At 61.5% G+C, this 56,618-nt stretch carries 57 protein-coding genes, 1 tRNA gene and 2 pseudogenes (1 of these 60 running past the window's edge); 37 read left to right on the plus strand and 23 right to left on the minus strand.

Going from position 1 to position 56,618, the window contains the following annotated elements; genetic code table 11:
- The coding region (locus BMY38_RS16060) for a transposase (protein ID WP_175495923.1) at positions 1 to 242 on the plus strand (242 nt) is incomplete at its 5' end.
- A gap of 537 nt (positions 243 to 779) precedes the next feature.
- Complete coding sequence (locus BMY38_RS16065) at positions 780 to 1,520, plus strand: SDR family NAD(P)-dependent oxidoreductase (protein WP_092764766.1); 741 nt, start codon at positions 780 to 782, stop codon at positions 1,518 to 1,520.
- A 475-nt stretch (positions 1,521 to 1,995) separates the two neighbouring features.
- On the opposite strand, the gene BMY38_RS16070 is transcribed toward BMY38_RS16065, so the two are convergent.
- Positions 1,996 to 2,085, minus strand: a tRNA-Ser gene (locus BMY38_RS16070).
- Positions 2,086 to 2,338: 253 nt separating this feature from the next.
- Positions 2,339 to 3,022 carry a GntR family transcriptional regulator gene (locus BMY38_RS16075; protein ID WP_092764768.1) on the minus strand — a complete coding sequence of 228 codons (684 nt, stop codon included), beginning with the start codon at positions 3,020 to 3,022 and terminating at the stop codon, positions 2,339 to 2,341.
- Positions 3,023 to 3,111: 89 nt separating this feature from the next.
- Here BMY38_RS16075 and BMY38_RS16080 point away from each other — a divergent pair, with 89 nt between their 5' ends.
- The 10 genes from BMY38_RS16080 to BMY38_RS16125 all read left to right on the plus strand — a co-directional run bounded on the left by BMY38_RS16080 (position 3,112) and on the right by BMY38_RS16125 (position 14,249).
- Positions 3,112 to 4,212, plus strand: a complete 1,101-nt coding sequence (locus tag BMY38_RS16080) for a 4-hydroxythreonine-4-phosphate dehydrogenase PdxA (protein ID WP_092764770.1) — start codon at positions 3,112 to 3,114, stop codon at positions 4,210 to 4,212.
- A gap of 47 nt (positions 4,213 to 4,259) precedes the next feature.
- Positions 4,260 to 5,240, plus strand: coding sequence for a TRAP transporter substrate-binding protein (locus BMY38_RS16085; protein ID WP_092764772.1), 981 nt, complete (start codon positions 4,260 to 4,262; stop codon positions 5,238 to 5,240).
- 71 nt (positions 5,241 to 5,311) lie between these two features.
- Positions 5,312 to 5,866 (plus strand): TRAP transporter small permease, encoded by a 555-nt coding sequence (locus tag BMY38_RS16090; protein ID WP_092764774.1) that lies wholly within the window; start codon positions 5,312 to 5,314, stop codon positions 5,864 to 5,866.
- Entirely contained in the window at positions 5,863 to 7,143 is a 1,281-nt protein-coding gene (locus BMY38_RS16095; protein WP_092764776.1) for a TRAP transporter large permease, read from the plus strand. The genes BMY38_RS16090 and BMY38_RS16095 overlap by 4 nt, the downstream gene beginning before the upstream one ends.
- Before the next feature lie 33 nt (positions 7,144 to 7,176).
- On the plus strand, positions 7,177 to 7,914 hold the full coding sequence (locus tag BMY38_RS16100; RefSeq protein ID WP_092764778.1) for an SDR family oxidoreductase: 738 nt from the start codon (positions 7,177 to 7,179) through the stop codon (positions 7,912 to 7,914).
- 274 nt (positions 7,915 to 8,188) lie between these two features.
- Positions 8,189 to 9,331 carry a glycosyltransferase gene (locus BMY38_RS16105; protein ID WP_092764780.1) on the plus strand — a complete coding sequence of 381 codons (1,143 nt, stop codon included), beginning with the start codon at positions 8,189 to 8,191 and terminating at the stop codon, positions 9,329 to 9,331.
- A gap of 533 nt (positions 9,332 to 9,864) precedes the next feature.
- Positions 9,865 to 10,566: a sugar transferase gene (locus BMY38_RS16110; protein ID WP_092764782.1), complete on the plus strand. Its 702-nt coding sequence runs from the start codon at positions 9,865 to 9,867 to the stop codon at positions 10,564 to 10,566.
- Between the two features lie 26 nt (positions 10,567 to 10,592).
- On the plus strand, positions 10,593 to 11,825 hold the full coding sequence (locus tag BMY38_RS16115) for a polysaccharide biosynthesis/export family protein (RefSeq protein WP_092764784.1): 1,233 nt from the start codon (positions 10,593 to 10,595) through the stop codon (positions 11,823 to 11,825).
- Between the two features lie 10 nt (positions 11,826 to 11,835).
- The gene (locus tag BMY38_RS16120; protein WP_092764786.1) at positions 11,836 to 13,350 is read left to right on the plus strand and encodes a lipopolysaccharide biosynthesis protein; all 1,515 of its coding nucleotides are present in this window, start codon (positions 11,836 to 11,838) and stop codon (positions 13,348 to 13,350) included.
- The gene (locus BMY38_RS16125) at positions 13,347 to 14,249 is read left to right on the plus strand and encodes a polysaccharide pyruvyl transferase family protein (RefSeq protein ID WP_245737653.1); all 903 of its coding nucleotides are present in this window, start codon (positions 13,347 to 13,349) and stop codon (positions 14,247 to 14,249) included. Before BMY38_RS16120 ends, BMY38_RS16125 begins: the two co-directional genes overlap by 4 nt.
- Here the strand turns inward: BMY38_RS16125 and BMY38_RS16130 are convergent.
- Both BMY38_RS16130 and exoK read right to left on the minus strand, forming a co-directional pair.
- Positions 14,246 to 15,475: an O-antigen ligase family protein gene (locus tag BMY38_RS16130; RefSeq protein ID WP_092764788.1), complete on the minus strand. Its 1,230-nt coding sequence runs from the start codon at positions 15,473 to 15,475 to the stop codon at positions 14,246 to 14,248. The genes BMY38_RS16125 and BMY38_RS16130 overlap by 4 nt on opposite strands.
- Positions 15,468 to 16,274: an endo-1,3-1,4-beta-glycanase ExoK gene (exoK, locus tag BMY38_RS16135; protein ID WP_092764790.1), complete on the minus strand. Its 807-nt coding sequence runs from the start codon at positions 16,272 to 16,274 to the stop codon at positions 15,468 to 15,470. The genes BMY38_RS16130 and exoK overlap by 8 nt, the downstream gene beginning before the upstream one ends.
- A 249-nt stretch (positions 16,275 to 16,523) precedes the next feature.
- Here exoK and BMY38_RS18760 point away from each other — a divergent pair.
- A pseudogene (locus BMY38_RS18760) lies at positions 16,524 to 16,772 on the plus strand (glycosyltransferase family 2 protein); the annotation flags it as partial.
- A 39-nt stretch (positions 16,773 to 16,811) separates the two neighbouring features.
- Positions 16,812 to 17,477, plus strand: a complete 666-nt coding sequence (locus tag BMY38_RS18500) for a hypothetical protein (RefSeq protein ID WP_245737655.1) — start codon at positions 16,812 to 16,814, stop codon at positions 17,475 to 17,477.
- A 359-nt stretch (positions 17,478 to 17,836) separates the two neighbouring features.
- On the opposite strand, the gene BMY38_RS16150 is transcribed toward BMY38_RS18500, so the two are convergent.
- From BMY38_RS16150 to BMY38_RS16160, 3 genes are read right to left on the minus strand one after another with little or no spacing between them, the layout of a single operon-like run.
- Positions 17,837 to 19,762: an AAA family ATPase gene (locus BMY38_RS16150; protein ID WP_217638825.1), complete on the minus strand. Its 1,926-nt coding sequence runs from the start codon at positions 19,760 to 19,762 to the stop codon at positions 17,837 to 17,839.
- 34 nt (positions 19,763 to 19,796) lie between these two features.
- Positions 19,797 to 20,720, minus strand: a complete 924-nt coding sequence (locus BMY38_RS16155) for a glycosyltransferase family 2 protein (protein ID WP_092764798.1) — start codon at positions 20,718 to 20,720, stop codon at positions 19,797 to 19,799.
- Positions 20,717 to 21,730, minus strand: a complete 1,014-nt coding sequence (locus BMY38_RS16160) for a glycosyltransferase family 2 protein (RefSeq protein WP_092765028.1) — start codon at positions 21,728 to 21,730, stop codon at positions 20,717 to 20,719. Before BMY38_RS16160 ends, BMY38_RS16155 begins: the two co-directional genes overlap by 4 nt.
- 340 nt (positions 21,731 to 22,070) lie before the next feature.
- Here BMY38_RS16160 and BMY38_RS16165 point away from each other — a divergent pair, with 340 nt between their 5' ends.
- A complete protein-coding gene (locus BMY38_RS16165) occupies positions 22,071 to 23,066 on the plus strand; it encodes a CgeB family protein (RefSeq protein WP_092764800.1) in 996 nt (331 codons plus the stop codon).
- Here the strand turns inward: BMY38_RS16165 and BMY38_RS16170 are convergent.
- The 6 genes from BMY38_RS16170 to BMY38_RS16195 form a co-directional block, all read right to left on the minus strand.
- Complete coding sequence (locus BMY38_RS16170; protein WP_092764802.1) at positions 23,057 to 23,725, minus strand: D-lyxose/D-mannose family sugar isomerase; 669 nt, start codon at positions 23,723 to 23,725, stop codon at positions 23,057 to 23,059. The genes BMY38_RS16165 and BMY38_RS16170 overlap by 10 nt on opposite strands.
- Positions 23,726 to 23,939: 214 nt before the next feature.
- Entirely contained in the window at positions 23,940 to 24,647 is a 708-nt protein-coding gene (locus BMY38_RS18315; RefSeq protein WP_217638826.1) for a helix-turn-helix transcriptional regulator, read from the minus strand.
- Between the two features lie 290 nt (positions 24,648 to 24,937).
- Positions 24,938 to 26,035 carry a mandelate racemase/muconate lactonizing enzyme family protein gene (locus tag BMY38_RS16180; RefSeq protein WP_092764806.1) on the minus strand — a complete coding sequence of 366 codons (1,098 nt, stop codon included), beginning with the start codon at positions 26,033 to 26,035 and terminating at the stop codon, positions 24,938 to 24,940.
- Complete coding sequence (locus BMY38_RS16185) at positions 26,032 to 27,342, minus strand: mannitol dehydrogenase family protein (protein WP_092764808.1); 1,311 nt, start codon at positions 27,340 to 27,342, stop codon at positions 26,032 to 26,034. The genes BMY38_RS16180 and BMY38_RS16185 overlap by 4 nt, the downstream gene beginning before the upstream one ends.
- On the minus strand, positions 27,339 to 28,724 hold the full coding sequence (uxaC, locus tag BMY38_RS16190; RefSeq protein WP_092764810.1) for a glucuronate isomerase: 1,386 nt from the start codon (positions 28,722 to 28,724) through the stop codon (positions 27,339 to 27,341). Before uxaC ends, BMY38_RS16185 begins: the two co-directional genes overlap by 4 nt.
- Positions 28,721 to 29,419: a GntR family transcriptional regulator gene (locus tag BMY38_RS16195; RefSeq protein WP_092764812.1), complete on the minus strand. Its 699-nt coding sequence runs from the start codon at positions 29,417 to 29,419 to the stop codon at positions 28,721 to 28,723. Before BMY38_RS16195 ends, uxaC begins: the two co-directional genes overlap by 4 nt.
- Positions 29,420 to 29,497: 78 nt before the next feature.
- Between BMY38_RS16195 and BMY38_RS16200 the strand changes: the two genes are divergently transcribed.
- The 3 genes from BMY38_RS16200 to uxuA are packed head-to-tail and all read left to right on the plus strand — an operon-like array spanning position 29,498 to position 32,720.
- Complete coding sequence (locus BMY38_RS16200) at positions 29,498 to 30,526, plus strand: Gfo/Idh/MocA family protein (RefSeq protein WP_092764814.1); 1,029 nt, start codon at positions 29,498 to 29,500, stop codon at positions 30,524 to 30,526.
- Entirely contained in the window at positions 30,523 to 31,524 is a 1,002-nt protein-coding gene (locus BMY38_RS16205; protein WP_217638827.1) for a Gfo/Idh/MocA family protein, read from the plus strand. Before BMY38_RS16200 ends, BMY38_RS16205 begins: the two co-directional genes overlap by 4 nt.
- Complete coding sequence (gene uxuA, locus BMY38_RS16210) at positions 31,521 to 32,720, plus strand: mannonate dehydratase (protein ID WP_092764816.1); 1,200 nt, start codon at positions 31,521 to 31,523, stop codon at positions 32,718 to 32,720. The genes BMY38_RS16205 and uxuA overlap by 4 nt, the downstream gene beginning before the upstream one ends.
- Here the strand turns inward: uxuA and rbsK are convergent.
- From rbsK to BMY38_RS16230, 4 genes are read right to left on the minus strand one after another with little or no spacing between them, the layout of a single operon-like run.
- Positions 32,717 to 33,652, minus strand: a complete 936-nt coding sequence (gene rbsK, locus BMY38_RS16215) for a ribokinase (RefSeq protein WP_092764818.1) — start codon at positions 33,650 to 33,652, stop codon at positions 32,717 to 32,719. The genes uxuA and rbsK overlap by 4 nt on opposite strands.
- Positions 33,649 to 34,107, minus strand: a complete 459-nt coding sequence (locus BMY38_RS16220) for an RbsD/FucU family protein (protein ID WP_092764820.1) — start codon at positions 34,105 to 34,107, stop codon at positions 33,649 to 33,651. Before BMY38_RS16220 ends, rbsK begins: the two co-directional genes overlap by 4 nt.
- Positions 34,101 to 34,748 (minus strand): SGNH/GDSL hydrolase family protein, encoded by a 648-nt coding sequence (locus BMY38_RS16225; protein ID WP_092764822.1) that lies wholly within the window; start codon positions 34,746 to 34,748, stop codon positions 34,101 to 34,103. The genes BMY38_RS16220 and BMY38_RS16225 overlap by 7 nt, the downstream gene beginning before the upstream one ends.
- A gap of 26 nt (positions 34,749 to 34,774) precedes the next feature.
- The gene (locus BMY38_RS16230; protein ID WP_092764824.1) at positions 34,775 to 35,614 is read right to left on the minus strand and encodes a LysR family transcriptional regulator; all 840 of its coding nucleotides are present in this window, start codon (positions 35,612 to 35,614) and stop codon (positions 34,775 to 34,777) included.
- A gap of 112 nt (positions 35,615 to 35,726) precedes the next feature.
- Between BMY38_RS16230 and BMY38_RS16235 the strand changes: the two genes are divergently transcribed.
- Both BMY38_RS16235 and BMY38_RS16240 read left to right on the plus strand, forming a co-directional pair.
- Positions 35,727 to 37,037 carry a serine hydroxymethyltransferase gene (locus BMY38_RS16235; RefSeq protein ID WP_092764826.1) on the plus strand — a complete coding sequence of 437 codons (1,311 nt, stop codon included), beginning with the start codon at positions 35,727 to 35,729 and terminating at the stop codon, positions 37,035 to 37,037.
- On the plus strand, positions 37,034 to 38,059 hold the full coding sequence (locus BMY38_RS16240; protein WP_092764828.1) for an aldo/keto reductase: 1,026 nt from the start codon (positions 37,034 to 37,036) through the stop codon (positions 38,057 to 38,059). The genes BMY38_RS16235 and BMY38_RS16240 overlap by 4 nt, the downstream gene beginning before the upstream one ends.
- A gap of 84 nt (positions 38,060 to 38,143) precedes the next feature.
- On the opposite strand, the gene glpD is transcribed toward BMY38_RS16240, so the two are convergent.
- A complete protein-coding gene (gene glpD, locus BMY38_RS16245; protein WP_092764829.1) occupies positions 38,144 to 39,697 on the minus strand; it encodes a glycerol-3-phosphate dehydrogenase in 1,554 nt (517 codons plus the stop codon).
- Positions 39,698 to 39,859: 162 nt separating this feature from the next.
- On the opposite strand from glpD, the gene BMY38_RS16250 reads away from it, so the two are divergent.
- The 6 genes and pseudogenes from BMY38_RS16250 (at position 39,860) to BMY38_RS16275 (ending at position 42,677) form a co-directional block, all read left to right on the plus strand.
- The gene (locus tag BMY38_RS16250; protein WP_245737656.1) at positions 39,860 to 40,477 is read left to right on the plus strand and encodes a methyltransferase family protein; all 618 of its coding nucleotides are present in this window, start codon (positions 39,860 to 39,862) and stop codon (positions 40,475 to 40,477) included.
- 89 nt (positions 40,478 to 40,566) lie between these two features.
- Positions 40,567 to 40,757 (plus strand): annotated as a pseudogene (locus BMY38_RS16255) (2Fe-2S iron-sulfur cluster-binding protein); the annotation flags it as partial.
- 23 nt (positions 40,758 to 40,780) lie between these two features.
- Complete coding sequence (locus tag BMY38_RS16260) at positions 40,781 to 41,134, plus strand: hypothetical protein (RefSeq protein ID WP_092764833.1); 354 nt, start codon at positions 40,781 to 40,783, stop codon at positions 41,132 to 41,134.
- Positions 41,135 to 41,236: 102 nt separating this feature from the next.
- Positions 41,237 to 41,476: a hypothetical protein gene (locus BMY38_RS16265; RefSeq protein ID WP_092764835.1), complete on the plus strand. Its 240-nt coding sequence runs from the start codon at positions 41,237 to 41,239 to the stop codon at positions 41,474 to 41,476.
- A 173-nt stretch (positions 41,477 to 41,649) separates the two neighbouring features.
- Positions 41,650 to 42,129, plus strand: a complete 480-nt coding sequence (locus BMY38_RS16270; protein ID WP_092764837.1) for an HAD family hydrolase — start codon at positions 41,650 to 41,652, stop codon at positions 42,127 to 42,129.
- 83 nt (positions 42,130 to 42,212) lie between these two features.
- Entirely contained in the window at positions 42,213 to 42,677 is a 465-nt protein-coding gene (locus BMY38_RS16275; protein WP_245737657.1) for an NUDIX hydrolase, read from the plus strand.
- Positions 42,678 to 42,754: 77 nt separating this feature from the next.
- Here the strand turns inward: BMY38_RS16275 and BMY38_RS18245 are convergent, their stop codons facing one another.
- On the minus strand, positions 42,755 to 42,892 hold the full coding sequence (locus tag BMY38_RS18245) for a hypothetical protein (protein ID WP_175495925.1): 138 nt from the start codon (positions 42,890 to 42,892) through the stop codon (positions 42,755 to 42,757).
- A gap of 118 nt (positions 42,893 to 43,010) precedes the next feature.
- On the minus strand, positions 43,011 to 43,829 hold the full coding sequence (locus BMY38_RS16280; RefSeq protein WP_092764839.1) for a protein-disulfide reductase DsbD domain-containing protein: 819 nt from the start codon (positions 43,827 to 43,829) through the stop codon (positions 43,011 to 43,013).
- A 74-nt stretch (positions 43,830 to 43,903) separates the two neighbouring features.
- On the opposite strand from BMY38_RS16280, the gene BMY38_RS16285 reads away from it, so the two are divergent.
- Positions 43,904 to 44,539, plus strand: a complete 636-nt coding sequence (locus BMY38_RS16285) for a YqgE/AlgH family protein (protein WP_175495926.1) — start codon at positions 43,904 to 43,906, stop codon at positions 44,537 to 44,539.
- Positions 44,540 to 44,541: 2 nt separating this feature from the next.
- On the opposite strand, the gene BMY38_RS16290 is transcribed toward BMY38_RS16285, so the two are convergent.
- Entirely contained in the window at positions 44,542 to 45,513 is a 972-nt protein-coding gene (locus tag BMY38_RS16290) for an L-threonylcarbamoyladenylate synthase (RefSeq protein ID WP_092764843.1), read from the minus strand.
- 74 nt (positions 45,514 to 45,587) lie between these two features.
- Here BMY38_RS16290 and BMY38_RS16295 point away from each other — a divergent pair, with 74 nt between their 5' ends.
- The 6 genes from BMY38_RS16295 (at position 45,588) to BMY38_RS16320 (ending at position 51,242) form a co-directional block, all read left to right on the plus strand.
- Entirely contained in the window at positions 45,588 to 47,270 is a 1,683-nt protein-coding gene (locus tag BMY38_RS16295; protein WP_092764845.1) for an acyl-CoA dehydrogenase, read from the plus strand.
- Between the two features lie 9 nt (positions 47,271 to 47,279).
- Positions 47,280 to 48,332 (plus strand): MBL fold metallo-hydrolase, encoded by a 1,053-nt coding sequence (locus BMY38_RS16300; RefSeq protein WP_092764847.1) that lies wholly within the window; start codon positions 47,280 to 47,282, stop codon positions 48,330 to 48,332.
- 46 nt (positions 48,333 to 48,378) lie between these two features.
- Complete coding sequence (locus tag BMY38_RS16305; RefSeq protein WP_092765034.1) at positions 48,379 to 48,876, plus strand: hypothetical protein; 498 nt, start codon at positions 48,379 to 48,381, stop codon at positions 48,874 to 48,876.
- A gap of 63 nt (positions 48,877 to 48,939) precedes the next feature.
- Positions 48,940 to 49,077 (plus strand): aa3-type cytochrome c oxidase subunit IV, encoded by a 138-nt coding sequence (locus tag BMY38_RS16310; protein WP_092764849.1) that lies wholly within the window; start codon positions 48,940 to 48,942, stop codon positions 49,075 to 49,077.
- Between the two features lie 5 nt (positions 49,078 to 49,082).
- Positions 49,083 to 49,706 (plus strand): hypothetical protein, encoded by a 624-nt coding sequence (locus BMY38_RS16315; RefSeq protein WP_175495927.1) that lies wholly within the window; start codon positions 49,083 to 49,085, stop codon positions 49,704 to 49,706.
- 117 nt (positions 49,707 to 49,823) lie between these two features.
- Positions 49,824 to 51,242, plus strand: coding sequence for an MFS transporter (locus BMY38_RS16320; protein ID WP_092764851.1), 1,419 nt, complete (start codon positions 49,824 to 49,826; stop codon positions 51,240 to 51,242).
- A 48-nt stretch (positions 51,243 to 51,290) separates the two neighbouring features.
- Here the strand turns inward: BMY38_RS16320 and rpsU are convergent, their stop codons facing one another.
- On the minus strand, positions 51,291 to 51,497 hold the full coding sequence (rpsU, locus tag BMY38_RS16325) for a 30S ribosomal protein S21 (RefSeq protein ID WP_092764853.1): 207 nt from the start codon (positions 51,495 to 51,497) through the stop codon (positions 51,291 to 51,293).
- Between the two features lie 120 nt (positions 51,498 to 51,617).
- Between rpsU and BMY38_RS16330 the strand changes: the two genes are divergently transcribed.
- Positions 51,618 to 52,304, plus strand: a complete 687-nt coding sequence (locus tag BMY38_RS16330; protein ID WP_092764855.1) for a COQ9 family protein — start codon at positions 51,618 to 51,620, stop codon at positions 52,302 to 52,304.
- Between the two features lie 54 nt (positions 52,305 to 52,358).
- Positions 52,359 to 53,054: a 5,6-dimethylbenzimidazole synthase gene (gene bluB, locus BMY38_RS16335; RefSeq protein ID WP_092764857.1), complete on the plus strand. Its 696-nt coding sequence runs from the start codon at positions 52,359 to 52,361 to the stop codon at positions 53,052 to 53,054.
- A 156-nt stretch (positions 53,055 to 53,210) separates the two neighbouring features.
- Here bluB and BMY38_RS16340 read toward each other — a convergent pair whose 3' ends face one another.
- Entirely contained in the window at positions 53,211 to 55,049 is a 1,839-nt protein-coding gene (locus tag BMY38_RS16340) for a bactofilin family protein (protein ID WP_139204731.1), read from the minus strand.
- A gap of 218 nt (positions 55,050 to 55,267) precedes the next feature.
- Between BMY38_RS16340 and BMY38_RS16345 the strand changes: the two genes are divergently transcribed.
- Together BMY38_RS16345 and BMY38_RS16350 are read left to right on the plus strand one after the other, a co-directional pair.
- Positions 55,268 to 56,254 carry an NAD(P)H-quinone oxidoreductase gene (locus tag BMY38_RS16345; protein ID WP_092764862.1) on the plus strand — a complete coding sequence of 329 codons (987 nt, stop codon included), beginning with the start codon at positions 55,268 to 55,270 and terminating at the stop codon, positions 56,252 to 56,254.
- Between the two features lie 112 nt (positions 56,255 to 56,366).
- Positions 56,367 to 56,618, plus strand: partial view of an alpha-hydroxy acid oxidase gene (locus BMY38_RS16350; protein WP_092764865.1) — the beginning only. Its footprint extends 891 nt past the window's final position; only the first 252 of its 1,143 coding nucleotides appear in the window; the start codon lies at positions 56,367 to 56,369; its stop codon lies off the right edge, out of view.

A 56,618-nucleotide genomic window follows, 5' to 3' on the forward strand; every position in this document is an offset into this window, starting at 1 on the left:
AGGCTCACTGGCGGCAAATCCACTCAACCAATCCGCTTGAGCGCCTGAACAAAGAAATCAAGCGTCGCACCAATGTCGTCGGTATTTTCCCCAACGAGCCAGCCATCAAACGTCTCGTCGGTGCCCTGATGCTGGAGCAAAATGACGAATGGGCGGTCACGCGCCGTTACATGACGCTGGAAACCGTCGCCACCGTCTGCGAGGATAACACCATGGACCTGGCGAAAATCGCCGCCCTGTAAACCGGCTCAGCACCCAGCCGGAGAACAAATTACACCACGTCCGTGGACGCTACCTGTCATGGTGAAGTTCTCCCTGTGATCTTGTTTTGACGCTCAATGGTCAAATTGAAGTCCCGGCACATATGGTCGATATTTATTGATATGCTCCGGTCGAAATACTTAGTCTTGTCACACCTTATTCTTTGAATTTTTTCAGCACCCTGCAGTGTGCTCTGCCTGCAGTGGCTGTGATCGGCCCCTTACCTCCCACCGATCTCCTCCGTCGCTGCCGCGCGACATCTGCACCCGCAATCGTCAAACTGGGCGCGCCGCCAAACCCGTGCCTGATGCAGCGTGAATGAGTTCAAGGCAGACGCCATCACTCGCCATTGGAAGATGAAAGCGTTGTTAACTGCCAATTGTCAACATTTTTCTACTGATTGACATACCTCCTTGACCAGTCAATCTGGTCTTTCCTGGCAAACCCTGCCGCGCCAAGCAACTTGGTGCGCGTGTTTCGTTGCCCGGCAAACAGGGCGGAATGAAGGGGAGCAGATCATGAACAATCGGGCGTTAGAGGGCAAAACAGCTTTTGTATCAGGCTCCGGGCAGAATATCGGACGCGCAACTGCGGTGCAGTTGGCCCGGATGGGCTGCAACGTGGTCGTGAATGGCTCTTCCAACTTTGCCGCCGTTGAAGAAACGGTTGCGGCGGTTGAAGCCGAAGGTGTGGCATCGCTGATCGCCATGGGGGACATGGGCGAAGAAGACGCAATCCGCACTATCGCTGACGCGGCGCTGTCTCGGTTTGGTCGTGTTGATATCGTAGTGAATAACGCCACACGTCGACCACACAAACCCTTCCTCGAAATGACCGAAGACGACTGGCACGGCGTCATGGACGTGGCCCTGACTGCGGTGTTCCGCACCAGTCAGGCGTTTTTGCCGGGGATGGTGGAGGCGGGCTGGGGCCGCATCATCAACTTTGCCGGCATGAAAGCCATCAAAGGTTATAACGAAGGCGCACCGATCTCGGCCGCGAAACATGGCGTCTGGGGCCTTACCAAAGCGCTGTCGACCGAGTTTGCGTCAAAGGGCATCACAATAAACACCGTATCCCCCGGCCAGATCCGCAAAGACAATAAAACTGAAGATGACCCGGCGCGCGCAGCGCGAATCCCGGCAGGAGTCATGGGACAATCGCAAGACATCGCGTCGATGGTGGGGTATCTTGCGTCACACGAAGCCCACTTTGTTACCGGTCAGATGATCGCGGTGAACGGCGGCGAAACAACCTGATCGAGGTACAACGCTGAGCAACAAGGACAGTACGTTGCGACGGGCAATCAACCGCTGGCTCTCAAACTGCACGTCGTGCCAATGGGGCTCACTATCATCTTTGCTCAGCCCATGAGCGGCAAATCCTGCATTCCTTTTTTATCTCTTCGCATCTTGCAGCGTTACGTCTGCCAATAAGCGCATTATGGCGAAATACTCTGACTATACGGTAAGAAAGCCACGAGCTTTCCCGCATCTGGTTTGACCCTCCCCGTGCTTTCTGCGCCATGAAAATCGCCAGCCCGGTCAGGACATTTCGTTCTGTGAGACATTCAGACTGTTGTGCATCTGGTGTTATCAGCCTGAGGAAGGCGAGGCGGAAATGGTAAACACCGTGTCTTGAAGTGGAAAAATAAGCCGACAGCGTCATGGGCTTGTGCTCCACATTGTATCGCACTTGTCTTCCCAACCTCTAAGTCATTGAACTAGAAGGCTCTGGCGGAGACGAAGGGATTCGAACCCTCGAGACCCTTCCGGGCCTACTCCCTTAGCAGGGGAGCGCCTTCGACCACTCGGCCACGTCTCCGCCGACCCGTCTATTTGCGCCGAACATGGGGGGCAAGGACAAATTCGGAAACTTTTATCCAGACGTAGCGGGACATAGGCCCGACGAAACCTGTCATCGCCGATCAGTCTTCGAAAGCAACCAGGCATCCGACACGTTCGCCTCCGGTTCCGAAGGTTGCTGACAATAGTCAGCTGGCTCAGCTTCCGCTCTGTGAACAGTCCAGCGCTCGTTTTTTGCAGCGTCTGACATTGGAGCTTGTAGCAACTCGCTTTCACCTGTCTTCGGAGCTGATGACATTGCGGACGCGGTCCCAGGTGTTCTTCAGGTGCCGTTCCATTGTCTCGGCGAGCCGACTGCCATCTCTTGCGCGCAGTGCCTCGGCCATCTCTGCATGCTCGTGCACTGCGGCAGACCAAAAGTCCGGCCGACGATTGCCGATGAAGCGGATACGTTTGAGTCGTGCCTGCAGGCTCCGTTGCGTTTCCGCCAGCACACTGTTGCCGGCGGCTTCGGCGAGGCGTGTATGAAACTCCTGGTTCAACTTATAGTACGGGAGCCGGTCACGGGCCTCGTAGAGGACGATCATCCGATCATGCAGGTCGAGCAGTCCGGCAATCTCCGCATCCGTAGCGCGCTCGCATGCGAGGCGACCAGCCAGGCTTTCCAGATGGGCTTGCAGTTCGAGCAGACCATGGACTTCCTCGGTGGAAAGCTTCCTTACCCGGCTGCCCCGTGAGGGACGGATCTCGATCAATCCTTCCGCTGCAAGAGTTCGCAGAGCTTCGCGGAACGGAGTGCGGGAGATGCCGAGTTCGGTCGTAAGTGCAGCTTCGTCAATACGGTGTCCAGGCTCCAGGTGACCCTCGATAATCAGATCACGGATCTGCTCCACGGCCTGATCATGCAAGCTCCGCTTCTGAATGGTCTGGATCGGGGTTCGATGATTGTCGGGCAATGTAATCTCCTGATCCTATCCTGCCCTTATCAGCATCCCACTTGTCATTCGAGATCATTTATGTATTTTGTATACAAACGGAGCGACCTATGACTGACAGCCGACGAATTGCGATGGCGCTTGGCGATGCGGGCGGCATCGGTCTGGAACTGGCGGCCCGCGTTCTGTCCGACGCCCGCGAGGGAACGGACATCCTTGTTTTCGGCGATCGGCGCGCCTTGGAACTGGGTGCACGCCAAGCAGGTGTAACGCTTGACCTGCCGGTCATTGGCCTCGATGCCCTGGGCGGCCCCATCGAGGGTAACGCATTGATTGATCTGAGCACCTTCGATCCCAACGATGCAATGATCGGCACAGCTACCGCGTCGTCCGGGACCGCCGCCCTCGAGAATTTCCGCGCGGCCCTTCTGACGGCGAAAGCGGGACTGGCGGATGCCGTTGCATTCACTCCCTTCAACAAGGCCGCGATGCGCATGGCCAAGTCAGACTACGTCGACGAAATCGGCTTCGTCGACGCGGTGCTGGACGCGCCCCGGTCGGGGCGGGAATTCAACGTGCTGGAGGAGGTCTGGAATGCCCGCGTGACGTCGCATATCCCTCTGCGTGACGTGGCCGGGATATTGAACGCGGACCGTATCTTCGACAGCCTGCAACTGACCGTGGAGGTGATGCAGGATGCAGGCTTCGAACGGCCACGCATCGGTGTCGCAGCCCTTAACCCCCATGCGGGCGACGGGCGCAACTTCGGGACGGAGGACGAAGACATCATCCTCCCGGCCGTCGAGCGCGCAAGGGCGCATCAGATGGCGGTAACTGGCCCCGTGCCATCGGACACCGTGTTCGTGCGCGCGCTGAAGGGCGAATTCGATGCGGTGCTGACGATGTTCCACGATCAGGGCCAGATCGCGATGAAGCTGATCGGTTTCGACCGCGGAGTAACGCTGATAGCGGGTTATGGCTTTCCCATCGTCACGCCGGCGCATGGCACGGCCTATGATATCGCCGGACAGGGCATCGCCGATACGGGTGCGACACTTGCAGCGCTGTCGCTTGGCCGACGTCTTGCGGGGCGCACCACGCAGAGGGGCACCGACGACGCGGCGCGCGCAGATTTGCGGGCGGCGCTGACGAAGCGGCCAGACTGGGCCGCTGGGAAGACCGGCACCACCAAAGCCATTGCCGGGAGCTAGGACTGTCGGCGAACGCCGACCACAATGGATCATTCAGGGAGGATGAAATGAAAACGATGAACCTGAGCGCGCTGGTCGCGCTGGCAATCGCATGGGGCGGCGCGGCAGCGGCGCAGCAGGAGATCATCTTCGGCATCTCCGCCACGCCAAACTCTTTGCAAGGGCAATCGGCCTACGAATTTCAGCGCCGCGCCAACGAGAAGCTGGGCGATCTGGGGGAGGTCAAGGTCTTCGACAGTTCGCAGCTGGGCAAGGACAAGGACATGCTCCAGAAAATTCGACTGGGAACGATGCATCTGACCTTGCCGTCTTCCATCATGCCGGAAATCGCGCCGGAATATGCCATTTTCGATCTGCCGTTTCTTGTGGCCGACCGGGAGCATCTGGCGCGGATGGATGAGACGCTGTTCAGCGATACCCTCGTCCCTGCGGCCGAGGCCAAGGGATACCGCCCGCTCGCCGTGTGGGAAAACGGGTTTCGCCAGATCACCAACAACGAGCGCCCGATCAATGTGCCCGCCGATCTGGAGGGTTTGAAGATCCGGACGCCCAACTCCTCTTGGCGCGTTTCCATGTTCGAGGCCTGGGGGGCCAACCCGACGCCAATGGCATTCTCCGAGGTATTCGTGGCCTTGCAAACCGGTGTCATCGATGGACAGGAAAATCCGTTGACCAACATTGCGGGTGCCAAGTTCGAAGAGGTGCAGGAGTACCTTTCGATGACCGGCCACGTGTATTCGCCCGCCTATCCTACCGTTGGCGTAGAGACATTCGCCAAGCTGGACCCGGAGATCCAGTCGATCCTGACCGAAACGGCGCAGGAAGTCGCCGTTTGGGCGCGCGAACAGGGTGCGAGCCAGGACGAAGAGCTTCTGACAAAACTCAAGGATGCAGGGATGGTGGTGAACGTTGCTGATCGCGCTGCCTTCGTCGATGCCTCCAAGCCGATCTATGAGAAGTTCGCGACCGAGGTCGAGAACGGGCAAGCCATGATCGACGAGGCTTTGGCACTCGCTGACGGGTCCTGACCCGGATCTGACGAAATCGGGCGGCGCGACGTATCTGCGCGCCGCCCCCTTCCCGCACTGGAGCGTCCCACATGCGCAATCTGGCCATCCGAACGCTCGATCTCGGGTTGCAGGCAACGACGTTGGCGATGATCGTCACGCTGGCCTGCATCGTCCTGTTAGGTGTCGGCTTCCGCTATTCAGGATCGTCGCTGATCTGGTACGATGAAGTCTCTTCCGTTCTACTGGCCTGGATCACCTTCACGGGTGCGGCGCTGGCCGTCCTGCGCAATGCGCACCTGGGCTTCAACGGCCTGCTGTTCGGACTTCCGGGACCGTTCCGCATGGGTCTTTTCTGGCTGGTCGAGGTGATCTTCCTCACCACCTTCGGTATCGTTGCCTGGGGAGGATGGGCAATTCTGGACTTCTTTGGATCCGAGACGATGACCACTCTTCGATTCGTGCCGCGCACCTTGGTGCAGGGAATCCTGCCGGTCGCGGCGGTGCTTATGCTGCTGGCCCGCCTCCTGACACTGCCGGAACGCCTGATATCCGTGCGCGCGGGCGCAGATCCCGAGAGTGAGGAGATCGCGCTGGAAATCGCGCGGGCCGAGGCAGAGCTATCGCGCGCGGGGCGCGGATCGTGACCGAAGCCTTCGTACTCCTGTCGATGTTCGTAATGATCGCCATCGGCCTGCCCATCGCGGTATCCATCCTTGCCAGCGCTCTGATCGGCGTCTGGCTTCTGAACGGAACACCGGGGTTCCTGAATGCCGCCCTGTCTCTGTTCGACGGCGCGACGAGCTTTCCATTGATCGCGATTCCGTTGTTCATTCTGGCAGGCGCGTTGATGAATACTGGCGGCATCTCGACCAGGCTCATTGCCTTCGTATCGGCTCTGATCGGGTTCGTGCGCGGTGGACTGGCGATGGTGAACGTCGGAGTATCGCTCTTCTTCGCCGAAATTTCGGGATCGGCCGTAGCCGATGTGGCGGCGACCGGGTCGGTGCTGATCCCGGCGATGAAGCGCAAGGGCTATTCTCCACGCTTCGCTGCGGCGCTCACCTCCTCTTCCGCGTCGCTGGCGATCATCATCCCACCGTCGATTCCGATGATCCTCTATGGCGCGCTGTCGAACACTTCGATCGTGCAGCTATTCGTGGCGGGCATCGTGCCCGGCCTGATGGGGGCCTCGCTGCTGATGGGAATGTGCTATTACTTCGCGGTCCGCTATGATCTTCCGCGCGAAGAGAGCTTCTCGCTGTCCCGCCTTGGCCGCGCCACGCGCGAGGCTGTCTGGGCGCTGATGCTTCCCGTTATCATCCTTGGAGGCATCTTTGGTGGTGTCGTCACCGCAACCGAGGGCGCGGGACTCGCCGTGCTGGCGGCGCTTGTCATCGGCCTGCTGGTCTATCGCGAGCTGAACCTGCGCAAGCTCTACAACGCGCTGGTCGACGGGGTGCTTCAGACGTCGGTGGTGATGCTGCTTGTGGCATCTTCCGCCGTTCTAGGCCTCTACCTGACCGAGACACAGATGCCACAGAAACTGGCGGCATCCATCACGACGCTGACCGACAATCCGTTCCTCGTTCTGATGATAATCAATGTTTTCCTGCTTTTCGTGGGTATGGTGCTGCACGGTGCGGCTGCGATCATCCTGACGGTCCCGATCTTCATGCCGCTGGTCAATCAACTCGGCATCGACCCCGTCCATTTCGGTATCCTGCTCACGCTGAACATCGCGCTGGGCCAGCAGACGCCGCCGGTGGCGAGCGTGCTGGTCACCGCCTGCTCCATCGCCAGGACCGACGTTTGGGCTACGACGAAGACCAACCTTCCATTCATCGCGGTGCTCGTGTTTGTCCTGCTGATCGTCACTTATATACCCGCCGTACCGTTATGGCTGGTCGGCGTGTTCTACTGACCCTTACACCGCCCTTCATTCAAGCGAGATACCATGACCCAGACCATCCTTGTCACCGGCGCCGGAAGCGGCATCGGCCGCGCGACCGCACGCCTCTTTCTGGACCGGGGCTGGCGCACGGCGCTCATGGGCCGACGGGCCGATGTTCTGCACGAAACCGCAGGCGATGCGGACGATGCACTGGTCTTGCCCTGCGACGTGACCGATCCGGACGCGCTCGACGCCGCCTTCGCGCGTATTGAATCGGAATGGGGCCACCTCGATGTCCTTTTCAACAATGCGGGCACAAACGTGGCCTCTCGTCCCATCGACGAAATTTCCGTAGCTGAATGGCGTCAGGTTCTCGACGTCAATGTCGGTGGCACGTTCCTCGCCGCGCGCGCGGCCTTCGGCCTGATGCGCCGACAATCGCCGCAGGGCGGCCGCATCATCAACAACGGCTCGGTCTCGGCGCATGTACCCCGCCCCGGCTCCGCGCCCTATACCCTGTCCAAACACGCTGTGACGGGCCTTACCCGGACGTTATCGCTCGACGGCCGCCGCTTCGGCATCGCCTGCGGGCAGATCGACATCGGCAACGCATTGACCGACATGGCCGAGAAGATGACCCGCGGCGTGCCGCAGGCCGACGGGACGGAAAAGGTCGAGCCTGTGATGGATGCGCGACACGTCGCAGAAGCCGTCCTGCACATGGCGTCACTTCCGCTCGATGTGAACGTACCCTTTATGACCGTGATGGCATCGGCCATGCCGTATATCGGTCGGGGCTAGGCAATACGTGCCTCTTGATCGGCTGGGGGCCAGAACGTGAAAGATGCCGGCGTCGACGATACAGTTCGTAAATGAATGGCAACCGAGGCGTGCCGTGGTGACACCTACCTGGCTTTACCGCCAATCTTGAGCATAAGTGCGCGGTTGCGAATTGCCCGGCGACCTTGTTCGCGTGGCGGCGAACTTCCGCTGGAAATCCGCAGGGGCGTGGCGGGCCGGGGATGGAGGTGTGTAATGACACGGCGCAGATGCACGTGCCTGCAAGGACCAACCGTTGACCGAAATCTTCGTCTTTGCCTTCGACCTGACGGAATCGTCACAGATCAGGCGTCTGAAAAGTTTCAGGGCGTTGGGGTATCGTGTTCGCTCTGCTTCCTTCCGACGGGAAAATATGAACACTGCGTTCGTCCCGGATTGGCCCAACATCGACCTGGGTCTTATGCAGAACGAGCGTTATGGCAGACGGATGATCGGCATCCTGCGCGGCATCTACCGGGTCATGAAACGTCGCGACGCGTTATCTACAGCCGACGTTATCATCGCTCGCAACTTCGACCTGCTGATCATTGCCTGGATCACCCGTTGGATGACCGGGCAGAGTCATGTGCCTTTGGTTTACGAATGCCTGGATATCCACGGCCTGTTCACGCGCCCAGACGCCGTCGGTGCCGCGATGAGATGGTGCGAACGACGATTGTTGACGCGTGTGCAACTTCTACTGGTATCGTCGCCGGGGTTCATGAGACATTATTTCGAGGCGATACAGGGCTACCAAGGGCAATATGCGATTCTGGAAAACAAGCTCTGGTTCGATGAAGATCCGATTCCCCGCCCGCCGATGCGGCGCAGCAGATCGTCCGATACGCCCCTGACGATCGGTTGGGTCGGATCGATCCGCTGCGCACCAAGCCTGAACCTCCTGATGGAAACCGCCGATCATTTCGGAGATCGGGTCGCCATAGAAATCCATGGCAATATCCATCGCCACACTTTGCCGGACTTTGACGAACAAATCGACCGGCGCGACAACGTCAGTTACTTTGGCCCGTACGAGTATCCAGATGGTTTGGCCGAGGTTTATGGCCGGTGCGATCTGGTCTGGGCGCAGGACCTCTGGCAGCGGGGTGCAAATTCCGATTGGCTTCTGCCCAACCGAATTTATGAAGCAAGCTGGTTCGGTTGCCCTTCCATTGCGGTGGCCGGGACCGAGACCGCACGCAAGGTCGCACGGAATTCCCTGGGGTTCGTGGTGGATGAACCGTCCGCCAAGGCGCTGATCAGTCTTTTGGACGGCTTGGATCGCGGCGCAGTTAGGGCGATGTCCGACAGTATCCTCTCTATGGAGGATACCGAGTTCCGGCTTACCCCTGACGCAATCAGAGTGGCGCTCCAGCCTGCTTTGTCGGCGAGCAGCTAAGGCTCTGCTTTGGCGTAGTACCGTTTCGCCACGTTCAGGTGTGGTCGGCGCAGTGCGGAAGCTGTGCCGCCCTGACCTACACGGTATTGCCCGACCCATGGAAACCGTTGCAGAGTTTTGCGTTGTTTACCCGTCCGCGTCACATGCTCGACGCTAAAACTGTCAGTATTGTCCCATAATGCGACCAAGGCAAAACGCTCTTTGCAGGGATCGGAATGCTGCGGTGCAGATTCAAGCGTAACTCTGCCTAAACGGTAAGTAAAAAGTTTCGAAGTGTCGGCGGGTTTCCGTCACTTCAGCGCCTACAAGGCATACGTGACGTTAACCCTTTGATTTATATAAAAAAACATTCTTTATGCATGTGCAATTTGACTGCCAAGCGCATGAATTATGAGCAATTCAGAATCACGCCCGCACATTCAATGGCCGTTTTTCGCCAATTTATAAAAAATCATAGATGAAATGCTGCACCTGCAAAATTGTCGGTAGAGCATGGAAAAGCGAATGTCGATTCTGAATACAGGAGTTAGGTCATGCCATCCACTAGTTTGAGAAACCTCGTCAAAGAGGGTCTGTCTGAATCAACGTCGATCGCAACCGGAATCACACGCGCGGACACAGTGCTTGGTGGCCCTGCAAAGCGAGGTCTCGACCTGGCTGTCGCGCTGATTGCACTGGTCCTCCTGGCACCTTTGTTTCTCTGGGCCGCACTTGCCGTGAAACTAACGTCACGGGGACCGATCTTATATGGGCATTCGCGCGTCGGTCATGGCGGACGGGTATTCAAATGCTGGAAATTCCGGTCCATGGTAATAAACGGTGATGACGTTCTCGGTGAATATCTGGCCACCCACCAGGATGAGCGAAACGAGTGGCTGCGCAGCCGTAAACTTCGCAACGACCCCCGTGTCACCCGTATCGGAGCCGTGCTGCGCGCTTACAGTATCGACGAGCTTCCACAGATCATCAATGTGCTGATGGGCGACATGAGCCTTGTTGGCCCTCGCCCCGTGGTCCGGGACGAACTGGCGATGTATGGGGCGGCAGCCAATCTCTATCTTCAGACACGACCAGGCATCACTGGTCTCTGGCAGGTCAGCGGGCGCAGTGACGCGACTTATGAACAGCGCGTTTCCTACGATACGCTATATGTTCAGCAGTGGTCCATGCGTCAGGATGTTGCAATTCTGGCGAAAACGGTTCCCGCAGTTATCTCGTCCAAAGGGTCTTACTGATCCTGGACTGTAATTCTGGATAAATCATGCCCTTGAAAAACCGCATCCGCTGCTCCGCCATTTTCATCGTTGCGCAGTTTCTGGCAACTGTGGGCTGGGCCCAAGTCTATCGTGTCGGCATTAATGACACCCTGAATATCCAGATTGCCGTCTGGGATGCCGGGAAGACCGAAGTCGTGGATACCTACGAGTTTTCGGACAGCTATCCGGTCGGGGCTGACGGAGATATTGCAGTGACCCTCGTCGGTTCGTTGGTGGTTGAAGGTATGACGACCACCGAAGTGGCGAAGGCGCTGCAAGAGGCCATGAAACCTTTCACCGGAATTGGCCAGACCCCTCATGCCGCAGTCAGTGTCGAGCGCTATGCGCCGATCTATGTCGATGGAGACGTACAACAGCCCGGCGTCTATGACTACGCGCCCGGCCTTACGGTGCAAAAGGCCGTGACACTGGCCAGTGGACTTTCTGGCGTCAAAGCGCTCGACGGCGAGGAACGGAACTACCTGAATGCACGCGGCACCATCCGTGTCCTTCAGAGAGAACTGACATTCCTGACGGCAAAACGCGACAGGCTGATGGCGGAAATTAACGGAGACGCCGATTTCGGGACCCCTGATTCCGATCTCGATCCGGTCGCACAAGCCGCGGAATCCATTATCCTGCAAGCCAGAAATACCCGGTACGATCACGAAGTGACGTCGTTGGCACGGTCGCGAGCGGCGCTTGAAGGTGCGTTACAGGTCCTGGAGGACAAGCTTACGACCAATCGCGAACAACTCGAAGCTGGACAGGCCGAATTGCAACGCGAGGAACAGCTGGCCGAACGTGGCCTGGTCGCATCGACACGGGTCTTTGAACGGGCATCCTATGTGAACGAGCTGGAAAGTCGCTTGCTCGATATCGAACGATCGATCCTTTCAGCGCGACAGGAAATGCAGGGATACGAGCGCAACGAGGGTCTGCTAATGGCTGTTCGCAACGAGGAGAACGCGATGACCTTGCAGCAGGTCAACACCAGCATTGCCGGGGTCGAGGCGAAGCTTGACGGTCAATACGACCTTTTGGCAGCGGCTGCGGGCCAGCAAATCGGCCAGGTTCCTGCGCTCGACCCCTCAACGGCCACGATCAGCTATACGATCACCCGCGTGCGCGGGGACGATCCGGCACCTTTCGTGGGTGACCCCAGCGATGTGCTCATGCCCGGCGATGTTGTCGAGGTGGACCTGGACTCCTACGCCGAAGCCCCGCCGTCCAATTGATGGTGCGGGTATGAGCACTCCGGCTGACATCGCAAAACCATCGACACTCGGCCCTGCGGACGATTACCACCCGCATCTGACCACGGGACGTTCTGCTTCGGCCATTGTCGGCGTGCTGTGGTCGTCCTTGCAGACGCTTATTCCGACCGTAAGTTCCGCTGTGGTGTTCTTTGTCAGCGCGATGTTTCTGTCGCCTGCGGATTTCGGACTGGTCGGATTGGCCAGCAGCATCGTGATTTCGGTCGTGGCGTTTTCTCCACTGGCCTTCGGCGAAGCTCTGATTCAGCGCCGGACGTTGCTGAAATCCCATGCCGACAGCGTTTTCTGGCTGACGGCGGGATTTGGAGTGCTGGCATTCATTCCATTCGTCTTCGGCGCAGACTTGATTTCAAAGCTGATCGGCGACCCTGCGATTGCGATCATTTTGCCCGTTCTGGCACTTCGCATTCCGCTGGATCTCGCCTCGGCCGTGCCAAACGCGATGATCGTCCGGTCGATGAAATTCAAGCTGATCGCGATGCGCACTGCTGTGGCGACCATGGTAAGCGTTGTCATCTGTTTGACGATGCTGGTCGCGGGCTTTGGATACTGGGCGCTGGTCGGCAGTCAGGTCACGGCCAGTCTTGTAACCTGCGCGATGGCTTATTGGGTGTCCGGCTGGAAGCCCGGACTGTCCGTTACCTGGACTGCCCTTCGGGATGTGTTCGGTAATGGCGCATTCCTGTCCGGAGACCGGATGTTGTCGACGATCAAACTCGACCACCTGGTGCTGGGCATGTTTGGCGGCACGGTGATCCTCGGCCTGTTCCTCTTCGCGCAGCGGATTTTCAGCATGCTGACGCAACTGATCGGCGGGGCATTGTCGTCCGTCACTTTTGCCTTGTTGTCGGCGTTGCAAGACGATGCCGACAAGAGCACCCAGGCGTTCGAAATCGCATCCTTCGTATCGGCTGCTGTCAGCCTGCCGATGTTCGTTGCCCTTGCCATCGTGGCGCAGGACCTGCTTGCTGTGATGCTCGACGAGAAATGGGCGGGCGCGGCCTTCGCGGTGCAGGCATTCAGCGTGGTCGGCGTGCTGGCGGGCATCGGTGTAGTACAGGCCGCGCTGATCAAGAGCCAAGGTAAGCCTCAGTGGTGGTTCTATTATCAGCTTGTTCAACAAACCACGTCAGTCGCCGTCATTTTGCTGACTTACAGGTTTGGCCTGCCGACGCTGATGATTGTGCTTGTGGCAAAGACCGTCCTTTTCTGGCCGGTGTCTGTGGCCATGACCGCACGCCTTCTGAAGCGGAGCGCCTGGAGCTATCTGGCCAGTTTTCAAAATCCCATGGTGGCGACTGCTCTGATGGCGTCCGCCATGATTGCCGTCCCTTCCGTCTTTCCCGATCTGGGGCAGGCTACAAGACTTGGCCTCCAGTTGGCCCTGGCCGTCGTCATCTACTGTCCAGCGATCCTGCTTCTATCGCGCGCCCGGATGCGCGAACTCCGCAGTTTTCTACCCACCAAAGGGAACACCACCGCATGAAACTGACATATTTTCAGGGCGATCCGCCCAACTTTGGGGACGAACTGAACGCGACCATGTGGTCACACCTTCTGCCCGCCGGTTTCTTTGACGACGACGCATCCAAACTGTTCATTGGAATCGGTTCGATTATCCAGCACGGCTATCCGAAGGACGCGCGAAAAATTGTCGTCGGCTCCGGCTATGGTGGCTATACCATTAAGCCGGATGTTCACGACGGCAGTTGGGACTTTCACTTCGTGCGTGGCCCCCAGACGACCGAGGCCTTGGGCCTGAACCCTGATCTGGCCATCGCCGATTCTGCAATTCTGTTGCGCCAGACGCCCTTGCCCGCGCCAGCGACTGACATCAAGATCGGCTTCATCCCGCACTACGAAAGTATCGAGCGGGGCAACTGGAAGGTCGCCTGCGATCTGGCGGGCATCAGTTTCATCGACCCGACAGACCCGCCCGAGCGCATCATTCAGCAGATTCTGGGTGCCAAACTCGTCATCACAGAAGCGATGCACGGTGCGATCGTGGCCGATGCTCTGCGCACCCCGTGGATCGCCGTCCGGACCATGCATCACATCCATCGGTTCAAGTGGTACGATTGGGTCAAGTCCCTGGACATCGACTACCAGCCTGCCTTCCTGTTTCCGTCGAACCTGCGCGAAAGCTGGGCCGTCACCACCGGGCGGTCCGGGTCGGGACCGCGCGCCAAGGCGGCTTGCACCAGCAAACTGGCGCAGCCTTTGAATAACGCCTGTCACCACATGGCAGCGCGCAGCCTGCAAAAGCTGGCGCAGATGAGGCCAAGCCTTTCGACGGACGCCAATATCGAACGGGCCACGGATCAGGCCATGTCGGCCATCGACGGTCTGATCGCCAAATATGGGCGCAAGGTCGCGTTTGCCTAGGTGCCGCGCCGATGGGCATCCAGCCCGCGCGTGGCATAGACAAACGCGCATATCACGATGACAGTCCGCAGCGAAAACTGAAAGAAAACATTAACTTCCACAAAGCTCAACATGACGATCATCGCGACCAGAACGAACAGTAACGACGCCTCGGCAAGGCGGGTGCGCAAGGCCCAGAGACCAGTTGCCAGAGCAGCCCCATAAAGCACGACAACCTGTAGAAAGACGCCGAGTACCCCGATCTCCACTGCATTGGACAAATAGGTGTTGTGAAAATTGAAGCCGCTTCGACTTTCGATCGCGAAATTGTACCACAAGACCTCGGCCGGGGCGTAACCCTTGACCCAGAATGCCTGGTATCCGATGCCAAAAAACGGACGTTCCGCGATCAGTTCTCTGGCAATCCGCCAAAGATCGGTTCGGCCCGTCAAGGTCACATCCTTGCCAGTCGTCTCCAGCAACAGGTCTAAAAGCGCATCGGCGTAGATCGTCACGAGTAGAGCCATCATCGCCGCCAACAATACAGCGAATGTCATCGCAACAAGGCGTTGAACGACAGACAGCCGATAGATGAGCAGAAGCGAAAACAGCAGGAAAAGCGCAGGCGGCACCACGATCAGCGCGCCTGTCGACTGAGCAAGTAAAAGCAGCATGGCGCCGATCATCAACCCGAGAACTGCCATCAGCCGATGACCATTGGAGGCCGTGCGGTCCAATATCTGAGAGGTACAGACAATCACATAGGTCGCAGCCTCGCCTGCCAGTGCATTCTTGCTGCCGTAGATTCCCAACCAGGCCCCTGTGTCGCTGCGTACATCGCCGAACAGGATGCTGGTCAGCATCGCAAGAGAGAACACTCCGAACAATGCGCGGCTGAACGCACGCGCCGACGTGGTCGAAGCCATTGCAATCGCGATCAGCACAGTCGCCGTCAGTTGGACACCGAAGCGGAAGGAGATTGCAGGATATTGTGACCAGACCGCCGACAGCAGGCAGAATATCGGCAATGCCATCAGATACCAGTATCTGATGCAAAGGTTCAGCACGATCTGGATGCGACGAACCAGCAGCGCGCATCCTCCGGTCAGAAAAATCAACGCACCGTAAGTTTCCAGGGCGGGAATGAAAACGAGGCCAAAAAGGGCGATCACCAGAAGAACCACATCCGGTTCGACCGTGATTACGTCAATGCCGGTGCCCGGCCGATCTGCGCGGATGCTACTCATTCTTGCAGACGACCGAGGACGGAAATTGGCAGGCGTCCCCCTGCGCAGTGAATGCAATCCAGTCGACTTCCATCTTCAGATCGGTTTCCGGCTCCACGAACCGGCCCATCCAGTCCGGAAAACTGTCGCTTCCCCAGAAGCTGGCGTAGATCTTCTGCCCGTTCGTGGGCAGTACGGCTTCGGGTGGCGTCTGATGCACCAGCTCACCGTCTACATACCATTTTATCCCGGTCGGCTGCCACACAAACGAATAGGTCAGGAACGCATCATCGGCAGGCATGGGCAACGCCACCTGTTTGCCGTTCATGGGGGTTCCGTCGACATAGGTATTCAAACTGACTGAACTCGTATCGCGGGCCAGGACCTCGAAATCGATCTCGTCATGCGGCTTGCCATGGTATGGACCAATATAGGTGAAGAAAGCCGCATTCAGGCCCGACCCGGCCGCGGTTCGGTATCGCGCCTCGTATGTACCATATCCATAGACATTCAGTGATTGAATCTCGCCGCAGCTATAGTCGCGCTGATCACCCGTCCACCCTGAGAAAGCCAACGTCAGCATCCCTTCTTTGACGGCAACGTTGTCGCCAGACCAGACGCAGTTTTGCCAATCACCATTGGCCCACCCGTCAGAAATCCCCCAGAGCGACTTATCCAATGTTTCGAAATCGTCGAAGAAACTGGCACCTTGCGGTGTTTCCTGTGAAAATACCGGCAAGGGAAGCAAAAAAACAAAGCTAATCACGCATTGCTTTGACGACTTTATCACCCTGCCGACATTTTTTGACGCCTGAATCATTCCGGTCCTCCGAATACAATTATTCAGCAATGTCTATACAGCCGAAATACGCTCCGCAAAGCTGGACGGCTTGCTCCGGCGCGTGCCCGCCGAAAGCCCCCGGATATGGGCAGGCCTATGGGAGTTCGGCTGCGAGAGTCTATCCTTTGAGTCAAACCGATATCCGAAAGTGCTGATTTGAAAAACCTTGCCGAACCGCCTCTGGTTTCCGTCATCATGGCGAATTACAATGGTGCGGACCACCTTGCCATGGCGCTCCGGTCTGTGCTGGCTCAATCGGTCGGGCATATCGAAATTCTGCTGCTGGATGATGCTTCGAGCGACGATAGCATCAAGGTTGCGCGTGGGGTCGCGGACACCGATCCCCGCGTCCGCATTTTTGAAACGTCCCGGAATGCCGGACCCGGTGCTGCGCGAAATCGTGGCTTTGAAATGGCTACTGGCAGATGGATTGCCATTGTCGACAGTGACGACATCATTCATCCATGTCGGCTTGAACGGATGACGACCGCCGGTGATGCGCTGGAAACCGACGCCGTGGCGGACGATCTGACCTATTTCCACGACGCCAGCATTCGGCCAGCAGGCACCCTTATGGGCACGAACCGTCCGGAAAAGCCCGCTGGATTGTCAGCAACCTGTTTCGTATCGGCCGATCCGAACGCGCCGCAACTGGGTTATCTCAAACCTCTGATCCGTCGTACTGCGTTATCGGGGTTGCGCTACCGCGAAGATATCAAAATCGGCGAAGATCATGATTTATATATGCGTTTTCTCTTGAATGGTGGGCGAATGCACCTACTGCCGCAGTCCTATTACCTGTATCGTAGGCATAACAGTTCCTTGTCGTACCGAATGCATCCCGACGACGTTGCCGCAATAATCTCTGCGCAGGACGATCTGTTGAGGGATTATCCGGATCTGTCCGATGGAATGCTTGATCACATGGCGCTTCGCCGCGCCGCGTTACAACGCCCGCTGGCCTTCGAAACACTGGTGCAAGAAATTCGCGGTCGCCATTTCGGTCGCGCAATGGGGCAATTGGTCCACCGACCTTCTTTGCTGCCCCAACTTGTCAAAGTTGGCAAATCCCGTCTGGCACGCGCGCTTGTGCGGCCCAGAAATGCGTCTGCAGTCATTGCCCGCGACCCATCGGAATGGACGCTGCAAGACTGGTCTGTAATGTTGGAGAAAACGATGTGATTGTTTGTGCTGCCCACACTAAGCAACATGGCTGATCATTGTTTCTGTCTTCCTACCAAGGGATCGTTGCCCTTGGTCTTCGTTCTCGCATCGGACGGCTTCGGTTTCCGAGGCCGAACGAGCCCGCTGACAAGTGCCAGCAGAAAGTACGCGGTCTGCAGAACCACCAATACTGCGACAACACGCAGCACGATGACCCAAAATCCGGACCCAGCAAAATATGACCCGATCGCCGTCACGATGGCGGCAATCAGCATGAAACATATGAACACAGACAAACGCACCAACCTAATCCCCCAATAAGGCTGGCTCAGTCTACGCTATGTCAGGCTATCGTGCCATCGTTACGCGGTAACGCGTCAAACGAGTGTCGAATCTGCTTCGGTATAACTTTCGGGCCATCCAGGACGGGCGTATTTCGACAACTTCTGAATATCCACTCTGTTCAGAGCTACCCCGATGATTTTCTTTGCGATCTCAGACTCATGGGCAAGATACTGCGTCACGAGAGACCGGGGGGTCCTGCCCCAGTCACACACCAGAACGATCTGGTCGATATGTGCGATCATGGCCTTGGCCTCGGCCGATTTTCCCAAGGGCGGCATATCCAGAACGATACAATCGTAATGATTTCGCAGTTCCGCCATCAAAGCCCGCGCGTTCTGCTGATAGAGAATGTCCCCCGCGACCGATTGCTCGCGGTCGGGACCGGGCAACAGAATGTGCAGGTTTGTGAACGGCAGCACATGGATTGCGTCAGGCAGCGGAGCCCGGCCGCGAAGCACGTCCACAACGCCAGGACTCTCTGGAAGCCGAAGCGACGTGCTCAGGCCGGAACCCCTGATGTCCGCATCCATCAGCAAGACGCGCGCCCCCGACTTCGCCAGCATGTTGGCGTAATTCATAGCCACAGTCGTCTTGCCTTCGTCCGGCAACATCGACGTGAACGCGACGACGTTGCAAAGGCTGTCCCCAGATTCCAGTCCGATTGTGGAATGGATATTTCTCAGCGTGCCGCTGAACGTCGACTGCGGCATCAGCACGGACCAGAACAGTTCCGGCGACAGGGTCTTCGCCTCTTGCCATTCCGCCTCCATCGACGATGCGTCGGACGGAGCCGCATCGTCACCCTCTGGCGAACCGCCAGAATGGGTCTGTTCGTTCAGAACGATCGCACTGGTTTCGGGCGGCGGCCTGTCGGAAAGATTTTTCAGATCGATCCGGGGCAAATGTCCCAGAAACGACTTTCCGGTGTGGTTGTAGACCTCGGTGCTGACGCGGAAGGCCTGTTCTCGCATTTCACGCAGAACGGCGATGGCGAATCCCAGCATGAGACTAAGCAATATCGCGACCGCCAGCGTCCGGGACAGCTTGGGTAGGGCCGGGTTCTTGGGCACCGGCGACCGTGTCAGGATACGACCGTTGGTGACCGGAAACGACCCTTGGATGGACACTTCCTGATACCGGGCCGCGATCGTTTGATAGAGCGAATTCAAGGTCGATTCCCGCTGCGCCAACTGGCGCAGCTGCGCAACCTGGGTCGGGTCGCTCTGACGCAGGGCCGCGGCCTCGGCCTGAATTTCGGCGGCACGCTGTTCAAGTTCGGCCAGGCGCCGGACCATCCACTCCGCCGTCTGTTCGGTCGACTCGACGTTGGCGTTCAGGTGGTCTGCAAGATAGGCTTCTGCGTAGGTATTCACGATCTGCGACGCCAGTTCCGGATCATGGCCGATGTAGGCGATGTTGATCGAAAAACTCAGCCCGATCCGTTCGATAATGATATTGCCCTGAAGTTTCGACGCCGCGCCAAGAATGCGCGCCTCCTGCTGTTGCTCCGCAGTCAGGGTGGGCACCGGGTCTTCCGACCTGACAAGTCCCATGATTCCCGAAACGATGTTGCGCGCCAGAGAAGACGGCGGAAAAAGGAACAGATCACTGTTCTGCAAATCCGTGCGGCGCACGACCTCGGTGGCAAGCTGCAGGGATTTCAAAACCTGAATCTCATTCAGGAACGAAGTATCATTGCGCGCGAAAGGAATGCTGGCTGTGACCTGTTGATCAATCTCACTGCGCCGGTCGTCGACCAAAACGGTGGCCGAAGCATAATACTGCTTGGGCGTCGTCGCATAATGAACGAGCCCAATCAACAATCCGATCAGGACACTCACGAATAAGGGGACGGCCTGGCGCCGCGCGGAAGCCAGCACATCGCCAAGGGTCGTCGCCTCGCCTGCCGCCCGTTGCTGCAGACGTTCCGCCTCCAGATCGGCATCGCGGATTCTCAAACCGATTTCCTTCATGGCATCAAAACCGATCCGCTCATTCATGGGTCCTGGAGGTGAATTGCGGGGCATACAGTCGCAGCGGGCGGCCACCAGCCAAACCCGCAAGTGCACCGACGTGTAGCGCTCCGCGCAGGATCGCCTGATTGCGCCGATCGACGCTGAAGACCTGAACCGCAGCCGCGCCCGCACAATATAGCGCCTTTGCCGTCGTCACCGGAATCTGCCGCACTGCGCGTCGCGTTCCCGAGATCGACCAGACATGCGTCTGCCCCATTCTGAAACGGCGGCGCAGCAGCCAACCCAAGGTCGCGCGGTCCTCGGGGACGTCTTCGCGCACGACGGCCTCGGGCGCGAACGCGATCCGACCCCCATCGGCCACGACACCGGCGAAGAATGTCGAGTCCTCTCCGCCCGTCTGCCCGAGCTCAAGGTCAAACACCCGATTTTGCAGGGCAGCACCCTGTCGATCGATCAGCACGTTGCCGGTATAGCCTGTGAGGATCACACCTTCGATCCAGACGGGTGTTGTGCCGTGGATTTCCGTTCGGCGCATCCAGGCGGGTGCGGCCTTGGAATAGACCGCCTCAATCGGCCCAAGGACGACATCGACATCGTCCCGCTCCATAGCTCCCACAAGATGTACCAGCCATTCCGGCGAAGCGACCTCGTCGTCGTCTATAAACGCCAGATATCGCGCGGCACTGTGGGACAAGGCCCCGTTCCGCGCGATCGAGATGTTGCCCTGCGGACAATGCACATGACGCAGCGGGAACGGTGCGCTCTCAGCCATTGCTTCGACGTCGGCCCGCGCACTGGGCGTGTCGTCGTTGTCGATCACCAGAACCGATACCGCGAACCCCGGCGGCGGGGTCAGAGCGAAGAGCGACGCAAGGGTATTCGACACCTGCGGGCGGCGATAGGTGCAGACGCAGATCTCCAGCTGCCTGTCCCCGGTCATCGGGCCACCCGGCGAGTCTGCGGGATCAATTCGCGGATGACTTGCTGCCAGAAGCCGACCGACCATGACAAATGCATGATTATGGCAGAAACGCCGCACAGGATCAGGGTCGGGTCGCCGTCGCGGCGCGCCATGCGGATCCCCGCTGACAGGCAATAGATGACCCAGATCAGGGCCGGGATCGCAAATATCCAGTGAACCGGCGACAAAAGAGCCAGCAGTACCGCAGGAAAAACCATCATCACCTTGGTCTGACGCAAACGCGGCAGAACGCTGTGCTTCAGAAGATTTCGGGCCCGACCAGTGCCGTAGTTGAAATACTGACGACCCACCCCCCACCAAGACCGACGCGGATAATAGGTGATCGTTGTCGCGGAGGTCAGCCAGATGCGGTAGCCAGCCTGTCGCAACCGATAATCAAGTTCCGCATCCTCGTTGTGTGTGAACGTCGGATCGTATCCACCGACATCCGAAAACGCCGCGACCTTAATCAGGGCATGATGACCGTGGTCCACATAGGTGCCGGACGGCACCGACCGATGCGCAGACCCGCCATTTCCAAAGCTTGCATTCTGGGTCGCGGCATTGATCCGCTGAACCGTCTGGTCCCCTTCGGCAATCATGCTGACGACGATGCTGTCCGCGTGAACCGACCGGGCCTGCCGCATGAGAACATCGCAGAAATCGTCGGGATAGGCGCAATGCGCGTCGATCCGGATCAGGTATTCCGCCCGCCCGGCATCCTGCGCGACGGCCATATTGACTGCCACGCTCTGAATTTTCTGGGGATTGTGCATAAGCGTGACGTGGTCGTCGGAAGCCGCAATCTCTTGGACGATCTGCACCGTGCCATCCGTACTGCCACCGTCAGCGACGACAACCCGGCCGTCCAGCCGCTGCATTGCAGGTTTCAACTGACGCAACAGACGACCGATGTGCCCCGCTTCGTTCAGACAGGGGATCACAACCAAAAGGTTACCAGTGCGGTCAGATCGCGGGTCTTTCTGCATCTTGATACCTTCGGGCATGTTGAACGGGGCGAAATCAACAAGAAGCGGGACGCAAATTCGCGGGACATATTCACCTCCGGTTCTAGAACGCCAATGGGTCAGGCGCACGTCAGCTTCGAAACAGTCGGCCATTACTTGCCAAGCCAGGAGCGGATTTTGGTCATGCTTTCTCTTGTTGCCCGGAAACGCGGCAAATTGGGATGACTGGTTCGGAACATGGCTGATATTGCAGTGGGAAGATGGCGCAAGCGGGTAGCGCCAGATCCGCTAGCGAAGGCATAGATCAGCTTATCCGAATAAAATCCGCAATGTATTGCCAGTAAATTGGGGTCCAAAGGCCATGTATTATGCCTGCCTTGTCATCCAAAAAGTTAGTTTCGATCATATCACACACGTCGCACGGTTCGTTCATGCCACTCTGACGGCTAATTTCGGGGCCGACACAGCCCTCTATGTCTGCGATGAAATCGACCAGGCGGACCACCCGGACAATGCTATTGTCTTCGTGATCGGAGAAGGCTTCGCCCGACACCGTCGGCGACGTGGATGTCTCTATGTCTATCTGAACTTTTCGGTTGTCGCCGTCATGGGGAACCCCCTGCGCGTCAGCAAGGAGGGGTGGAGCGCGATCCGGCGCAAACGCCGGATGCTCATGGACAAGCTGGTCGGCTACGATCTTCTGCTCGACTATTTCGCGCCGCAGACCAGGGTTTTGCAACGACATCTGAGACTACCCGTCCTGGGTTTTGGCATCGGTGTCTCTCCGAATGTCACCGGCCCGGCGATCGCCCTGGCGGACAGACCCTACAATGTGTGTTTTGTCGGTCAGATGACGCCGCGACGATTGCGGATCATCGAGGATCTACGCCGACGGGGACTGCGCATGTCTCCGCATTCCGGCATTTCCCTTGAAGAGGTCGCGGCCCAGTCGCAGTGTTGCATCAATATCCACGCCCATCGATCGAACCATCTGGAAACGCCGCGCATCATCGGTGCACTGGCCGTCGGTACGCCTGTGGTGACCGAAAAGTGTTACGGATTGCAGGGTCTCCTCCCGTCCGATCTGGTGAAGACTGCCAAATTGATGCGGTTCGCGGAGATCACTCAGGATATCTGCTCCAACCTTGATGAATTGCAGGCGCAGCAGGCGCTTGCGCAACACTGGTACAGGCAAACTTATCTGCCGCAATGTCGACGGAACTGGTCCGATATCTGCGATCACGTAAAGTCATTGATCCCCGGAACCGCTTTGCCCCCCGTCCTTCCGGAAATTGCAGAAAAAATACCCGGTGCCACCGCAACACAAGCCGCGCCGATGTTTCTGGATCAATTGTAATCCGAGACCAGCAGATACATCGGTGCCTCATCTTCTTCTATCCGGGAGAACCGCCCGATGGGCTGCTCGAAGACATTGTCTGTCCTGTCATCGTTGACGGTGGAGACCTCTCCCACCAGACAATCGCCCCCTTCGGCCCAGAACGCGTGCCATATGCCTGGCATCAAGGTCACGCTTTCTCCAGGCTTCAGGCGCAGGTGTCCACCTGCCGATAGTGTGACAGGCATGCCGTCGCTTGGCACGGTAATATCCGAAGACCGGTCAATACCGCCGTCGGCGTCCGGGGCGAACAGTTCGATCACAAGATCGCCACCGCCGCGGTTGATGATATCCTCGGCTTTCACATTGTGCCGATGCATCGGCGACAACTGCCGGTCGCGGGTGATCATGATCTTCTCGGCATAAAGCATGCCCTTGCCGTTGTTCAGGTGCTCGACCTGTCCGTTGCGCGTTGTAAACAGGAACAGGCCCATTTCGTCGAAGCGGCCCTCGCCGTAATCGGTAATATCCCACCCCAGGCCCCGTGCATGGATGTCGGTGCCGCTGGCCGCACGCATCTTTTCGGCAGACCAGTAGGCGAAGGGCGGCAGAACAAAACCAAAGCTGCGGATAAAGGCATCACCTTCGGTCAGGATGGAATTAACGGCGGATCGTTTCATGAGAATTTCCTCGGGCTAGCGCAATTCGGCGTGCAAAATCATGGCGGGCCTATGAAAGCCTGTTGGATGCATTTGAGTGGAAAAATCATGTTGGTCCAGCCAGTGATGTCTAGTCCGACGCACAAAATTGTACCGGAACGGCAGGGACCTCACGGTGTTCCGGCGATCCGACCCTGATGATCCTGGGGCACGACCGAAGCACCCCAGATGCTTTTCAGATCATCCTGTTCATAACGGCTTTGGCCACCGCCTGATCGCGAGTTTTCGCATCCAGCCGGATGCGGGCGTTACGCAGATGCATCTCGACCGTTACTTCCGCAATTCCAAGCCGCGCGGCAATTTCCGCTACGCGCAGGCCATCCGCGACATGCGCCAGGCAATCGCGTTCCCGAACAGACAACGCGGACGGCTTCCGAACACCGGACATAAACCACAGGCTGGCGAAGGTCAGTTGCGACCAGGCCCGCCATTCGGCTTCCCGATCGGCATACAACTCACTGAACTCGCGCGCCGACAGTCGGGTCATCAGATTCCATCCGGCGCCTGCACCGTCAATGCCGGGGATCGACGTTATGGACACGCCAGTAGAAATTCCAAGAGCGGCGCTTCCAATTGCGATCTCTTCCTGCTCCGGAAGGGTCAGGTAATCGTGCGCCGCCAGATGTCCAACTCCGGTAAGCACCGCTTCGACACGGGACAGGCAGACGCGTGCAAAGGGATCACGTCCGCATTGAACAGAAGATTGGTACGTGCGTGTCCAGTGATCGTCGGCTGTGCTGCGGACGCGGACCGCATTCGGATTGGTAGCATCGACGAAGATCGCTGCATCGATGTCCAGATCGGGCAGGACCGACACGGCGACATCCCACACCTGATCCGCACCGATACAACCCTGAAGCCGATCCGCCATTTGCCGTAACATGAAACGTCCCCAATACAGTCAAACCCGAACGACGTTCGCCGCCTCGGATGGTGACAGATAATTTAAGTTGTCCGATTGAAACGTCAAACTTATGTATTTTATATTAATTTTCGGTTTTATGATCCGATGGCCGTCTGGGTGGCGGGCAAGCCACAAGGATCGATATCGTACGATCGGCGACGGCCTCTGCGACCTCGCACCGCTGACTTTTTTGCCGTCGATATTGCTCATCTGCTTGATGATGATCCAGGTTTATGACGACGCTGTAACCCATCGGCATGTCTTGACGCCTAACGACCGAGAATATTCGCCGCGTCCAGTTTCGCCCAGTCGAAGGCCACACCGATGCCCGGTGTATCCGGGGCGATGGCACGCGCGTTTTCGACCACAAGGGGGCGCATCGTATATGTGTCGATCGGAAAGGAATGCACTTCGATCCAGCCCGCATTGGAACGCGCCGAGACCAGCGATACATGCAACTCCTGCATGCCGTGGCTGCACGCCGGGATGCTGTGCGCCTGTGACAGTTCGGCGACTTGAAGCCAGCCCGTTATACCACCGCAATTCGACGCGTCGGGCTGGATATACGACAGCTTGGCCTGATCGAAAGCGTAGCCGAATTCGTGAATCGTGTGCAGGTTCTCACCCATCGCCAGCGGCATTCCCGTTGCCTCCGCGATGCGGGCGTATCCGGCGTAGTCGTCGGGAATTGTCGGCTCCTCGAACCAAAGCAAGTCATATGGCGCGAAAGCCTGCGCCGCTGCGATCGCCTCGTCGACTGTCATCGAATAATTCGCATCGACCATGAATGCCACGTCCGGACCGATCAGGTCGCGGACGGCGGCGATACGCTCGACATCTTCAGCAAGCGTCGGTTGCCCGATCTTGATCTTAACTCCGTCGAAACCGCGTGACAGATAGCCTCGCACACTGTCCAGCAGCTTGGGCAGTGAAAAGCCCAGGTCTATTCCGCCGCAATAGGCGCGACAGGTCCGCCCCGCCCCGCCCGCCATCTGCCACAGCGGCTGACCCGTCCGCTTGCCGCGCAGATCCCACAGCGCGATATCGACCGCCGAAATCGCGAACGACGCAATGCCACCGCGTCCGACATAATGCACATGCCACTGCATCGCATCATACAGATCCTCGACATCCGCCGGGTTCTTGCCGGTCAGAAAGGGCGCCAGATCATGTTCGATCATCGCGGCAATCGCATGCCCCCCCTTGCCGCCGGTATAGGTATATCCCGTGCCTTCCGATCCGTCCGTCAGCCGCACGGTAGCGGTGACAAGCTCGAAGAAATGATGATCGCCATGCTTGGCATCCACCAGCACTTCGGCCAGCGGAATATGGAAAAGGCGCACTTCGATGGAGTCGATGGTTGTCATATGGCCGTTCCCTTTATGTCTTGATCCGTTGTTCCTCGCAGCGAAGCACGAACAAGTTCCATTTCTACCTCGGGCAAACCTATCCCTATCACGTTCAGCAACGCCGAAACGGGGTCGCCCTCGCCTGCCGCCTTGGCCAAACGCTCCGCCATCGGATCGTCCAATACAGTGCCGTCCTGCCCGATCACGAAGCGGCACCATTCTGCCAGGGCAAAGACATGCGGGCCGGTATCGCCACCTGTCGCCGCCAGTTCGGACAGCACAGCTCCGATCCGCACCGGCATCTTCTGCGAACCGTCCATCGCGATCTGCGCCAGCGCGTGCTGCAATGCCGGGTTGTCGAAGCGCACAATCAATGCCTCGCCATAGATGCGCAACTCATCCTCGCCGACACCCTGCAACGTGCCTGCTGCTGCCTGCATCAATGCCCGACACCGCCTTCGCAGGTCGGGGTCCGCAACCGCCTCGTGGACATGCACGAAACCACGGTTCAGCCCGGCATAGGCCAGCATCGAATGCGCCCCGTTCAACATCCGCAGCTTGCGCGCCTCGAACGGGGCGACGTCCGCGACCAGCCGTGCACCCGCAGTCTCCCAGGCCGGGCGCGGCCCTGCAAAATCATCGGCGATCACCCATTCCGAAAAGCCTTCGGTGACAACCGGCGCGGCGTACGGCAAATCTATCGCGGCAACACGATCCGAAAGGTCGTCCGGCGCGCGCGGCGTGATCCGGTCGACCATCGTATCGGGGAATGTGGCCTCTGACAGGGTCAGACCCAGCCCCGCCGCCTGCGCGAAATCCATCACGGCGGTTCGCAGCTTGGCGCCGTTGCCGCTCAGATTATCGCAACTTATCACGCTGATCGGTCCGGCCATATCGATTTGCCGTCGCATCAGACCCCGCGCCAGATACCCGACGAGTGTTCGTGGCAGGTCGGTGTCCAGATCCGCAGCCACCTCTGGATCCGACAGATTCAACCGCCCGTTCGCATTCAGATGATAGCCCTTCTCGGTCACCGTCACGGTGACCACCTGCACCGATCCGTCGGCAAGTGTATCGAGCACTGCATCGGGGTTCTCCGGCGCGACCAGAATGTCGTCCAGCACAGTCATCCGCTCCATCCGCTCCCCATCGGCATCGCGAATGACCAGCGTATAATCGAACGCCTGTCCCGCCAGCGCATCCCGTGTTTCGGCACTTTTCAACGACACACCCGTTATCGTCCAACCGCCCGCCTGCTGGGTAAAGATTGCCTGGTGCGCCCGATGAAAATTACCTGGCCCGAAATGCAGGATGCGACCTGTCACGCCGCGTCCAACCGATAGGCATCGACCGCCGCATCATGGGCCAGCCAACGCCCGATCCGCGCGGCATCGTCCCGACCCATAAGACCGCGATCGCATTGTTCGGCCAGGTGCAGCGCGACACCCCGCCGCCACAGGTCATGTCGTGCCGGGATCGACAGGAATGCCCGAGTATCGTCATTGAACCCTGCCAGGTTCCAATATCCCGCCGTTTCCACGACTTGATCCAGATAACGGGCAATGCCGTTGGCGCTGTCGTGGAACCACCATGGCGGGCCCAACCGCAACGCAGGCCAGTGCCCGGCCATCGGGGCCAGTTCGCGCGCATATGTCGTCTCGTCCAGTGTAAAGGCCAGCAGGCGCATCCGACTGTCGTTCCCGACCCGGTTCAGCAGTGCGTCCAATCCCCCGACCCAATCGGTCCGACGCGGAATGTCGGCGCCCATGTCCTTGCCGAAGCCGTCGAGCAACGCCTGATTGGTCGACCGCTGAGACCCGGCGTGTATCTGCATCACCAATCCGTCGTCACACGACATCTGCGCCATCTCGATCAGCATGTGACCGTGCAGGCGGTCCTGTTCCCGTGCCGTCAGCGACCCCTTGATGGCTCCCGCAAATAATCGCCCGGCGGTCGCATGATCCAGCCATTCGGTCCTGAGTTCCGTCACCGCGTGATCGGTTGCCGTCGCGCCCAACTTGCGAAACATCTCGCGCCGCACCCGCAGCGCATCAAGGTATCCGGCAAAACTTTCGCTATCCTGACCCGTAAGTTCGCCCAGCCGCTCAATGTCACGGGCATAATCCGGGGCCGCCGGGTCCAGCACGGCGTCCGGTCTGAACGTCGGAATCACCCGTCCGGTCCAGCCGCTTCCTGCAATGGCCCGATGCGCCCGGAGGTCGTCCAAAGCGCCGTCCGTCGTCGCCAGCGTCGAGATGCCAAACCGCTCGAACAAGGCGCGCGGGCGAAACTCAGGGGTCTGGAGCGCCGCGTCTATATGGTCGTAGATGGCGGATGCGGTTTCGGGCGTCAGAGGCATGTCGATGCCGAAGACGTCGCGAAACGTCGCATCCAGCCACAGGTGCGAGGGCGTGCCGAGAAACTTGTGCCAATGCGCCGCCAGGATGTCGAAGACCGCGCGTGGATCCCGGCCTGCACCAGCCCCCAGCCCCAGATCCTCCAGCGCAACGCCCTGGCTGTAGAGCATCCGAAAAACATAATGATCCGGCTTGATCAGCAAAGCGGCGGGATCGGGAAAGGCCGCGTTTTCGGCAAACCAGACCGGATCGGTGTGCCCGTGCGGCGAAACGATGGGCAGGTCTGCCATCTGTGCATGCAAGTCTTTGGCCAGGCCCTTCAGGCGCAGCTCTGCCATGGTCCCGGTCATCGCCGTCTCCCCCTGGTGAAATAATCGGAATGCCGTGCGGCAAGATCGTCCAGCACATCCAGAACCGACCTCAGGTGCGCACGCATCGTGGCCTCGGCTGTTCTTGCGTCGCCAGAGCGGATGGCCTGCGTGATGGCACGATGCTCGTCCAGAAGTACGCCCAATCGCCTGCCATCGCGCAGGGACAAAACGCGTAGCCGGTCCAGTTGGGCCTTTTCCTGCATCAGCACGACGGCAGGTCGTTTCAGTCCCGTTGCCTCGGCCAGCAAACGATGAAACGCATCGTCCAGCGCCTGAAATGTCATATCGTCGGCGCATGCGATGGCATCAGCCTGCGCCTGAAGATTGGCATCGACCGTATCCGGCAGATCGGCTTGTGTCAGTCGCATGACATTCGCCACTTCCAGCGCTTCGCGCAGAAACTGCGCCTCGCGAATACGTGCGGCGTCCAAAGGCGTGACATAGGTGCCGCGACTGGGCCGTGTCTCGACCAGCCCCAATTCACGCAGACGCATCAAAGCCTCCCGCACCGGGGTTCGGCTGGCCCCTAGCACCGTGCCCAGGTCCGCTTCTGACAACACCTGTCCCGGTACGAAATCCATCCGCAGGATCGCGCCGCGCAACGCATCGAAGATTTGCGGGCCGGCGGGACGGGCCGGGTCGATCGGGCGCAGGATAAGGGGGGCGGACAGCATTATTAACCTGTATACCGGCATCCCGATCCTTTACAACCTCCCGATCCGGTCCTACCCACGACGCCGGAGGAGACTAAGATGAAAGCAGCCCTGATCGGCCTCGGCATGGTCGCTGAAACCCATGTCCGCGCCATCGCCGATGCGGCGGGCGTCACACTGGCGGGCGTGATGTCCCGCGATGCGACCCGCGCTCAGGCCTTCGCCAACCGCATGGCCTCTGTCATTGGAACCGCGCCGCATGTCTTCCCCGATCTTGCCGCCATTGCTGCGTCTGACGTCGATTTCGTCATTCTCTGCACGCCGCCCGACTCCCGCGCCGATATCGTCGCCACGCTGGTCGCTGCGGGAAAACCCATCTTGATGGAAAAACCTGTCGAGCGGACGGCGAAAGCGGCCCGCGCCATCGTCGATATCTGCGCGGCGGCAGGTGTGCCTCTGGGCGTCGTGTTCCAGCACCGGTTCCGACCCGACGCGATGGCCCTGCACGACCTGCTTGCGTCGGATGGCCTTGGCACGCTCGCTGCGGTGCAGATCGACCTGCCGTGGTGGAGGCCACAATCTTATTACGACGAGCCGGGACGCGGCACCTATGCTCGCGACGGCGGCGGCGTGTTGATCACCCAGGCGATCCACATCCTGGATCTGGCGTTGACCTTCACTGGTCCGGTATCGCGCGTGCAGGCGATGGCCCGCACGACAGCCCTGCACCGGATGGAGGGGGAAGATTTCGTGACCGCCGGTCTGGACTATGCTTCGGGCGCGGTCGGGTCGCTGGTCGCAACCACGGCCAGCCGTCCGGGCGGCGGCGATTGCATCACCCTGCATTGCGCGAACGGCAGTGCGCGCCTGGTTCACGGGCGGCTGACGATCGACTGGGCCGACGGCACGACCGAGAATATCGGCCTTTCGTCCGAGACCGGTGGCGGTGCTGATCCGATGGCGTTCGGCCACGCCTGGCATCAGGCTGCGATCGAGGATTTCGCCGCCGCCCTGCGCGACGGTCGCAACCCAACCAGCACCGGTGCGGAAGCCCTGCGCATCCATGTCCTGATCGAAGCGATCATCCGGTCCTCGACCGAAGGTCGCGCCGTGGAGATTGCCCCATGATCCGCTTCGCCGCACTTGGCATCGACCATCGGCACATCTTCGGAATGGCCGCCAACCTGCTGGCGGAGGGTGCTGATTTCGCGGGCTACTGGACCGATGGCACGCCGGAGACGCTGGCCGGATTCACCAAACGTTTTCCAAATGTCTCCCGCTGCGACAAAGCCGCCCTGCTGGCCGACCCTGATATCGACCTGATCCTGATCTCCGCCGTTCCCGCCGACCGCGCCGATCTGGCCATCGCGGCGATGCGCTCGGGAAAGGACGTCATGAGCGACAAGCCGGGCTGCACCACTCTGGCACAGCTCGACGCGATCCGGGCCGCGCAGGAGGAGACCGGGCGCATCTGGTCCATCGATTTTTCCGAACGGTTCGAGGTGCCCGCCATGACCCGCGCCGCCGAACTGGTGGCCGAAGGCGCAATCGGGCGCGTCGTCCAGACCACCGGCCTCGGTCCGCATCGCCTGAATGCGGCCACCCGACCCGACTGGTTTTTCGATCGGGCACGATACGGCGGCATCCTGACCGATATCGGCAGCCACCAGATTGACCAGTTCCTGTTCCTGACCGGCAGTACGGACGCCACGGTCCTCCGGGCCTACGTCGCCAATTATGCCAATCCGATCCACCCCGGCTTGCAGGATTTCGGCGAAATTGTCCTGCAATCGGGTGACGCGCATGGCTATATTCGCGTCGACTGGTACACGCCCGACGCCCTGCCGACCTGGGGCGACGGGCGGCTGACGATCCTCGGGACCGAAGGATATATCGAGCTGCGAAAATATATCGACGTCGGTGGCACGAAGGGCACCGACCACCTGATCCTGGTGAATGGCGCGCGCTGCGAAAAGGTCGACGCATCAGACGCGGGCCTGCCGTATTTCGCGCGACTTATTGACGACATCCGGAACCGAACAGAGACCGCAATGCCGCAGGCCCATACCTACAAAGCGATGGAACTGGCGATTCGCGCGCAGATGCTGGCGGAGGGCACGACATGAAACAGACCTGGCGCTGGTTCGGCCCCCACGACGCGGTCACCACCGACGATATGTTGCAATCGGGCGTCGAGGGCGTGGTCACCGCCCTGTATCATATCCCACCGGCCACTGTTTGGTCCGTCTCCGAAATCGAGACCCGCCAAAAGGCCATCGCCACGCGCGTCGACGGCACCCCCTCCGGCCTGACATGGGATGTTGTCGAAAGCCTGCCGGTGTCCGAGGCGATCAAGACGCAAAGCGCTGACATGGCCGCGCATCTGGACGCCTATCGCATTTCCCTGCACAACATCGCGGCCTGCGGGATTGAGGTGATCTGCTACAACTTCATGCCGGTGCTCGACTGGACCCGCACCGACCTGCGCCGCCCCATGCCTCATGGCGGCAACGCCATGTCCTTCGACCTGATTGACTTTGCCGCCTTCGATCTGGGCATTCTGGGGCGGGACGGGGCGGCGGAGGATTATTCCGAAACGCTGGTCCACGCTGCGCATGACAGGCTTTCCGGGATGGACGATGCGGCCCGTCGCACCCTGACTGACAATATCGTCGCGGGCTTGCCCGGCGCGAACGACGCCTGGACGCTGGAAGAGGTGCGGCGCCATCTGGCCACTTACGCCGACATCGACGCGGGCCGCCTGCGCGCGAACCTGATCGACTTTCTGGCCGAGGTCGCGCCCTTGGCGCAGGAATTGGGACTGCGCCTGTGCTGCCACCCGGATGACCCGCCATTTCCCCTGCTGGGCCTGCCGCGCGTCATGTCGACCCAGTCTGATTACGCGCAGGTCACTCAGGCCGTCGACTTGGCCGCGAACGGCGTCACCTTCTGCACCGGCAGCCTTGGAGTCGACCCCGACTTCGATCCGGTCGCCTTCATCGAAACCCTTGGCCCGCGCATCCATTTCGCCCACCTGCGTAACACCACCCGCGACGGCTTCTCCGACGAGCGGCGCTGCAGTTTCCACGAGGCCCTGCATCTGGAGGGCGACACCGACATGGTCGCCACCCTGCGCAGCCTTCTGGCCGAGGAATCGTGTCGCCGCGACGCTGGACGCAACGATCATTCGATCCCGATGCGACCCGACCATGGCCAGCAGATCCTGTCCGATCTGACCCGCGACAGCGCCCCCGGATATCCGCTGATCGGGCGGATGCGGGGCCTTGCGGAGTTGCGGGGGATCATCGCGGCCCTGAGCTAAGCCGAACCCATAGGCGAGAGCGCCAGCAAATCGTCGATTTCCGCCCGCGTCGGCATCGACGCCGCCGCACCGGGCCGCGTTACCGACAGCCCCGCGCAAGCGCACCCGAACCGCGCTGCATCGACCGGATCGCGCCCTTCGGCCAGGGCGGTGGCGAAGGCCCCGTTGAAGGCGTCGCCGGCACCCGTCGTCTCGACCACCGGGCCGGCAGTGACTGCCGGGATAGACACCGACCGTTCGGCGTCGTGATAGAGCACACCCTGCGCCCCCAGCGTCACGATCACGGCGTGCGCCACGCCAAGCCTCAGCAAGGCATCCGCCGCGGCGCGGGCCGAGGATAGATCGGTGACAGCGATGCCCGACAATGCCTGCGCTTCTGTCTCGTTGGGCGTGATGTAATCGCAGAGCGCCAGCATCCCGTCGGGCAGCGTTGCCGCCGGAGCCGGGTTCAGAATGGTCGTCACATCCGCGCGCCGCGCGATCTGCATGCCGCATATCGCGGCGTCCATCGGCTGTTCCAGCTGCGTGACGAAAACCGCGGATCCGGCGATCACATCCGCCTGCGCTTCGACGTCGGCGGGCGTGATGCCCCCGGCGGCACCGGGTGCCACGATGATGGCGTTGTCTCCGGACCCGGTCTCGATGAAAATCATCGCTGCGCCCGTCGGCTCGTCGCATTGGATGATTGCCGGCGTGACGCCCGCTTCGGACCAGACGGACAAGGCCATATCGGCGAAAGCATCGCGTCCCAGCCGTGCGATGAAATGGACGTCCGCCCCGGCGCGCCCGGCAGCGACCGCCTGATTTGACCCCTTCCCCCCCGGTCCGAGGGTAAAGGAACGGCCTAGGATCGTCTCGCCCATCTCCGGCTGGCGGTCCGCCGTAAAGGTCGTGTCGGCGACAAAAACGCCAAGGATTGCGACGCCGCTCATGTGACGGCTCCGTCCGGTCCGACCACGCCCTTGCGCAGCATGATACAGCCATAGGGCCGCCTCTCGCCGGTCTGGATTACAGCAAAGGCGCGCGCGGCCAGATCGTAGAACGCGAACCGCTCGACGCCCACCATCTGTCGCGTCTCGCCCGTCGCGGCGATTGCCTCCTGCGCCTCTGCCTGGACGGACGGGATCGTGACCGGATCGCCCACCACTTCCATCCGGGCGGCAAAATCCTCGACAAATGTGTCCATCGGAAAGACCGACAACACCGCTTCGGCCACCTGACGGGTGTCCAGGTTCTCCATCCGCAGCATCTTGCCCCGCGTCGTCTGCCGCGCAATCGTCTCGGCCGGAAAATTCGTGTCGCACAGGATCAGCATGTCCCCGTGCCCCATCGCGCGCAGCGCATACAGGACGTCGGCATTCAAAGCCGGATGTATCCCGATCAGCATGGTGTTCCCTCCTGCAACATCGACCTGACCGCCTCGGCCAGGGCCAGGCCCAGCGCCTGTTGCGCCGCAACCCCCATATGTACACCGTCCAGCCCATCGACCTCCGCCACGCGGCCCGCGTCGAAGAACGCACAGCCCAGCCGATCCGCCTCGTCGCGCAGGGCCGGCGCGATTGCCCGCGACCGGACGCGCCCGCCCTGGAACATTTCGGCCAATATGCCCGCTTCCTCGACCGGAACCGGAGCGACGAGCATCACGCGCGGCGCCGCGCCGCCCGGTCCGGCATTCGATGCCTGAACCACCTGCGCCAGCTTGCCCACACCCGCAGCGATATCCCAGCCGCGCAGCCCAAACCGTGCCTTGCAGTCGTTCGTGCCCAGCATGACGATGACCAGATCGAGCGGACGGTGGCTTTCAAGTATTGCAGGCAGCGCCCGCATTCCGTTCTTGTGCACCCCGTCGATCGGATCGTCATGAACCGTCGTTCTCCCCGGATGGCCTTCGCTTATCACTTCGATTTCGAGCGCGCGCGCCGCCACATCGGGCCAGCGCGCCGCTTTCGGGTGCCGCGCGACCCCGCCCAGTTCGGCCAACGGCATCGTGCCGTGACTGTTGCTGTCGCCAAACACCAATATTGCCATCGCACACGCCCCTTTGGATCGGCAGGCTAGCTTCCACTGTCAGCGTCTGCAATCCACGTGGTAAGCAGGCGTGCAACCCGCCGTGCCGCAGTGGAGCCACGGCGAACGGTGACCTGCATGCCCTCGGCCATGGGGACACGCCCGCCAACCTCGACCAGTTTGCCATTGGCAAGTGCCGATCCGACAAGCGAAAGCCGCCCCATCAGAACGCCGCGCCCGGATTGGGCATCCTCGACGGCAAGGGCATAGAGCGAATGAACCGGCCCGGCCCCGCGACCGGGCAGCGCCTCACCCGGCAGCGCGCGGTGCCATGTCGTCCAGTCTCCGACCCAGGTCGCGTCCGACAGGCGTGGTCCATCGGTCCACCCGGGGCCCGCGACCGGCACCAGCCAATCGCGCCCGCCCGAACCGATGAACAGCGTCAGGTCGGTGGCGTCACGCCGGGTATCGGGCGGGGCCTCCATCGCCGTGATCGACACCGCCAGCCCCGGCATCGTCGCCTCGAGCGCGGCCAGACGCGGACGCAGCCACAGTTGCGCGATTGACGGAAGCGTTCCAATGGTCAGCGACAAGGGCGATGCTTCCTGTCGCAGTGCGGTCTGGGCGACCTCCAGCGCGTCGAAGGCTGCGGTCAGCTTCGGCAGGACGCGCACGCCCGCTTCGGTCAGAACGACACCGCGCACTTCTCGCGAGAAAAGGGTCAGGCCAAGTCGTGCTTCCAGACCCTTGATATGGGCGGTGATGGCCGCGGGCGTCACGCCCAATTCCGCCGCGGCCGGGGCGAAACCGCCCAACCGGCCAGCCGCCTCCAACGCGCGCAAGGCCGTCATCGGCAGGTCGGGGGCGCGGGCGGGACGAAGTGCCATGCTATGCCTTCAGTTTTTCTGACCCTCAGTTTCACGAAACCTGAATTGACCGCAACCGCCGATCCTCGCGATATGCCGTCAGCTTCGAAACGCCGTCTGATGGAGACCTCCCATGACCGATCTCGCCCGCCGCCCCTGGTTGCCCGCTGCCGCGCAGAGACGGATCGATGCCCTGCCCCTGCCTGCCGATCCCGTCACCCGGATCGAGGATTTGGCCCATGCCGCCTGCACCACGCACGACCGAACCGCCTTTAACCTGAACCCCGCCACAAACGTGATGAACCCGCGCGCCGAGGCCTTGCTGTCCTCGGGCATCGGCAGCCGCCCGTCACTGGGGTATCCGGGCGATAAATACGAAATGGGCCTGAGCGAGATCGAGGAGATCGAAACGATCACCCACCGCCTCGCCTGCGCGGTCTTCGATGCGGATTATGCCGAGGCGCGGGTACCGTCGGGGGCCATCGCCAACCTGATGGTGTTCATGGCGCTGGCCAAACCGGGCGACGCGATCATCGTCCCGCCTGCCAGCATCGGCGGCCACGTCACCCACCACGGCGCCGGGTGCGCAGGGCTGTTCGGCCTGACGATCCACGAAGCTCCGGTCGACGCCGACGGCTATACCGTAGACGTTGCCGGATTGCGCGCCCTGGCCAAACAGGTCCGCCCGCGTATCATCACGCTGGGTCAGTCGCTGAACCTGTTCCCGCATCCGGTGGCCGACGTGCGCGCCATTGCCGATGCCGTGGGCGCACATCTGATGTTCGACGCCGCCCACCAGTGCGGGATGATCGCAGGCGGGGCCTGGCCGAACCCGATCGGACAGGGCGCGCATGTCATGACCATGAGCACCTATAAATCTCTGGGCGGGCCCGCCGGAGGTCTGATCGTGACAAACGACGCAGACGTGGCGCAACGGCTGGAGGCTGTGGCCTTTCCGGGTCTGACCGCAAATTTCGACGTCTCCAAGACCGCGGCCCTGGGTGTCACGCTGCAGGATTGGCGCGATCACGGGGCGGAGTATGCGACGGCAATGATCGACCTGGCCCAAGCCTTGGCGCAGGCTGCCATGGCCGAAGGGCTGCCGGTCTATGCCGCCGACCGCGGTGCCACGCAAAGCCACCAGTTCGCCCTCGACGCGCGCCAGCTCGGCGGTGGCCAGACCGCCGCGCGGCGGCTGGAACGCGCGGGTTTCCTGACCTGCGGCATCGGCCTTCCTATCCAGGCAGTTCCGGGCGACATGAATGGTCTGCGCATCGGCACACCCGAACTTGCGCGGCGCGGCGTGACATCCGCCGACGCTCCGTTGATAATGAACTTTCTGGCCCGCGCCCTGCGGGACGATCCTGATACGCTCGCTGCCGAAGTCGCCGCCTTTCGCGCGCGCTTCGACAAGATCCTGTTCTGCAACCGAGGCCCTTCATGACCCTTCCGACACGACACTGGGACCGCCTGGACAACGGCGGCCTGACCTTTACCGAGCTGGGCTTCGGTTCCGCACCGCTGGGCAATCTGTATCGCGCGATCAGCGACGACGCGGCCCAGGCGACATTGCAGTCGGCCTGGGACGGTGGCGTGCGCTATTTCGACACCGCGCCGCTTTATGGACTTGGGCTGTCCGAGACGCGGCTCAATCGTTTCCTGCGCGACAAGCCGCGCGACGAATACATCCTGTCGACCAAGATCGGTCGTCTTCTGAAACCCGCGACCCAGACCACCCGCGACGGCATCGGCAAATGGTTCGAAGTACCCGCGCGCAACGAGGTCTATGACTTCAGCTATGACGGCGTGATGCGGTCGGTTGAGTTTTCGCTGGAACGACTGGGCATCGACCGCATCGACATGCTGTTCGCCCATGACATCGACGTCCCGAACCAGGGCTCGCGCGCCAACGTCGACGCCAAGGTCGACCAGCTTATGGCAGGCGGATATCACGCACTGGAACGGATGCGGCTAGACGGCACCATCAAGGCCTTCGGCGCGGGCGTGAACGAATGGGAAGTCTGCGAGACGCTGCTGAAACGCGGCGACTTCGACATCTTCCTGATGGCCGGTCGCTATACCTTGCTGGAGCAGGAGGCGCTGACGTCTTTCCTGCCGCTCTGCGAGGAACGCGGTGTCGGCATCGTGACCGGCGGGCCGTATAATTCAGGCATCCTTGCCACCGGCCCGGTGCCCGGCGCGTATTACAACTATGAGCCCGCCACTCCGGATATCCTCGACCGCGTCACCCGGATCGAAACCGTCTGCAAGGCCCATGACACCCGCCTGATCGACGCGGCTTTCCAGTTCCCGCTGCTGCATCCGTCCACGGTCTCGGTCATTCCGGGCGGTCAGGGTCTGACTGAATCCGAGGGCAACCTGCAAGCGGCCAAGGCACGGATTCCGGCTGGCCTGTGGGCCGACCTGAAGACGGAAGGCCTGATCCGGCAGGACGCCCCGGTCTGAGTTACGGCGAACCGGCGTCCGGTTTCTGCGGTTGCGATGCCATGCTGGCGGGGGTGACCCAGCGGGTTCTGCGAACCGTCGCGATCAGGTGGACGGCCCGCGCGCCGCAATGAAGGCCTGCAACGTCGTGACCTGCGCCGCGTCCATCCGCAGCCCCAGCTTGGTGCGCCGCCACAACACGTCGTCTGCCGTCCGCGCCCACTCCCGGTCCATCTGCCAGACGACTTCCGCTTCGGTCAAAGTATGCCCGAAGTCCTGCCCCAGATCATCCGTCGTTTTCGCATCCCCCAGAACCTGCGCCGCCTGCGTCCCGTAGGCCCGCACCAGCCGCAGCGCCCAGTGATCGGTCAGGAACGGATAGAGCGCACGCAGCTTGCCAACCTGCGCCATCTGCCCGTCCACCGGAAAGTCGCCACCGGGCAGCGGCGCGTCATGGGTCCAGGGTCCGGTGACGTTCAGATGCTCGCCGATCTTCACCATCGCCGCATTGGCCAGCTTGCGGAAAGTCGTGATCTTGCCACCGAAGATGTTCAGCACCGGCGCGCCCGTCGCATCTACCTTCAAAACGTAATCCCGCGTCGCCGCCGTCGCCGAGGTCGCACCGTCGTCATACAGCGGGCGCACCCCGGAATAGGTCCAGACCACATCGGCATCGGTCAGATCGCGTTTGAAATAGCCATTCGCGAAATCCAGCAGATAGGCCTGTTCCTCGGGCGTGCAGACGGGCTTGACGTCAGGGTCCATGTGCTCGGCATCGGTCGTGCCGATCAGCGTATAGTCATATTCATAGGGGATCGCGAAGATGATCCGCCCGTCCTTGCCTTGGAAGAAATAGCATTTGTCATGATCATAAAGCCGCTTGGTCACGATGTGCGACCCGCGCACCAGCCGCACGCCTTCTGTCGCATTCGACCGCACCACACCTGCAATCACCTCACCGACCCAGGGCCCGGCGGCGTTCACCAGCATCCTGGCGCGCACCTTGCCCGCGCGTTCGCCGTTCAGCGTGACGACCCATTCATCGCCGTCCCGCTCAGCACGGGTGACGCGGGTGCGCACGGCGATATCGGCCCCCCGGTTGGCCGCATCGCGGGCGTTCAGAACGACCAGCCGCGAATCCTCGACCCAACCGTCGGAGTATTCGAACGCCTTGATGAACCGATCTTCCAGCGGCGCGCCCTCGGGCGTATCGACCAGCGAAATCGTCGTCGTCCCCGGCAGAAGGCTGGACCGACCCAGATTGTCGTACATCGCCAGCCCCGCCCGGATCAGCCAGTCCGGCCTGCGTCCGCGCAGCCACGGCATCACTATGCCCAGCAGAGTGGAGGTGGGAGTACCGCCCTCGAACCGCATGTCCGACGACAGGGGCAGCACGAACCGCAGCGGCCAACTGATATGTGGCATGTTGCGGATCAGGATATCGCGTTCGCGCAGCGCCTCGCGGACCAGCCTCATCTCCCAGTATTCGAGGTATCGCAGACCGCCGTGGAACAGCTTGGTCGAAGAACTGGACGTCGCGCCCGCAAGGTCGCCCATCTCGGCCAGACCGACCGACAACCCCCGGCCCGCCGCATCGCGCGCGATCCCGCACCCGTTGATGCCGCCGCCGATGATGAAAAGATCGTAGGACTCGCGCATGGGATTCCTTCGAAAGCGAACTTGAACGAACGTCTAGACGGAACCAACCACGCCATCAACGCCAGCCCCGGTCGCGACCGATCATCCGTCATCTCGGACGGCTATGCAAAGCGCTTGCACAGGCGTAGCAGACGGGCATCTATCCTGTGAATGGACCCTACAGTGACCGAAACTTACAGCCAGCCCGCCAACCAAAAACGCCGCATTGCAACGCTTCGGATTTCGATGGCGCTGTGCCTTCCGGCGATCCTGTTCACACGTTCGGCCGATGTCCTGCCTGAATTGGCAATGGAGCTTATCGAATCCACCGGCATCTTGCTGATCATTGCAGGGGTGCTGGGCCGGTTCTGGTCGATCCTGTATATCGGTGGGCACAAGAACGCCTCGATCATTCAGGACGGGCCGTATTCGATTTGCCGGCACCCGCTCTATCTGTTTTCGACGATAGCTGCGGCAGGCTTCGGCATGATGCTGGGCAGCCTTGTCCTGATGACGGTATTGACCGGTGCGGTGCTGATTATCCTGTCGGACATTGCCGCCAAGGAGGAACGGTTTCTGCGCGACAGGTTTGGCCTTGCCTATGACGCCTATGCCGCCAAGGTTCCGCGCATCCTTCCGCGCGGGCGCGGGTTTTCAACGCCGAAACAGGTGACATTCGATGTTCATGTCCTGCGCCGAAATCTTTCCGACGCGCTTGTGTTCCTCAGCCTGATCCCGCTGGGAGAGTTGATGTCATATTTCAAGGAAGAACCCCTCTGGCCGATGATCCCGATCTACTGACTCAGGATCAGTCCCATGGCCGATCTGAACCGGCTGGTTCACCGTCGCGACCTGCCGTAAGCACTATTCCGGCTTGAACCGGAGACCAGGCCACGCAGGTCGCGCAATGCGGCTACTGCCAGTCCGGCCAGATCATGCAGGCCGCGGCCCTACTGGCTCTGAACCGGCCCCAACGGATGACGAGATCGACGCGGCCATGTCCGACAATCTCTGCCGCTGCGCCACCTATTCCCGTATCCGCGCCGCCATTCGCCGCGTCCTCCAGGGCGAGGGCACATAGATGGGTCGCGCCATTCCGGGGGCGTGGCCTTCGGGGTCCATGCCTATCGCAAGCCGGTCGAAAACCCGATTCTGGCAGACCTGCCCCCCGGTGCATCGTCTCTGAATCCCTTCGTGCTGATCGACGCGACGGGCATCACGCTGATCACACCGCGCGCCGACGTCGGGCAGGGCGCGGTCTCGATCCAGACCCATCTTCTGGCCGAGGAACTGGACGTCGACCCAAGACCGTTCGCACCGGTTTCGGGCCGGTGTCGGGGGCCTACTACAACTCCAGAGTCGCGGCCGAAAGCATTCCGCTGGCCGCATGGGACAAAGGATTTGCGGCGCGTAGCGGACGGGTGGCCGGGGCCGTCGCCACCAAGTTCCTGGGCCTGAACATTCCCCGCGGGTCGACGACAGTGCCGGATTCCCACGACAGGCTGCGGGCCGCCGGTGCCTCGGCCCGCGAAACGCTGAAACAGGCTGCCGCCGACCGGCTTGGTCTGGGCCGCGCCCCGAAATCCGTTCGGCTGGCGCTGGCCGGGCAAACCGTTCCTGCGGACGGACATGGTGGCGAACTCCACCGGCACCTTCCGGTATGGCGGCGATCTGGTGCAGGACCGGATGATCCATGCGACCGTCGTGACCATCCCGGCGATGGGCGACGGCGTGCTGTCCGTCGATGATCGGCAGGATGGCCGTGACGCCGCCCATTCCGTGGCCGAGAGCCAGATCTGACGCACGGGCCTTCCCGCCATCGGACACGACGTTGCCATCGTCGCTACCGCCTGGGACGCGCCCTCTGTGCTCCCGGATCGGCGGGTAACGGGCTACCGCGTCCCGGCAGGTGTCAGTATTTAATCCTGGCGGTCGGTCGGCGCATCGCACAACGGCTTTTTCATCGAACCTTCATGGACGAACCGATCCAGGAGGCCGGGGTGGACCCGATCGCCGAACACCTCCGCCTGATCCATCACGAGCTGTCGCGCAGGGTCGTCGAAGCGGTCGCCGAGATGACGTCCTGGGACGGGGCAACGCCCGCGCCGGGGGTCGGACGCGGCATGGCATTTACCTTCGCCTTCGGGGTGCCCTGCGCCCGGATCATCGAGGTTTCAGACACGCCCTACGGCATCCGCCTCGACAAATTATGGCTGGCCTCCAATGTCGGTTGCAAGCCGGACCCTGCACCGCTGCTTCGGGTCATTTCCGATCTGGATACCGATCCCGGCAACACGGTTTGTGTCGGCGACTCGGTGACCGATTGGCAGACGGCCCTTGCGGCAGGTGTCGCCTATGCCCATCTTGCCGGAGGGTATCAGCGCACGCCGATCCCCGGCCTCGCACCCTGGCTTAATCTTGCCGATCTGCGGGACCTGAAAAGCGCCTTTTGACGGCTGCTGAAATCCGGCATTTGCATGCGAATCACCTGTATGGCATGATCGGAACCGGCGCGTTGCGCCCAAGGAGCCAATCGGTGAAGAAGCCCAGAGAGCAGATAGCGGCCCTCCCGCTGCGATGGAAAGACGATGAAACGGTTGAAGTCCTGATGATCACGTCCCGTGATACGGGTCGATGGATCGTGCCGAAGGGATGGACCATGAAGGACGTCAAACCTTGGGCCGCCGCCGCGATCGAGGCCCTGGAGGAGGCCGGGGCCGAAGGGCACATAGCGCGCGAGGTATTCGGCACCTACGGATACGACAAGATCCTGGATGACGGGACAGCGCTGCCATGCCGCGTGCGCGTCTACCCGATGATCGTCGATAATCTGAAAACCGACTGGAAGGAAAAGGGCGAGCGCACCCGCAAATGGTTTCCGCTGTCCGAAGCCGTCAAGCTGGTGGATGAGCCGGAACTGGCGGACATGCTGGCCCGTCTGACGGTCAAGCCCAAGAAGGTTCCGGTCGCCGGACCCATGCTGCGCCGGGCCGCATCCTGAACTTCACCTGGCGCGAGACAGTATAAATGTCGCGTAGGACCGGTTGAGCTGATTGGTAAGGTCGTCGCCTGCCTGACCTAGCGCGGGCGGCGCTTATCGGTGCGAACCGGAATCGGAACAGCCTCCGGTTGAGGGACGAGCCCGTCGAGAAGGTCCGAAAGACGGTCAGTCACCGCATCGATCAGTTTTCCGAAGCTACCTTGTTTCACAGCCATCGTAGTCTCCCTTCTCATACATTAGATGGAGCGGTCGCGGCCCCGCTTCAAGTCGGGCCCGGCCGATTTGCGGAAATTCGCCGCCCGTGCCGGTGACATTCCTGCCGGTTGCCATGCCTCAGCCTGTGCAGCCCATCACCTCGACCGCGCCCCGGTCGCCGATGACGGTGATCAGGATGTCGCTGCGGTCGACCGACAATTCGCCCTCGCCCATGACCAGCATCTCCGCGACCCCCGTGATCCGGTCGCCCTGTCGTACGGTATCCGCATCCGTGACCCAGATCGTCGGGTCAGGCACCTCGAATACGACCGTCTCGGAGGTGCCCTGACGCGGCACGTCGATCTGGCCGGTCACGGACATTCCGTCCTCGATGGGCCGCAACTGACACCGCGCGGCGGCGCGGAGGCGGCGGGGCCGGTCGGCCAGCGCCGCCTCGATTCTTCTGTCGACGCTGGACAACGGCTCCAGCACGGCGGCGACCGACAGTCGGGCGGGCAGGCAGATATCCGCGCAGACCCCGACGTCCAGAACGCCATTCAGCCGGATCGGCCCGGCATCACGGGGCGCGATCAGCAACGGCAGGATGAAGTCACGGTCAAAGCCGATCGAAAGACTGCCACCCTGACGGAACACCTGCGGCGTAGGCCACATCGGCGTGACCGAATGCATGTTATCCGACCCGCGCCAGTTCATCTGAGGCGAGATACCCGCCGCACCGGCGGCGCGCCAATACGTCTTCCATCCCGGTTTCAGCGTGATCCGGAGACCCGCAACATGCACACCGTCGGCGCGCCGCCAGCCGGGCAGAACTTCGAGCTCCATGACCTGGGATACATCGGTGATCTGCGCGGTGGCGGGCCGGGGGATACCCGCTCCGAACGCCAGCAAAGCGGCGGTCAGGGCAGCAAAAGCGAAACGCGGGTAAATTCTGGCCATGCGCCCATCTATGCCCGAAGCGACGCCGGGGGGAAATCACGGCTTTGCCAGTGCGGATCTCCGGGATGCGCGGGATGCAATCAATTCGATACTCAGCATCGTTGATTGAAATCGCGAATGATCGTATCCGTCCCCGCATGCTGATCCAAAATCTGCCCGGATGTCTGACCGGCACCTTGCTGGTTGCCTCTCCCGCCCTCACCGAAGCCGGGTTCCGTCGATCCGTGGTCTTTCTGTTCGCACATTCCCCGGACGGGGCGATGGGGCTGATCGTGAACCGCGCGCTTCGGACGGGTTCGGCACTTCGACACCTGCGGGACAGTGGCGTTGCGGGTGAATCAACCGACCCGCGCCCCCTGCATATCGGTGGCCCGCTGGACCGGGCGCGATGCCTGCTGCTTCATTCCGATGACTACCACGCCGTCGAAAATACGGTGCGAACGCCTGTCGGTCTGGGTGTGACCGCGTCGGATGATGCCCTGCATGCGGTGGCCAACGGGCGCGGCCCGGAAAATTGGCTTCTGGCGCGGGGTCATGCCGCCTGGGCACCCGGCCAGCTGGAACAGGAACTGAACGAGGGGGCCTGGCTGACGGCCCCGGCCCTGGACTGGACGATTTTTCGGTGTGACGACAACCTGAAATGGCCCGCCGCCCTGCGCGGCCTTGGCATCGCGCCCGAAGGGTTGTCGGCCCAGATGGGCCGCGCCTGAAATTACCGTGGCGATGCGGCGCGGCGCAGCCGGTCGTTGATCGCGCGGCCCAGCCCCGCCTCCGGCACCGGGGCAATGTCGATCCACAACGCCTCTTGCGCACGCGCCAGCCTATCGGCCCGGTGCAGCATATCGAACAGGTTTGCCGCCGCCTCGACAACATCGCCCTCCGCCGACAGGGTCAGGTCGCCCGCGACGGCCCCGAACCCGATCAGCACGGCGTCCGGCGTCGGCTCCGTCACGTCCAGATGAACGGGCCGCGCCGGGGCATAGTGCGACGACAACTGCCCCGGCGCCTGCACCTTGCCCGGCGTGGTATCGCGCGACAGCGGCTGCCCCACCGCCGCCTCGATGGCTTCGGCGGACAGCCCACCCTCGCGCAACAAGGCCAATGGCGCAGTCCTCAGGATCGTCGACTCCAAACCGACCGCGCAGGCCCCGCCATCCAGAACGCCGTCGATCAGATCGCCAAGACCGTCCCGCACATGCTCCGCCCGCGTCGGTGACACACGCCCGGACGGATTGGCCGAGGGCGCGGCCACCGGACGTCCGACCGCCACCAGCAAACGACGCGCAAGCGGTGCGGACGGCACACGGATCGCCACGCTCTCCAGCCCGGCGGTCACTAATGGCGACAGACCATGGCCTTCGCGCAGCGGCAGAACCAGCGACAGCGGACCGGGCCAGAACCGCGCCGCCAGATCGCGGGCAAGATCGTCGAATACCGCCAGACGTTCCGCTGCCGCCAGATCGACCACATGCACGATCAGCGGGTTGAACACGGGCCGCCCCTTGGCCGCAAAGATACGCGCGACCGCCTGCCCGTTGGTGGCGTCGGCACCCAGTCCATAGACCGTCTCGGTCGGAAAGGCCAAAAGCCCCCCGTCCCGCAGGATCTGTGCCGCCAAAGGCACCTGATCCGGTGTCAGGCGACCCTGCTTTTGAGTGTGACGTTGTGTTTTGGTTGATGCCATGCGCGGGCGCACCCTAGGTTGCAGCTAAGTCAGTGCCCTATACTGCCCTTTTTTCCCGAGTGGGAGGTTTCTGAATGCCCTATCGCGCCCCTGTCTCCGAGTTGAAGTTCGTCCTCGACAAGGTAGTCGGTTTCGACCGCGTCGCCGCCACAGACAGGTTTGCCGAGGCGACGCCCGAAACCGTCGACGCGATCCTGACCGAAGCGGGCCGTATGTGCGAAGAGGTCCTGGCCCCCCTGAACCCCGCCGGTGACCTGCATCCCGCGCATCTGGAAAACGGCGTCGTCCGCACGTCGCCCGGTTTTGCCGAAGGCTTCGCCGCGATTGCCGAAGGCGGTTGGCTGGGCATGTCCGCCGACCCGGACTACGGCGGCATGGGCCTGCCCATCGCGCTGACCATGGCGGTGAACGAGATGATGGGGTCGGCCTGCCTGTCGTTGCAACTGAACCCGTTGATGACCCAGGGCCAGATCGAGGCTCTGGAGGCCCATGCCTCGCCCGAAATTCAGGCCCTGTATATTCCCAAGCTGATCTCCGGCGAATGGTGCGGCACGATGAACCTGACCGAACCGCAGGCCGGGTCGGATGTCGGCGCGCTGCGCTCCAGGGCGGAACCCAACGGCGACGGCACCTATGCCGTAACGGGCCAGAAGATCTACATCAGCTGGGGCGACAACGATTTTTCCGGTAACATCTGCCACCTCGTTCTGGCGCGGCTGCCCGATGGGGCCGAGGGAACCAAGGGCATCAGCCTGTTCATGGTGCCCAAGCGCATCCCCGATGCAGACGGCAATCCGGGCGTGGCCAACGCGCTGAATGTCGTCTCGCTGGAGCATAAGCTTGGCCTGCACGGCAGCCCGACTGCCGTGATGCAATACGACGGCGCCACCGGCTGGCTGGTGGGCGAGCCGCACAAGGGCATGGCCGCGATGTTCACGATGATGAACAATGCTCGTCTGGGTGTCGGCGTCCAGGGCCTGTCGATCGCCGAGGCAGCCATGCAGCACGCCGTCGGTTATGCGCTGGAACGCCGTCAGGGCCGCACGCCTGACGGCCCAGAAGATAATGGCGGCACGATCCTGCAACACGCCGACGTGCGCCGCATGGTTCTTTCGATGAAGGCCGATACGTTTGCGGCGCGCGCGCTGGCGCTGGATTGCGCCGTTGCGCTGGATATGGCCAAGGCGACCGGCGATGCCGACTGGCAAGTCCGTGGCGCATTCCTGACGCCCATCGCCAAATCCTTCGGCACCGATACCGGCATCAAGGTCGCGGGCGACGGCATTCAGGTGCATGGCGGAATGGGCTTCATCGAGGAAACCGGTGCCGCGCAATACCTGCGCGATGTACGCGTTACCGCGATCTACGAAGGCACCAACGGCATTCAGGCGATGGATCTGGTCGGTCGCAAGCTGATGGACGGGGGGGCCGCCGCGTTTGCTGTTCTGGACCGGATCGAGACGACGAAGAACGATGCCCTGCGCGACGCTGTCTCCGACCTGCGCAAGCTGACCGAATGGATGGTCGGGCAGGACATGCAGGACCGCTTCGCCGGATCGGTATCCTATCTGAACGCCTTCGCCCGTGTTCTGGGGGTCCATTATCACCTGAAGGCTGCCGAATCCGACGACGCCCGTGCGCCGCTGGCCCGGTTCGCTGCCGGTCGCATGCTGCCCGAAGCGCTGGCCGAAATGGCCAAGGCCCGCACCGGTGCCGGAGAGCTTTATGCGGTGTCCAACGAGGTGATCGCAGCCTAGAGCGATACCATGAATGATCTGACCCTGCCCGACGGCTATGCCGGACTGAACTTCCCGTGGGACACGCCCCCTTCGGAAGGCGAAGTGATTGAAGTCGCCGATGGCGTCCTCTGGGCACGGCTGCCGCTGCCGATGGCGCTGGATCACGTCAACGTCTTCTTCCTGCGCGAACCCGATGGCTGGGCGATGGTCGACACCGGCTTCGACACCCGACGCACCCGTGCCATCCTGCAAACCCTGCGCGACGGGCCGCTGAGCGGCGATCCGATCACCCGCCTGCTGGTCACGCACCACCATCCCGACCATGTCGGACTGGCCGGATTTCTGCAATCGCAGGGTGCTGAGCTTCTGATGACGCGCACGGCATGGTTGATGGCGCGGATGCTGACACTGGACGATCAACCCCTGCCGACGCCCGAAACGCTGGACTTCTGCCGCAAATGGGGGATGGACACCGATGTTCTGGCCAGGCGTGCAACGGAACGCCCCTTCAATTTCGCCGACATCGTCGCGCCCCTGCCCGTCGGCTATACACGGATCGCAGACGGCGACACGCTGTCCTTCGGCGGCCGGCGCTGGCATGTGGCGCGTGGCGACGGCCATGCGGCGGAACACGCCGTGCTCTATGAAATCGGCGGCGACCTCGTGCTGGGCGGCGATCAGCTTCTGCCCGGCATCTCGCCGAACCTCGGCCTTTATCCGTCCGAGAACAACGCCGATCCGATTGGCGACTGGCTGACGGCCTGCGACCGCCTGACCCTTTTGGCGCGCGACGGCCACCTTGTCCTGCCGGGTCACAAGACGCCGTATCACGGTCTGCCGACCCGGATGGCTTCGCTCCGGCAGAACCATATTGCCGCGCTGAACCGTCTGCATGCGCATCTGGCAACACCGCGCGTAGGAGGCGAATGCTTCGCTCCCCTGTTCAAGCGCAAGGTCGAAGGCGATATCTATGGCCTCGCCTTTTTCGAGACGATCGCCCATTTGCAACACCTCTACCTGACGGGTCGCGCCACCCGCACCACCCGCGACGACGGGGTCTGGCTCTGGCAGGCTGCCTGATGACGGATGAGTTGCGCCGCCTTGGCCCATTGGCCAAGGTGTGTATATGACTGACCCCAAGACCACGGTCGAAGCCATGGAATCTGACGCCTTGCAGCGCTGCGCCGAGTTGCGGGCCGATGGCATTAACCATGCTGTGCCGGTGCCCGCCAACTTGAAGAACAGTCCAGGCAAAAGCCCGGCAGAATGGGCCTACCAGCGTATCATACTGTATATGAAGGCTTTCGAGGAGGCCCTGAACGACGCGGAGGTTATGGCCATGGGCTTCACGGGCGGCCCGTCCGGTATTCTGCGGATACAGGGTGTAGGGTTTCATGCCCCCGATCTGGTGACATTTTCGGGTGTGAACGAGGCAGGAGAAATGATGCAGGCGATTCAGCACATCAGTCAACTGAATGTGATGTTGCGCGCCATGCCCCGTCCTGTCGATCAGCCCACGCCCGAAAGGATCGGTTTTCAACTGGCGCGCGCGTTGGAACAAGCGGAAGAACAGACAGATGAAATAGGGGATGCCGCGCAAGCTGACGCACCCGCGACATCGTGACAGGGGCTACCACATCGGCTAAACGACTGCGCAACAGAACAATCTTGGGACAAGGAAAAACGCATGACCGAGGAACATAAACCCGGAAGCATGGACATTACCGAACAGGAAAAAACCTTCGCAGGCTTCATGACCACGGTAAAATGGACCGTGATCGCGATTATCGCCCTGCTTGTCTTCCTCGCGATCTTCCGGACGTAATCGCTATGATACGTATTTTTGCACTGCTCCTGCTGTTTCCGATCCTGTCCGCTTGCGGCGCTGATAACGTCTACGCTCCGATGACAGAAGTGAACAACCGCGCCTACAAAGCGTCCGGCCCGACCACGCTGACGCTGATGACGGCCATCAACAATCGCAGCGGGGCAGGCGGTCATTCCGCCCTGCTGATTTCCGGCAGTCAGCGGGTGATCTTCGATCCCGCCGGAACCTGGCGTCACCCGAACGCTCCCGAACGGGGTGACGTGCTGTTCGGCATCACGCCGACGATGCTGGATTTCTATATCGATTATCACGCCCGACCGACCTATCGGATGGTCCTGCAAGAGATCGTCATACCGCCAGAAATGGCGGAACGCGCGTTGCAGCTGGTTCAGGCCGTCGGCCCCTCCAACAAGGCCACATGCGGGCAGGCGGTGACGGGCGTATTGCAGGAACTTGGCTTCACCCAGATCAAACGGCGCTGGTTTCCCGACCGGATCATGCGCGATTTCGCCACCATTCCGGGGGTGACGGAACGGGTCGTAACCGACGATACAATCGATCCGTATTCGCCTGAGAAAAAGGGCGTGCGCGCGATCACCGACGACGGGATCATCCTCGAGGGATGACGGTTTGCCCTGACTGATTGCAAAGACAGGTTCGGCCCCGTAATGCGGGGCCGATTTGCATTGGGGCAAACGCCCGGCACCTGACAGATCACGCGAAATCTGCCAGTCTTCCACCCGATGACCAACGCCCTTCCCCTTCCCTGCACTCCCGTTCCCGCGGTCGCTGCTGCCCCGCAGGGCGCGCGTGGCACCTTGATCGCGGCCACCGTCGCCTCCAGTCTGGCCTTCGTTCTGGGCTCCATCGTGAACGTCGCGCTGCCACAGATGCAGGCCGATTTCGGCACCGGGCCGTCGGGGGCGCAGTGGATCGTCAACGCCTACCTTTTGCCACTGGGCGCATTGGTGCTGATGGGCGGTGCGCTGGGCGATCATTTCGGGCGCAAGCGTGTGTTCCAAACGGGTTTGGGGGTCTTCGCCGCGTCCTGCCTGCTGGCGGCGGGCGCATGGTCCTTCCCGGTCCTGCTGATCGCCCGCGTACTGGAGGGTCTGGGCGCGGCGATGATTGCCCCCACGTCGCTGGCAATTCTGGCCGAGGCGTTTTCCGGCTCCGACCGCGGGCGCGCGGTCGGCACATGGGCCGGGGCCGGGGCGGCAGCGGGCGCAGTGGCCCCGGTTGCCGGCGGCTGGATCGTGGACGTCGCGGGCTGGCGCTGGGCCTTCATCGCCGTCCTGCCGTTTGCGGCGTCGGCCTACGTCATCGCCAGACACAGCATCCGCGAAAGCATCGCTGATGTGAACGCACGCGCGCCACTCGACTGGCTGGGCGCGGCACTTGTTTCGGTTGGATTGCTGGCCGCCGTCTGGGGACTGATCGCTCTGCCAGACACAGGCACCAGCGGCACGACGATCCCGGCCCTGATCCTGGGCGCGGCGCTGCTGACCGGATTCGTGGTGGTCGAGGGACGCAAGGGCGATGCCGCCATGATCCCCCTGGTCCTGTTCCGCGATTCCGGGTTCTCCGGTCTGACGTTGTTCACGTTCTTTCTCTATGCCGCACTGGGCGGCCTGATGCTTCTGCTGCCCTACACGCTGATCTCCGGTCTGGGCTACGCTGCGTCCGCCGCCGGGCTGGCGATCCTGCCGATGCCGCTGATTATCGGGGCGATGTCGCGGTTTTCAGGCGGCGCGCTGGTCGACCGCTTCGGCACCAGCAATCTGCTGGCAGGCGGCGCGGCCTTGGTGACAGTGGGCTTTCTGCTGCTCGCGCAATTGCCTGCGGATGCGACATATCTGCCGGACATCCTGCCCGGATTGCTGTCTTTGTCGGTCGGCATGGCGCTGGCCGTCGCGCCCCTGACATCGGCGGTGCTCTCGTCTGCGGGTGCCGCGCGGTCCGGCACGGCCTCGGGCGTGAACAACGCCGTCAGCCGTATCGGCGGTCTGGTCGCCACCGCGCTTCTGGGTCTGGTGCTGTCGGGCGATCTGCTGGCCGGATTCGCCGTCGCGGCCTGGGCCGGGGCCGCGTTGGCCGGGCTGTCGGTCGCCGTCGCGCTGCGCCTGCCGGACGGGGGAAATGAAAAACCCCCGGACACCTGAACGGCCTCCGGGGGGTCAATTCTCAAACTCTGGCAATCACAGGACGACTTACATCATCCCTTCGCGCTGGAGCTTCTTGCGAGCGAGCTTACGGGCACGACGAATGGCCTCGGCCTTCTGGCGTGCTTTCTTCTCGGAGGGCTTCTCGAAATGTTGCTTGAGCTTCATTTCACGAAAGACACCCTCACGCTGCAACTTCTTCTTCAGGGCACGAAGCGCCTGATCGACGTTGTTATCGCGAACGCTGACCTGCATGTGGTTTTCACCACCTTTCTAGGTTTGAGTGGGTCGGATAAATCCGTGCAGGAAGTGGCCATATAGGCGCGGGCCCCTATCTTGTCCAGTGAGTCGCAGCAAACCCAACCGGAGGCCGCCATGCCCAATCTCAAGGACCGCCTGATCGACGCCGCCCTGCCCCACGTCGCCTTCGACGGCTGGTCGGCGGCCACGTTCCGCAATGCCATCCGCGATGCCAAAGTCACGCCGGCACAGGGCCGCGCCGCCTTCCCGCGCGGCTCCGTCGATCTCGCCATGGCCTTCCACCGACGCGGCGACGACCAGATGATCGCCAGACTCCGCGCTCAGGACCTGACCGAAATGCGGTTCCGCGACCGCGTGGCCCACGCCGTCCGCACCCGTCTCCAAATCGCCGAACAACACCGCGAGGCCGTGCGCCGCGGCATGACCCTGTTCGCCCTGCCGATCCACGCCGCCGACGGATTGCGCGCGGTCTGGGGCACGGCGGACGCCATCTGGGACGTTCTGGGCGACAAGAGCACCGACGTGAACTGGTACACCAAACGCGCGACCCTCTCGGGCGTCTATTCCGCCACCGTCCTCTATTGGCTGGGCGACCAATCCGACGGCTACCGCGAGACATGGGGGTTCCTGGACCGCCGCATCGACGATGTGATGCAAATCGAAAAAGCCAAGGGACAGGTCCGCAAATCGCCCCTGCTCTCGCGCCTGATGGCCGGGCCGAACCTGATTCTCGACCGCATCAAGGCCCCGGCCCGCCCCCCGCGCGGCGACATGCCGGGCATGTGGCGCGACCCGTCCTGACGCCTCCGCCCGACACACATTGCTCCTTTGCGGCAGACCCCCTAACCCTGCACCATGTCGGACACATCAAACCCCACAAGCCCTGCCGGACCCTTTTCGCAGGCCGAGCGCGACGCCGTCTATCGCGCCATCGAAACCCGCCGCGATGTCCGCAGCCAGTTTCTGCCCGACCCCATCGACCCCGACACCCTGAACAGACTGCTCCGCGCCGCCCACCACGCCCCCTCGGTCGGCCTGATGCAGCCGTGGAACTTCCTCCTCGTCCGCGACCCGGCGATCAAATCGCAAGTCGCCGCCGCCTTCACCCGCGCCAATACCGAGGCCGCCGCGCTGTTCCCCGAAAACCGGCGCGCCCTCTATTCCTCCCTCAAACTGGCCGGCATCGAACAGGCCCCCCTCAACCTGCTGATCACCTGCGACCGCACCCGCGGCGGCAAAGTCGGGCTGGGCCGCACCCACGCCCCCGACATGGACCTGTATTCGACCGTCTGCGCCGTCCAGAACCTCTGGCTCGCCGCCCGCGCCGAGGGCATCGGTGTCGGCTGGGTCAGCATCCTCCGCGACACCGACCTGCGCACGATCTTCGCCCTGCCCGACCACATCGTCCCGGTCGCCTACCTCTGCCTCGGCTATGTCGTGGAGTTATACGACGAACCGGAGTTGCAGGCGAAAGGCTGGGCAAAGCGGTTGCCACTGGAAGAGTTGGTGTTCGTGGATCGGTGGGGGGCGACGGGTGACGTGAATGCTTGAAGGTCGGCTTCGAGCCCGAAGCTGCAAATTTTTTGAGGCGGCAGGTATCATCAATCACCGGTCCGAGGGCACCTTTTCAGGCAGCCACCAACTGGCCTGCGACTTCGCTCGAACTTAAGGTTGGCGAAATTCCGAGTCTTTGACGGGTTTCTGTGTCTAGCTCGCCAAAAGCGTCAGCGCGCCAACCAAGAAAGTGGCAAGTCCAAAGCCGATTAACTTCTGGAAATGGAACCAGCTTTCTACCAACCAGCTCCCGTGGTCGATAGCTTTGTGCTTCTCGCTGAACTCGACTAGCGGCAAAGCGGTTTCGAGCGAGTACCAGAATTTCAGATGGAGCGGCCTGAGAAGCTCCGCGCTGCTGAACAAAGCAATCATGAAGCCAATGACGACGAGCGTGAAATACCAGTACACAGCGAAGAACGGGTAGACGCCATAGCCAACGACCCAACGCGATGAAGCGCGGGCTAGGGCGACCATAAAAAATTCGCTGTCTTGTGACAGATCGCGATGGCGGAACTTAGCATAGCGAATAGCTTTAGCCTTGCTCACTTGGCCGTTCTCACCCAGCACATCGGCTAGCTGCTCGTAAGGCTGTGGATCATAGCGATCGTCGCCCAGTCTGATGCCTACGAGCCAGTTCACAAGCCCCGCGGCGGTTTCGTCGCTCAGCGTATTGGCTACTCCGCCGAGCAGTCCCGCGAGGCGATCGTATGTGAAGCCGGAGAGGTCGGCTGAGATCCAACCGCCTTCCTTGTTCCGCCAAGAGGAAGTCCGAGACTGTAATACCACGACCGCGGTGTTGCGCAGATTAAGCCGCGCATTGACGCTCCAGATCGGATCATCAGTGTGATAGCGCCCTTCGCTGACCATGTTGGGCTGAAAAAGTACAATCTCATTAGCCGAACTTGCGGAAAAATCGAAATCGCCGTCGAACTTGCTTCCGGCCAGCAGCAGTGCTCCGGAGATGGATGCGCGAGAGATGTTCACCCTTTGAAAAGACGAGCCGCCTCGGAGAAATAGGTCGCGACCGACCGAAAGTCCTTCCGCGATGAACGAGCCCTCGAAGGTGGAGCCCATGGCATCCACCTGACCACCCACCTGAGCCCCATGAAGGGACACATCTTTGCTGGCTACAACCCCACTTAGCCCAATGCCACCTCCGACCGAAAGGTTGTCAGCACGGAGTGAGCCCTCGAAGTTCGAGCCGTTCGCGATCACCGAATTCCCCACATGCGCACCGCTAAGATCGACGTCTTGAAATGACAGAACTTCTGTAAGATCTAAAGTGCCACCAACCGAAAGGCGTACCGCTCGGAACAACCCCTCGAAGGTCGAACCGCTAGCATTTAACGAACCCCCTACTTTCGCGCTGTTTATGTCAACATCTCGAAAAGAAGCGCCGCCAAGATAAAGGTCGCCGCCGACCGAAAGCCCTTGCGCTGAGAAACCGTATTGGAAGGCTGTGAAAGAAGAGGATGAAGGTCCAAAGGACGAGCCTATGAAACTCAAATCGCGATCAAAGTTAGCTCTAGTAAATGTGGCACCGCGGGGCATGTGGCTTTGTATCAGCGCAAATGATGGGGAGACTTTGACGTTATCCAGCTCGAGCGGTCCCCCCAACTTGGCGCACTGGATGAGCACCTGGGGCTTGGCAAGAGCCTCTACCCAGTGGGCGCGGGTAAGAATGAGGCGCAGGAATTCGGGACTGAGTACCCGGTGCTTAGGCACCTCCCCCTCAATCTCCGCAGGATTACAAGGCAGTTTATCAAAGCCGTCGGGCCCAGCCAACGCCATGCTTGCGATGCGGCCTCGACAGACTTGTTCCCATGCCCATTTCTCACCCTCAGTCCAACCTCCTGCAGGGCCGGGTTGGACTAAGTCGATTGGGCAAGCGTCGTCCCCAGGCATTGAGAAGGCACGCTCGAGAGTTTGTGCAATAGAGGGTGGAGCAAGAGTTACCGTTGTCAAAAGCAAACTCGCAATGAAAGTACGCATCGGTCTTTTTCTTTCTTCCCGTTACCCCTCATTAGAGGGTTGGCACGGGTGCGCGCTCATGCATAGGGAAGAATAGTGCAGGCCTTGGTGTTGCGGCCGTAAGCCAGCCTTGGTGCAATAGCCGCCCAGTCCCGCAGAGCCGCCATATATCCCCACCCCCTACCCAACCCCCGCCCCCACCTGCTACCCCTGCCGCAACCCGAGCAGGAGCCACGCCGATGACCCTCCCCACCACCATGCGCGCCGTCGAGATCACCGCTCCCGGTGGCCCCGACGTCCTCCAGATCACCACCCGCCCGGTGCCGACCCCCGGCCCCGGCGACATCCTGATCGCCGTTGACCATGCAGGTGTGAACCGGCCCGATGCCCTGCAACGCGCCGGGGCCTATGACCCGCCGAAAGGTGCCAGCGACCTGCCCGGTCTGGAATGTTCCGGCACCGTCGTCGCCACCGGTCCGAACGTCAGCCGCTGGCACGCGGGCGACAAGGTCTGCGCCCTGTTGCCCGGAGGCGGATACGCCGAATATGTCACCACCCCCGCAGACCACGCGCTGCGCATCCCCGAGGGGATGAGCATGGCGCAGGCCGCCGCCCTGCCCGAGACCTATTTCACCGTCTGGACCAATGTCTTCGACCGGGGCGGCCTGCACGGCGGCGAGCGCTTCCTCGTCCACGGCGGCACGTCGGGCATCGGCACGACCGCGATCCAGCTGGCCCGCAGCTTCGGCGCGCGGGTCTTCTCCACCGCCGGAAGCGATGAAAAGGTCGCCGTCTGCGCCGACCTCGGGGCCGAGGCCATCAACTACAAGGACGTCGATTTCGTCGATGTCCTGCGCGAGGCGGGCGGCGCGAACCTGATCCTCGACATGGTCGGCGGCGATTACATCAACCGCAACATCAGGGCGCTGGCCGATGACGGACGGCTGGTGCAGATCGCCTTCCTGACCGGCCCCAGGGCCGAGGTAAACTTCGCCCAGATCATGGTCCGCCGCCTGACCGTCACCGGCTCCACCCTGCGCCCGCAATCCAGCCTGGCCAAGGCCCGCATCGCCGACAGTCTGCGCGACAAGGTCTGGCCCCTGCTGGATGCCGGAAGCGTCGCGCCGGTGATGGACCAGACCTTCGATCTGGCGGACGCCGCCAAGGCCCACGCAAGGATGGAAGCCGGCGATCATATCGGCAAGATCACCCTCAAGGTGCGCTGAACGTCCCCCGGAACGTCCGACGTGGATCACCCGCGGATCACCCACCGTTTCGACAGCCCATTTCGCATCCGCCCACTGGCATCGCCGCCCGCTCCGTGGCAGGAACACAGGCATGGATCTAGACGTCACCCACCCCGCCCTCTCCGACCTGCGAACCCGCGCCAGACGCCGCATGCCGCATTTCGCCTTCGAGTACCTCGACAGCGGCACAGGCCGTGAAATGGGCCTGCGCCAGAACCGACAAGCCTTTGATAAGGTGAAATTCCGGCCTGCCATCCTGCAAGGCGAAATTGCTCCGGACCTGCAGTGCACCACGCTGGGTCATAGCCACTCCGCCCCCTTCGGCATCGCGCCCGTCGGGTTG

Origin of the sequence: Jannaschia helgolandensis, assembly GCF_900109285.1 — a bacterium.
Taxonomy (GTDB): domain Bacteria; phylum Pseudomonadota; class Alphaproteobacteria; order Rhodobacterales; family Rhodobacteraceae; genus Jannaschia; species Jannaschia helgolandensis.

Coding starts and splice junctions, on each gene's coding strand:
- BMY38_RS16225 (WP_092764822.1), bottom strand. CDS start 34,748: ATGGCAATATTGGTGTTTGGCGACAGCAACAGTCACGGCACGATGCCG.
- BMY38_RS16315 (WP_175495927.1), top strand. CDS start 49,083: ATGATACGTATTTTTGCACTGCTCCTGCTGTTTCCGATCCTGTCCGCT.
- BMY38_RS16085 (WP_092764772.1), top strand. CDS start 4,260: ATGAAAACGATGAACCTGAGCGCGCTGGTCGCGCTGGCAATCGCATGG.
- BMY38_RS16240 (WP_092764828.1), top strand. CDS start 37,034: ATGACCCTTCCGACACGACACTGGGACCGCCTGGACAACGGCGGCCTG.
- BMY38_RS16290 (WP_092764843.1), bottom strand. CDS start 45,513: ATGGCATCAACCAAAACACAACGTCACACTCAAAAGCAGGGTCGCCTG.
- BMY38_RS16155 (WP_092764798.1), bottom strand. CDS start 20,720: ATGACCGGGGACAGGCAGCTGGAGATCTGCGTCTGCACCTATCGCCGC.
- BMY38_RS16110 (WP_092764782.1), top strand. CDS start 9,865: ATGCCATCCACTAGTTTGAGAAACCTCGTCAAAGAGGGTCTGTCTGAA.
- BMY38_RS16120 (WP_092764786.1), top strand. CDS start 11,836: ATGAGCACTCCGGCTGACATCGCAAAACCATCGACACTCGGCCCTGCG.
- rbsK (WP_092764818.1), bottom strand. CDS start 33,652: ATGAGCGGCGTCGCAATCCTTGGCGTTTTTGTCGCCGACACGACCTTT.
- BMY38_RS16270 (WP_092764837.1), top strand. CDS start 41,650: ATGGACGAACCGATCCAGGAGGCCGGGGTGGACCCGATCGCCGAACAC.
- BMY38_RS16080 (WP_092764770.1), top strand. CDS start 3,112: ATGACTGACAGCCGACGAATTGCGATGGCGCTTGGCGATGCGGGCGGC.
- BMY38_RS18245 (WP_175495925.1), bottom strand. CDS start 42,892: ATGGCTGTGAAACAAGGTAGCTTCGGAAAACTGATCGATGCGGTGACT.
- BMY38_RS16125 (WP_245737653.1), top strand. CDS start 13,347: ATGAAACTGACATATTTTCAGGGCGATCCGCCCAACTTTGGGGACGAA.
- BMY38_RS16115 (WP_092764784.1), top strand. CDS start 10,593: ATGCCCTTGAAAAACCGCATCCGCTGCTCCGCCATTTTCATCGTTGCG.
- BMY38_RS16320 (WP_092764851.1), top strand. CDS start 49,824: ATGACCAACGCCCTTCCCCTTCCCTGCACTCCCGTTCCCGCGGTCGCT.
- BMY38_RS16330 (WP_092764855.1), top strand. CDS start 51,618: ATGCCCAATCTCAAGGACCGCCTGATCGACGCCGCCCTGCCCCACGTC.
- BMY38_RS16165 (WP_092764800.1), top strand. CDS start 22,071: ATGTATTATGCCTGCCTTGTCATCCAAAAAGTTAGTTTCGATCATATC.
- BMY38_RS16100 (WP_092764778.1), top strand. CDS start 7,177: ATGACCCAGACCATCCTTGTCACCGGCGCCGGAAGCGGCATCGGCCGC.
- BMY38_RS16340 (WP_139204731.1), bottom strand. CDS start 55,049: ATGCGTACTTTCATTGCGAGTTTGCTTTTGACAACGGTAACTCTTGCT.
- BMY38_RS16285 (WP_175495926.1), top strand. CDS start 43,904: ATGCAATCAATTCGATACTCAGCATCGTTGATTGAAATCGCGAATGAT.
- BMY38_RS16310 (WP_092764849.1), top strand. CDS start 48,940: ATGACCGAGGAACATAAACCCGGAAGCATGGACATTACCGAACAGGAA.
- exoK (WP_092764790.1), bottom strand. CDS start 16,274: ATGATTCAGGCGTCAAAAAATGTCGGCAGGGTGATAAAGTCGTCAAAG.
- BMY38_RS16280 (WP_092764839.1), bottom strand. CDS start 43,829: ATGGCCAGAATTTACCCGCGTTTCGCTTTTGCTGCCCTGACCGCCGCT.
- BMY38_RS16090 (WP_092764774.1), top strand. CDS start 5,312: ATGCGCAATCTGGCCATCCGAACGCTCGATCTCGGGTTGCAGGCAACG.
- BMY38_RS16345 (WP_092764862.1), top strand. CDS start 55,268: ATGACCCTCCCCACCACCATGCGCGCCGTCGAGATCACCGCTCCCGGT.
- BMY38_RS16160 (WP_092765028.1), bottom strand. CDS start 21,730: ATGCAGAAAGACCCGCGATCTGACCGCACTGGTAACCTTTTGGTTGTG.
- BMY38_RS16130 (WP_092764788.1), bottom strand. CDS start 15,475: ATGAGTAGCATCCGCGCAGATCGGCCGGGCACCGGCATTGACGTAATC.
- BMY38_RS16220 (WP_092764820.1), bottom strand. CDS start 34,107: ATGCTGATCGGGATACATCCGGCTTTGAATGCCGACGTCCTGTATGCG.
- BMY38_RS16065 (WP_092764766.1), top strand. CDS start 780: ATGAACAATCGGGCGTTAGAGGGCAAAACAGCTTTTGTATCAGGCTCC.
- BMY38_RS16205 (WP_217638827.1), top strand. CDS start 30,523: ATGATCCGCTTCGCCGCACTTGGCATCGACCATCGGCACATCTTCGGA.
- uxaC (WP_092764810.1), bottom strand. CDS start 28,724: ATGACCGGGACCATGGCAGAGCTGCGCCTGAAGGGCCTGGCCAAAGAC.
- BMY38_RS16170 (WP_092764802.1), bottom strand. CDS start 23,725: ATGAAACGATCCGCCGTTAATTCCATCCTGACCGAAGGTGATGCCTTT.
- rpsU (WP_092764853.1), bottom strand. CDS start 51,497: ATGCAGGTCAGCGTTCGCGATAACAACGTCGATCAGGCGCTTCGTGCC.
- BMY38_RS16305 (WP_092765034.1), top strand. CDS start 48,379: ATGACTGACCCCAAGACCACGGTCGAAGCCATGGAATCTGACGCCTTG.
- BMY38_RS16180 (WP_092764806.1), bottom strand. CDS start 26,035: ATGACAACCATCGACTCCATCGAAGTGCGCCTTTTCCATATTCCGCTG.
- BMY38_RS16230 (WP_092764824.1), bottom strand. CDS start 35,614: ATGGCACTTCGTCCCGCCCGCGCCCCCGACCTGCCGATGACGGCCTTG.
- BMY38_RS16200 (WP_092764814.1), top strand. CDS start 29,498: ATGAAAGCAGCCCTGATCGGCCTCGGCATGGTCGCTGAAACCCATGTC.
- BMY38_RS16235 (WP_092764826.1), top strand. CDS start 35,727: ATGACCGATCTCGCCCGCCGCCCCTGGTTGCCCGCTGCCGCGCAGAGA.
- bluB (WP_092764857.1), top strand. CDS start 52,359: ATGTCGGACACATCAAACCCCACAAGCCCTGCCGGACCCTTTTCGCAG.
- BMY38_RS16195 (WP_092764812.1), bottom strand. CDS start 29,419: ATGCTGTCCGCCCCCCTTATCCTGCGCCCGATCGACCCGGCCCGTCCC.
- uxuA (WP_092764816.1), top strand. CDS start 31,521: ATGAAACAGACCTGGCGCTGGTTCGGCCCCCACGACGCGGTCACCACC.
- BMY38_RS16300 (WP_092764847.1), top strand. CDS start 47,280: ATGAATGATCTGACCCTGCCCGACGGCTATGCCGGACTGAACTTCCCG.
- BMY38_RS18315 (WP_217638826.1), bottom strand. CDS start 24,647: ATGTTACGGCAAATGGCGGATCGGCTTCAGGGTTGTATCGGTGCGGAT.
- BMY38_RS16295 (WP_092764845.1), top strand. CDS start 45,588: ATGCCCTATCGCGCCCCTGTCTCCGAGTTGAAGTTCGTCCTCGACAAG.
- glpD (WP_092764829.1), bottom strand. CDS start 39,697: ATGCGCGAGTCCTACGATCTTTTCATCATCGGCGGCGGCATCAACGGG.